Genomic DNA, 57,127 nt, shown 5'->3' on the forward strand with positions numbered 1-57,127 from the left:
CGACGAGAACGACGCATGATGCGCTTCAAGTCGACGCGGCAATGCCAGCGTTTCGTCTCAACCCACAGCCAGATCGCGGATCTTTTCCACCTTCGTCGCGAACATCTGGCCGCCGCCGATCACCGCCAGCTTCGAGCCCACGCGATCTCGACCTGGCGTGAAATCGCCTGGTCGACCACTGCCTGAAAGGCGGCACACAAATCCTCGCCGCGAAATGCGACAAGTTAAGGCGACGCCATCTTGCCATGACTCCTTTTCGCCGCCCTATCGGGTGACGTCGGGTCGATCTAGGCCAAGCGCGACCAGGATCGCGGAACCGATGATGATCTGCTGGATGAAGCCGTTCACGCTGAGCAGGTTCAGTCCGTTGGTCAGCACGGTGACGAGGATCACGCCGGCGACGGGTGCCGTGATGGTGCCCATCATCAGATGAAAAGGCAGGATGAACTTGCGATGAGTGGGGGCACCTCTGTTGTAGTCAGGCCGCCTGCAACGCAGCCGCTTGGGGGCTGCTCGCGATCCTTCGGTTCGTGAATGGTTGCTTTCGTGTGCGTCAGTTCGTCGACGACGAGGATTTCGTCGGGAATGTCCGTTTCGGCAAGCAGACCCGCGATCAAAACTTCCGATTCGGCAACTTTCAGCATCCAAAATCCCGTAACCGGGAAATTTTTGGCAATGTAGGCCCTATCTGGCTGAAATATTCTTGACATAATTCCGTTTCGGAAATTTACTGGCCCTAATGAAGCCGATAGGGAACCGGTAATGACGCAGCGCTACCTGCTTGACGAACTGGATCGCGAGATCATCGGTTATCTTACCGAAGACGGGCGTCTTTCGGCCGCCGAAATCGCTGGCCGGATCGGCAGCGTATCGGAGCGCACGATCCGCAACCGCATTGCCGGGCTTTTGCAGGCCAAGATGATTGTCATCGGCGCCATTCCCGATCCGGTGGCGCTCGGCCGCGATGTTCAGGTCGAGCTGCTGATCGAGGTCGAGCAGGGCAAGCTGGAGGAAGTGGCCATCCTTCTCGCCGAATATGACGAGATCGGTTATCTCGCCGCGACCAGTGGCACGGCCAACCTCAGTGCCTCGCTCTTCGTGTCCGATCATGCAGCACTTCTCGACTTCATCGACCAGGAACTGGGCAAGCTGCCCGGCGTCAAGCGCGTGACGAGCTCGGTCGTCCTGCGGCTCTACAAGGTATTCGGCACGAGGACGACGGCGATCAGCCGCGGTACGGACCTCGGCGGTAAGAAGAAAGGGTAACCCATGCTGCGCATTGGGGTGGATGTAGGCGGAACCAATACGGATGCGGCGCTGCTGCGCGGCACCGAGGTTCTGGCAACGGTGAAATCCTCGACCACGGCGGACGTGACCTCGGGCGTCAGTGCGGCAATCCGCACGGTGCTTTCGCAGGCGGACGTCGCCGCGACCTCCGTCAACGGGGTGATGATCGGCACGACGCATTTCCTCAACGCCGTCGTGGAAGGTCGGCATTTGGAAAAGGTCGGCATCCTTCGGCTCTGTGGGGCCGCGACACGCTCGCTTCCGCCGATGATCGATTGGCCCGACACCCTGCGCCCGATCGTCGATGGCGGCGCGGCCATGGTGGGCGGCGGCGTGAACTATGACGGTTCCGAAATCGCGCCGCTCGATATCGACGCCGTTCGTGCAGCCTGCCGCGACTGGCGCGCCCGTGGCATCTCGGCGATTGCGATCTGCTCTGTCTTCGCGCTGGTCGATCCACGCATGGAAAACGAGGCAGCGGACATCGTCGCCGAGGAAATTCCAGGCGCAGCGATCAGCCTGTCGCACCGTGTCGGCCGCACCGGCCTCCTGCCGCGCGAGAGTGCGACGATCCTCAATGCCAGCCTCCACACGCTCGGCCGTGAAACCGTCGGCGCCTTCCGTTCGGCCTTCGCCGCGCTCGGTCTCGCCTGCCCGCTCTACCTGACGCAGAACGACGGAACGCTGATGGCGGCGGACTTTGCCGAGCGTTATCCCGTCTTCACCATCGCCTCCGGCCCGACCAACTCGATGCGCGGCGCCGCCTTCCTGACCGGTCTCAGCGATGCCGCCGTCATCGATATCGGCGGCACCACCACCGATATCGGCATGCTCGTCGCAGGCTTCCCGCGCACCCGCAGCGAAGGCGCGATGATCGGCGGCGTGCCGACCAATTTCCGCGTGCCGGATGTCTATTCCTTCGGCCTCGGCGGCGGCAGCATCGTGCGCCCCGGCGAAGCTGCGACCATCGGGCCGGATTCGGTCGGTTTCCGCCTGCCGGAAAAGGCCCTCTGCTTCGGCGGCGATACGCTGACAGCGACCGACATCGCGGTTGCCGCGGGCCTCGTCGACCTTGGGGATCGGAGCCGTCTCAGCCACATCACGCCGGAATTCGCCCGGCAGATGCTGGCGCAGATGAAGGCCAGCATCGAGACGGTGCTGGACCGGATGAAGCCGAGCGCCGACCCGATCCCCGCCATCCTCGTCGGCGGCGGGTCCGTGCTGGTCGAGGGGCTGCTGAACGGCACGTCCGTCTCGCTGAAGCCCGATCATTTCGGTTCGGCCAATGCGATCGGCGCGGCGATCGCGCAGGTCTCTGGCGAGGTAGACAGCGTGGTTTCTCTGGAAGGCACCACGCGCGAGATCGCGCTTGAATCCATCATCGCCGAAGCGCGCGCCCGTGCCGTAGAGGCCGGCGCCGATGCCGAAACGACGACGCTTGCCGAAATCGAGGAAACGCCGCTGGCCTATCTGCCCGGCAATGCGGTTCGCGTCGCTGCGAAAGTAATTGGAGACCTCAGGGCATGAAGTACTGGACGCTCACCGAAGCGGATATCGACCGCATCGCCATCGGTTGCGGCATTCTGGGCACCGGCGGCGGCGGCAGCACGTATCATGCGTCGCTGCGCGCCAAGGCGCTGTTGCGTGAGGGCAAGCGCATCCGCATGGTGCGCCCGGCCGACATGGATCCCGATGCGCAGATCATCGGCATCGGCGGTATCGGCGCGCCGACCGTCGGGATCGAGAAGATTGCCGAGGGTGCTGAAGGCGTGCGGCTTCTCCACGCGCTCGAGCACCATATGGGCCGCAAGATCGATGCGTTGCTCGGCGACGAAGTGGGCGGCGGCAACGGTCTTTCGCCCATGCTAACGGCCGCGATGGTCGACCTGCCGGTGGTGGATGCCGACGGCATGGGCCGCGCCTTCCCGGAAGTGCAGATGACGACCTTCTTCATCCACGGCCAGCCGGTGCAACCGGCAGCGCTGGCCGATGCGGACGGCAATGTTCTGATCGTCACCGAGGCCACCACGCCGAAGATGCTGGAAAAGCTGCTGCGCGCCAGCACCATCGCCATGGGCTGTACGGCGCTGATGACGACCGCGCCGATGTCGGGCGAATTCGTGCGCCGCTTCGGCGTGCCGCACACCACCAGCCAGGCGTGGAACCTCGGCGATGCGGTGCTCAATGCCCGTGCCGCCAAGGCGGATCCGGTCGACGCGATCCTCAAACAATCGGGCGGCGTGCGCCTGATGCGCGGCAAGGTCACCGATATCAGCCGGCGCATCGCGGCCGGCTTCAACCGTGGCACGCTCACCGTTGCCGGGCTCGACCAGGACAACGGGCGTACGATCGCCATCGAGATCCAGAATGAGTACCTGATCGCCCGCGAAGGCGAGACCATCATCACCATGGTACCGGACCTGATCTGCATCGTGGATTCGGAGACCGGCCGCGCCATCGGCACCGAGGAGCTGCGCTACGGCCTGCGCATCGATGTGCTCTCCATGCCCGCGCCGGTTCTGCTGCGCAGCGAGATCGCGCTCGCCTCCGTCGGCCCGCGCGCCTTCGGCTATGATTTCGACTTTGTCCCGATGGGCGTATCAGCCGATGCGCCTGCCGTGCCGCACTATGAAGAAGAAGACGCCTGATCGTCCGCCCTCACGACCAATCCACTGGGAGCCTGACATGAACCGCCGTAATTTTCTGAAAACCGCCGCGCTTGCGGCCCTTGCCACCGCCGCCACCTCGCACTGGAACTTTGCGATGGCGCAAGGCACCGGCAGCATCTTCACGCTCGCTTACCCGACCAGCTTCCCCGACCTCGACCCCGCGACCTCGTTCTCGAACGATGGCGCGGTGCTCGCCAATGTCTATGAAGGCCTGACACGCTACATCCCGGCGACCGACGCCGCCGAGGCGAAGATCGAGCCGCTGCTCGCCACCTCCTGGGAAGTCAGCGCCGATGGCAAGACCTGGACCTTTATCCTGCGCGACGGCGTGAAATTCCACGACGGCACGCCGCTCACCGCGGAGGCCGTGAAGGGCTCCATCGAGCGCACGAAGAAGATCGGCGGCGGCGCGTCCTTCATCTGGGGACCCGTCACGTCCATCGAAACGCCCGAGCCACTGAAGGTGGTCTTCGTGCTCTCCGAGCCGCAACCGCTCGACCTCATCGCCTCGGCCGGCTTCGCCGCCTGGATCTATGCGCCTGCCTCGCACGACAAGGATGCCGCCTGGTTCAACGCCGGCAACGATGCCGGCACCGGCGCGTTCAAGATTTCGCGCTACGAGCCCGGCCAGCGTGCGGTTCTCGACCGCGCGGAAGGCTATTGGGGCAAGGTGCCGGACGGTGCCTTCCAGACGGTGTCCTTCGAAATCACCGAGGACACCACGCTTGCCCAGAACATGATCGAAAGCGGCCAGGCCGACTGGACCTACAGCCTTCCCTATGAAAACCTCGAGGCGCTGAAGTCCAATCCCGACCTCAACGTCGTGGTCAACCCGTCTTTCGAAACGCTGTTCGGCCTTTACAACGTCAAGCGCGCGCCGCTCGACAAGATCAAGGTGCGCCAGGCCCTGTCGCTCGCCTTCCCCTATGACGATGTAATTTCCGCCGGCACGAGCGGCTTCGCCACGCGCGCCAAGGGCGTGGTACCCGCCGGCATCTGGGGCCATGACGCCAACGCGCCGATCCCGAAGACCGACCTCGAAGCGGCCAAGGCGCTTCTCGCCGAGGAAGGCATCGAACCGGGTCTCGAACTGGTGATGACCTATTCGACGTCTCAGGCGATCGAGGCGGTCGCCGGCGAACTCTGGAAGGCCAATCTGGAAACGCTCGGCATCAACCTGACGCTTCAGCCAATGGCCTGGGAAGCCCAGTGGCAGCTCGGCAAGTCGAACCCGGAGGCCGCCCAGGACATTTTCGTCATGTTCTGGTGGCCGACCTTCGTCACCCCCTACGACTATCTCTTCAACCTGTTCCACACCGAAGAGAAGCCGAACTTCAACCTCGGCTACTACTCCAACCCGGAAGTGGATGCCAGGATCGACGAGGCGGCAAAGCTTTCGGGCACCGACCGTCCACGCGCCGAAGCCCTGTTCATCGAGGCGCAGCGCAAGGTGATCGAGGATGCGGCGGCCGTCTTCATGCTGGACCAGCCCAACGTTCACATCATCCGCTCCGACATCAAGGGCTACGCCGACAATCCCGCCTACGGGCACGTCGCCCTCATCAACGAACTGAGCCGGTAAGGGGCGCGTGGCGGTCTGATGGAACTCCTCCGCTATATCCTGCGCCGCGTGACGCTCTCCGCCTTCGTGGTGGTGGGTGTGACCTTTCTGGTCTTCGTGGTGGCGCAGGTCGTTCCGTCGGACCCCGCGGCACTCTATGCCGGCCCGCGGCCCACCGCCGAGCAGATCGAAAAGGCGCGTCAGGAGCTCAATCTCGACGCGCCGCTGCCCGCCCGCTTCGCCACATTCGCGACGGCCATGGCGACGGGCGATTTCGGCATTTCCTACAAATCGCGCCGGCTGATCGCCGAGGACCTTCGGGCCTATCTTCCCGCCACGCTGGAGCTCGCGGTCTTCTCCACGGGCCTGGCGCTGATCATTGGGATACCGCTCGGCGTGCTCGCCGCCGCGCGGCAGGGCCGATGGCCGGATAAAGTCGGCAGTTTCGGCTCCATTGCGGCCGTTGCCATGCCGACCTTCTTCCTCGCCATGATCCTGCAACTCGTCTTCTCGCAATGGCTCGGCATCCTGCCGCTCTCAGGGCGTCTGTCGCGTGAAATCTCCATCTCCGCGCCACTGCCGATGGTGACCGGGTTCAATATGATCGATGCGCTTCTCGCAGGCCGCCTCGATGCTTTCGGCAACGCACTGACCCACCTGATCCTTCCGGCGCTGACACTCGCCTCCTATCCGGCAGGCGTCGCCATGCGACTAACGCGTTCGGCGATGATCGAAATCCTCGAGCGCCGCCATGTCGTCGCCGCGCGTGCCCTCGGCCTTTCCGAACCGCGCATCCTGTTCGGCCACGCATTACCCAATGCCATGGGGCCGGCGTTAACGGTGATCGGGCTTTCCTTCGCCTATGCGCTGACCGGCGCGGTTCTGGTCGAGATCATCTTCGCCTGGCCCGGTCTCGGCCGCTATGTCTCCGAAGCCATCCTCGCCAAGGATTTCCCGGTCATCGCCGCCGTCACCATGGTCGTGACGATCTGTTACGTGGTGATGAACCTCCTGATCGACATCGCCCAGGCCCTGGTCGACCCGCGGGTGGCGCTGTCATGAAGAAGCTCGTTCACCGTCTCGGCTGGCCCGGCACCATCGCCCTTGCGATCATCCTACTCTTCGTGCTCGTCGCGGTCTTTGCACCTTGGAGCGCGCCCTATCCGGCGCAGGGCGCCGGTGCGCCGAACGTGGTGGCCAAGCTCTCCCCGCCTTCGGCCGATTACTGGCTCGGCACCGATCATCTCGGCCGCGATATCCTGAGCCGCATCATCTACGGCGCGCGCGTCTCGCTGACGAACGGCATGCTGATCGTCGCCTTCTCCCTGCTCATCGGCCTTCCGGTCGGCCTGGCTGCTGGCTATTTCGGCGGCTGGGTAGACGAGGCGCTGATGCGCGTCACCGACGTCTTCCTCGCCTTTCCCGCCCTGCTGCTCGCCGTGCTGATGGCGGCGGCGCTCGGGCCGGGCTTCCTCAACAGCATTATCGCCGTCGCCGTGACCTGGTGGCCTTGGTATGCACGGCTTGCCCGCGCCGAAGTGCTGGTGCTGCGCGGCCAGCCCTATGTCGAGGCCGCGCGCCTTGCCGGCGTATCGCATCCGCGCATCATCATCCGCCATATCCTGCCGGCGACCGCTCGCCCTTTGACGGTGCAGGCCGCACTCGACGTCGGCCCGGCGTTGCTCACCGCCGCCGCGCTTTCCTTCCTCGGTCTCGGCGTGCTTCCACCGACCGCCGACTGGGGCCAGATGGTCGATGCGGGACGCAAATTCTTCCCCGCGCGCTGGTGGTATTCCGCCATGCCCGGCATGACGATCTTCATCATCGCGCTCGCCTTCAGCGTGCTCGGCGATGCACTGCGCGAGCGCAAGGGAGGGCCCGCCCGTGACCCTGCTTGACGTCCGCAACCTCGCCGTCAGCATTCCGACGCCGGAAGGCGACGTGCATGCCGTGCGCTCGGTCGACCTTCAAATCGCGCGCGGCGAAATCCACGGCGTGATCGGCGAATCCGGCTGCGGCAAGACCATGACCGGCATGGCAATGCTGGGCCTGGTGCCGCAGGGCGCCCGCATCACCGCTGACCGCTTCCATTTCGATGGCGAAGACCTGCGCGAGAACGCGGCGCACCTGCGCGGCCGGCGGATCGGCCTGATCTCGCAGGACCCTGCCGCCGCGCTGAACCCCGTTCTCAGCATCGCCCGCCAGATGGACGACGTGTTGCGCGCACACCGCGACATGCCGCGGCAGGCCCGCCACGCGGAAGCCGCAGCCCTGCTCGCCGCGACCGGCCTTCCCGATCCGGAGAAGGTGCTGAAAAGCTATCCGCACCAGCTCTCGGGCGGCATGCAACAACGCGTGGTCATCGCCCAGGCGCTCGCGACCGGCGCCGATTTCCTCATCGCCGACGAGCCGACCACCGCGCTCGACGTCTCCGTCGGCGCGCAGGTTCTGGCGCTTCTGCGACGGCTGGTGAGCGAGCGCGGGCTGACCGTGCTGATGATCACCCACGACATGGACGTGATCGCCGAGGCCTGCGACCGCGCCACGGTGCTGTATGCCGGCCGTTCCGTCGAGACCGGCCCGGTCGACGACGTCCTGCAGCGCCCCGGCCATCCCTATACGCGCGCGCTGCTTGCGGCTCTTCCCGATGCAGGGCCGCACGGCGCGCGCCTTGCCGCCATCGAAGGCTCCATCCCGCCGCCACGCTCCCGGATTGCGGGCTGTGCCTTCGCCCCGCGCTGTCCGCAGGCCATGCCCGTCTGCGCGACCACATCACCGCCCGAGCGCAACCGCGCCATCCATCGCTGGCTTTGCCATTTGCCGGAGGATGCGGCATGACCACGGCCCCGATACTCGACATCGACAACCTCGTCATCCGCTACCGCGCCGGCCTCTTCGCGCCGCGCCCCAAACCCGCCGTCAATGGTGCAAGTTTCCGGCTCACCAGGGGGGAAACGCTCGGCATTGTCGGCGAGAGCGGCTCCGGCAAGACGAGCCTCCTGCGCGCCATCCTCCGGCTACTACCGGTGGAAAGCGGCGCCGTGCGCCTCGACGGGCAGGATTGGCTCGCGCTGAAAGGCGATGCGCTTCGCCAGGCGCGGCAGAAGATCGGCGTCGTCTCGCAAAACCCCTTCCTGTCGCTGAGCCCGCGGCTGACCATCGCCGAGATCCTTGCCGAACCCATGCTGGCCGCCGGGCAGCGCAAGTCCCCCGTCATGCGCGAGAAAATAGCCGCCGTGCTCTCCGACTGCGGCCTTCCAGCCGATTTCCTCGACCGCCGCGCCCGCGAACTCTCCGGCGGCCAGGCGCAACGTGTCGCAATCGCGCGGGCACTGGCGCTCCAACCGAGCCTCCTCATCCTCGATGAACCGACCTCTGCGCTCGACGTCTCCGTGCAGGCACAGATTCTCAATCTGCTCTCCGACCTCAAGGCAAGCCGTGGTCTCTCGATACTCTTCGTCACGCATAACCTGAAGGTCGTCGCGCATATTTCCGATACCCTCCTCGTCATGCGCCGAGGCGATGTCATCGAGTTCGGCAGAACCGAAGCGGTCATCCGCGCGCCCACCCATTCGTATACCCGCGAACTCCTCTCCTTCGGTCGCGAGGCGACTGCTGGCTGATCGAATGGCGCGGCTTGTCCGAAACAGTCGGTAATCTCGGAGAACGGCCCGATCGGCGGCAACGTTCAGCCGCATCCGCATCACACCCACGATCGACAAAGGATCCTTCAAGACGGTGGTTTCGCAGCACAGCGAACCACCGTCGGCGGTGATGCGGCGTTGTCCATAGGGTCACCATTCCTGCCCCATGATCCCGGTGGTGAGTGGCGAGCGGATGGAAAGGCGGCCCCTCTGCCGCCGGGTCCGCCTGCAAATCCCGAAGCGTTGAAGGGAATCGAACCAGCGGCTACTTCGTTGAATGGCATATCCTCAATCAAGCAAGCGCGCTCTTCTACCGAGACTCGACTCAACCGAGCCCGCAATCTTTACCACGGCCATACCCGCTTGGATCATGCGTTGATGCCAGCGCGCGAATACGATGCCGCCGGTTTCGGTGACAACCTCTTGCCAACGTGCATGCGGATCAGGTTCAAACGGGTCGTAGAGCCTCGCAACCACGTCGCCGGCGCCGACTTTTGCTCCGAGCGGCTTCAGGTGGATGACCACACCGATCGTTGGACTTCTGACTACCTCGACAGCATCAAGCTTGGTGACGAGCGGAGCCGCGCCGACGGCGGTTTCGCGGGTGCCGGCTACTGCGCCTAACTGAACGAGAAAATCGCGGAGCGCCTGTCCGTCCGAAGCCGCCAACTCCGGATTAACATCGGAAAGTCCGCGTAGCTCAAGCGTACAGCCCGCAGTTCGAAATCCGGGCTGCTCGGTTCCTTCGGCAAGGTGCGCGTTGATCAGGTCCCATGCTTCCCCGTGCACTTCGTCAAACGGAGAGTCCGCCGACTTGTCCGCGAGAATGACCACAGGAACATCGAACCTCTGCGCCAAATGCTGGAACACCGGCCACGCCTTTTCGGATGTGTAGAGGTGAAGGGTGGCTTCCATGTCGGCGTGCACGTCGACAATCACGTCGGAGCCCCATGCCAATTCCATCAAGGCCGCTTGCAGACGCTCGATGGGAGCGCCAACGCGTGTCAAGCTGCCAAGGATTTTCGCGCCTATATACAGCACCTCGTTCGTTGTCTGCCTGTCTGGGCCAAGCAGCTTCAGTTCTTCGACCACCCGTTCACCCACCTGCGGGAAGGCGCGATTGAAGTTTCGACCGTCGAGCGAAAAACGGCCCAGGTGGCGCCCGAGGACAAACTGTTTCGCGCCAAGAGGATTGCAATGAGGCACGACAACAATCTCACCGCGAACCTCACCTGCGGCATCTGCCTTCTCAAGCAAGCCGACCAATTCGGCGAGCGCCATGGTGGCAGAGACTTCATCGGCGTGAAGGGCACCCTGCAGGTAGATTTTCGGCCGCGCGCCGGGAAGCCCGAAACGATGAACGACGATCCCATCTCCTGCTATATTCATCCATTCAGCGGTCATTGCGCGGCATTACTCCAAACAAGCTGATTGATACCTTCGCTCCCGTGACCGCCAGGCCTTCGACAGGCAGGCCAGTCGAAGCCGGACCTGGTTTCGCGTAGTAGCCGTTGCGGACTGACATGTTGTCGTGTAGTTCGTCGGACGAGCTGCCGGCAACGTAGTACGTGGTCGCCTTACGCACGTCCCGGAAACTCACGCCGGCGTCGGCAAACAGCGCCTCGACCGCTTTCATGATGCTGGCCGTCTGCTCGACAAAGCTGCGATCGGGCGAGGCATCGAGAGCCGTCAGATGGAATTGCCCACCCGCCATGCGCAACGACATCGACAAATGATCCGTGTCAGAGACAGACGCCCGTGGCCGATTATCTACGATCGGGGCTTTGGCGAATGTCAGTTCTGCCATGATATCCGCCTCAGCATCGGAGATCTGGACGGCACTATGAGCGATGCGATCGTCACTCCCTGAAAAGACCCCATCGGGGACTTCGCAGCCGACCGGAAGAAACCACTGCTCCGCAAGCAGGTAATCGCGTGAAAGATCTGCGCGGACAAGCAGCCTGTTCAACCGGGAACCGATTTCTTTAAAGGCAACTCGCGGAGACGAAAAAGTCGCCCAGATGAACGGGCCTGCATCGGATACCTGTAGTGTCAGCCCGGTTTCTTCATCGACAAAGGAAGTGCCTTCCGCCTTCTCATCTGAGGCAAACACGTCGACCTCGATCAGCATCCCATCATAGTAGAAGTGCGGGACGGCCACCGGAATGACCTGAACCGTCGGACCAAATTCGCCGTGGAACAGTCTCGTCAGACGTGCTGCATCGTCCGGCCCGGTCTTCACGTAGTAGATGACAAGCCGACCAATACTGGAGGGCCGGCTCTGCATTTCACCCAGGAACCGGCGAATAAAACCGGCCACGACCTGCGCCTGACGCATGAGATCGCCGGGATGAAGGACATTTCCGAGACTGTCCAGCGGGCACTGACCGCAAGACCAGAGGAGCGCGCCCTCCCTGACAAACAGGGAGTATGGATGCTCGATCCGCATTTTCCAGACGGTATCAAACGGCAAATAGGCTGTAGCAGATGTGCTCATTGTGACGACTTTTTCAATAACCGGATCCGCCAGCGTTGAGGCGGCGCGCCATCACGCTGAGCGGAAAGATGAGAAGGAAGAAGAGGATCGCAACGCCCGTCAGCGGCTCGAGATAGCGGAATGACGCGGACCCGTTCAGATAGGCGACGTAGGCAACCTCCCCTACCCCGATGCCGGCGAGCAACGTTGTCGCCTTGAGCAGATCGGTGAAGTAGTTGACCACGGCCGGCAGCATTTTCTTGACGGCCTGAGGCGCGATGACGCGAAACCAGATCACAGGTCTCGGGATGGCCAACGATCGGGCGGCCTCCCATTGCCCCCGGTCGACGGCAAGAATGCCACCACGCACGATTTCCGCCATGTAGCCGCCACCGATGAGGCCGAGCGCCAGCACGCCGCAGGTCAGCCCGGAGAGGTTGGCGCCGAGCAGGATGGGTAGGCAATAGTAGGCCCAGAATATCGCGATCATTTCCGGCGTGGCCCGGGTAACATGCAGGAAGCCCATCGCGCTTCGTGACAGGGCGCGCCGCGGAGACAAGGAGACGGCACCCAGGACGCTGCCCAGGCACGTTGCGAGGACAAAGGCGGCGGCAGTGACGAGTACCGTCGTGAGAAGCCCTTGCAAGAGGGCAGGAAAGGCCGAAATGACGATCTGATAGTCGAACATTATCGGTGCCTCCAGCGGTTGAGCCGCACTTCCAGCCTGTGGAGACCGCTTGCCAAAGCGAGACCGGAGCCGATGTAGATCAGGGCGGCGACGGAGTAGAACAGGATAGGATCGGCCGTGTAGTCGCTGATGCGTGAGGTCGTGCGCATCAGTTCGGGCACCGCCAGGATCGAGAGGATCGCGGTAGCCTTGAGAAGGCTGATCAGCGTGTTGCCGATCGCAGGCATCGTCATGGCCAGAGCCTGAGGGATGACGACGAGCCGCCACCGCTGCCGCGGATTGAGCCCGAGCGCCAGTGCCGCCTCATGCTGCCCCCTCGCCACGGAGTTGAAGCCGGTGCGATAGACCTCCGCCATATAGGCGGTCATCACGATCACCAGCGCGATCCCGCCGGTTTGCTGCGCCGTGGTGTTGAACCCCGTCAGCGCGGGCAAAGCGAAATGGAGCCAGAACAACTGCACCAGCAGGGGTGTGTTGCGGAAGAACTCCACGAACGCGACGGCCGGAAAGCGGACGATGGCCGAGGAACTGCCCAGGGCCAAGGCCGCGGGCAGCCCCAGAACCATCGATCCGACGGTTCCGAGTGCAAAGTAGAACAGCGTCAGGAGAAATCCCTTTGCCAAAGCGGGGATGTACGGAGTGAGTGTATCGAACATCGCGTGCGAAACCGCTTACTCGATGCCGTACCACTTCAGTTTCGTCTGCGAGATGAAACCGGTCGTGTTGGTATAGGCGATCCAGGTGTTGAGGAACGCATGGAAGTGATAGTCGCCCGGGCGCACCGCGTAGGAATAGCCCGTGGCCTCGATGGGCGTATCCGCACCGAGCACCTTCACCTTGGCATTCGGGTTGGCCTTCATGAACAACGCGTTCTGCAAGAGATCGCTGAGATGCGCGTTGGCGCGACCCGCCGCGACTTCAAGCTGCCCGGCGACAGCGTTGTCCGAGACGATGACCTTCTTCTGCGCGTCGGGCAGGAGGCGATCGCTCTGTGCAACGGCCGCCATGCCCGCGATGCTGACGGCTGAATATTTCGGATTGTTGAGCTGCTTCCAGTCGGTGACATCGACATCAGCTCCGACCAGCCAGGTATTGCCGGTCGTCATGTAACTGTCCGTGAAATCGACGGTGATGGCGCGGGCCGGGGTACGGAACATGTCCACCATGGCAATGTCGAACTGCTTCTGGACCAGGGACGGAATGATCGTCGACCAGGTCGTGTCGACGATCTCGAGCTTGACCTCCAAGACATCGGCAAGGTTCTTCGCCATGTCGACGTTGAAGCCTTCCCACTCGCCGGAAATCGGGTTCTTCTGCTGGGCGGGCACGGAGTCGGCCATGCCTACCTTCAGGACACCGGCCTGTTTGATTTTCGCGATGGTGTCAGGCCCGTCCTCTGCCTTTGCCGCCGGTGCCAGGAGCGTCGCGAATGCCAGCAACGTGGAAGCCACGATAGTCATCAATCTGTTCATGTCCGTTCCCTCTTCTGTTGCGGCGTACTCGGCCCGCCGGACCTGAAGCTTGGGGGCAAATCCCGATTGGGAGAACAGCGAAAAGTCTGATAGTCGTAATACGCTGGCGTTATAAGACAGCGAAACGAGAGTACCGATGCTTTCCGCGTCGGTTGGGATAAGCATGAGCGACCTTAGGAAAACAGTCGGAACTCTTGATAACCTCGTGGCATTCGAGGCCGCTGCTCGGCACGGCAATTTCAGCCGCGCGGCGCGTGAACTGCTCGTCGCCCAGCCGGCGATCAGCCGGCGCATCCAGCAGCTCGAACAGGCCCTGGGAACGGACCTGTTCGAACGGCAGGGAACGCGGATCCGGCTCACCGCCGCCGGACAGCAGTTCCAGAATGCGGTTACGACCGCGTTCCGCAGCATCGAACATGCGGCAAAGGCCTTGCCGCGCGAGGATGACGGGGTCGTCTCGCTCCGCGTCAATGTTGCCGCCGCCTCGCTTTGGCTCATGCCGGCGCTGGGCGCCTTCTATGCCCAGTTTCCCGATATTCGCCTGCATCTGGTCTGCATCGACGAACTACCGGAGTTCAGCAACAACGACTTCGATCTCGAAATCCGTTTCGGGACCGGGGCTTGGCCCAACGTGGAAAGTTATCCGCTCTTGCAAGAGCGGGTCTACCCCGTCGCATCAAGAGACTTCGTCGCCGAGCATGGCATTCAGGGACCAAATTGCCTCCGCCGTGTTCCTTTGCTGCAGCTTGAGAACTACACCAGCCCGCTGATGGACTGGAATACCTGGCTCGAAGCGGGAGACAGCTCGACTATCCGGCGGATGACGACCTACGCCATGGTGCTGGAAGCCGCGCGCTTCGGCCACGGCGTTGCCCTGGGTTGGCACCCTTATGTCCGCCAAGCCGTTGAGAAGGGTGACCTGGTAAAGCTCCCGATCAGTGAGAGGACGAGCGACTACCGCGAGTTTCTCGTGGCAAAATCCGCCCCGCGGCGGCGCTTCTCCGTTGAGCAAACGAAAGACTGGATCATCGAACTTGCTCGCCGGAGCGGGCAAGGCACCCAATGATGAACTCGTCGAACGCCAATGCCGCTGCGTTGCGTGTCTTGCTGCCCGCTGCGATATCGACGCCCCGAGGCTCTTGAATGGGTACGAACCCTCGACCCCGTTAGCACCAAATACTAGCGCTAGTTTATTTTCGAGATCCATACGATCGGAATCGCCCGAAAATCATTTCGATTGGTCCCTGTCGGCCCGTGATGATGAGATCATCAACGGCTTAGTGCCGATGCGGCATGGTTGCCACACACGGCATCCCGCGATGGCGGGATTGGCGATCTTTCCCGCGAATAGAGGAGCTACCGCCTCGAGCGGTACGGACAGGGGTACTACATTCTTCTGGGAGGCTAGGTCGCTGCGCAGCCGAAGGGCGTACCGCTGCAAAGGGAGGTGGAAGCGGCGATGTAGGAAGCATTCGCCGAATCGATGAGTCCGCAGGGCGTGGCGATAGACCAGATGGTGCGCAACGGCCCGGCGCTGAAAGGTTACATGCATCTCAAGACGTGGCCCTTTGAACGCTAGCTGGCGAGGCCCTGGCCGCCCGCATGCCGACCCGAAGCAACGGCGGGCCCGATGCCAGCCGACAGGCCAGCGCTGATGGCAATGATAGCCGTCGGAGCGCTATGCCCCGGCTCCGACGCCTGGCGTCCCTCCCGCCCGGACGAAAACCTGGAGACCTATATTGCGAAGCAGATCTTCAGCAGCCTTGGCAGGTGCTCGCCAACCTTGCGGCGGGCCGGGATTGTCTACCCTGACCTCAATCGTGCGTCGGCACCCGCACGAGTTGGAGTGAGCCATAGGCTTGCCGCTGCCGCTCGGCGGCTTCCTCAAGCCATTGCTTGAGCGCGGCGATTTTCGGCACCTGCCCGCGAGCCTTGGGAAACACGAGATAGTAAGAGACCCCGCGATCCACCACGATAGAAAAGGGGCGAACAAGGACCCCGTCCCTCAGGCTTTCCTGTATGAGATTGACATCGCCAAGCGCCACGCCCTGCCCGCGCGTAGCCGCCGAAAGCGCCAGTTCCAGCGTGTCGAAGATCTGACCTCGATGGGAGGCGATGTCCTGCGCGTTCGCAGCCTCCAGCCAGAGCGGCCAGCCGTTTAGCGGAAAGCAGTGTAGCAAGGGCTTGTCGCACAACATGTCCGGCGTCGCCAGGTGGCGAGCGAGATCGGGCGAACTGACTGGTGTCAGCAATTCGGGAAACAGCGGGATCGCCTCGACGTCCGGCCAATCGCCACGCCCCTGCACGATGGCTGCGTCGATATCGCTCGTCTCGAAGCTCGGCTCCCAAGCATCATAGGTTGTGAGGCGAACGTCGAGGTCCGGCAGCATTGCTTGAAGTGACGGCAGAATGGGCAGGAACCATCGGGTCGCAAGCGTCGGCGGCATGCGAAGCGTCAGGACCTGGCCGGAATTTCGCAGGTTACTGCAAGCCCGTGCGATGCGGGTAAAGGCGTCCTCCACGATCGGCAGCAGCGATTCGGCCTCCGGTGTCAGCCGGAGGCCACGCTTGTGGCGAATGAACAGCTGAACCCCGAGATTGTCCTCAAGTTGCTGCACCTGGCGGCTGATCGCGCTTTGCGTGACGAACATCTCACTTGCCGTACGGCTGAACGTTCCGCAGCGCACCGCCGTGACGAAAACCTCCAGCGCGTGCATCGGCGGCAGTCTGCGACTGAAAGAGGGCCGGGACGATGCATGATCATAACGCATGGATTTCATGAGAAAAATCCTCTTTTCAATTTTAAAATCAAAGCCTTAAAATACAAGCATCGAGGAACGATGTGCCTTTACGGCATCTTATAGCTATTTGAGGGAAACGGTCACCATGAAAATCAAAGCCATCCGGGCGACGCCAGTCAACCTTGTCCTTGAGGCGCCTTATGTGTGGGTCTTCGGCGAGTTACCGGGCTTTTCCACGACGATCGTCGAGGTGGAGACGGAGGATGGCCTGGTGGGCTACGGGGAGGCTCCTACCCCGCATGCAGCCTCGGTGATCCGCGACCAACTGGCGCCGAAGCTGATCGGCCGCGACGCCTTCGACCTCGCCGGAGCGGAATTCGCCTGCGTCCCTTTCTGGCGCGGCGTGCAGAGTATCAACGATCCTCTGCGCATCACCGCGTTCGGTGCAGTCGAGACGGCGCTCTGGGATTTGAAGGGTAAGGCCTGGAACATGCCTCTTTATCAGGTGCTCGGCGGGGCGGTGCGCAAGGAGATACCCTTCACAGACTACTTCTCGCTGCGTTCTCAAGGCCCGCTGCTGCCGGACGGGCGAAAGGTGCGTGGCGAACGCACACCGGAAGAAATCCTCGATTATTGCGTCCACCTCAACGAGACCTTCGGCACGACCTACTTCGAAGGAAAGTTCTCGACCGAGGATCCGCGCGTCTCACTGCGCATGCTCGAACTCATTCGCAAGCGCTTCGGCGACGACGTGATGCTGCGTATCGATTCTAACCAGGCCTATTCGTTGGCGACCGCTCGCCGTCTCGCCCGTCCGCTGGAGGACCTCGGCGTGCGCAATTGGGAAGACCCGGTCGTCACCGTTGAGGAAATGGTTGAGCTGCGCCGTCACTGTTCGATTCCCTTTTCCACCCACAACGCCGACATCGCACGCGCCATGGCGCTGAAGGTGCCGGACGCCATCTGCGGCAATCCGACTGCCGTCGGCGGCATCGGCCGGTTGGTGCGCTTCGTCGGTGCCTGCGAGCATGCCGGCATCGACTTCTGGTGCTACAGTGGCGACTCCGGCATCGGCAGCGCAGTCTACCTGCATCTTTGCGCCGCGCTCGGCTGGATCCGTGAGCCGAACCAGTCGCTCTTCCGAATGCAGGCCTTCGACGTGATCGAGGAAGGCCCGTTCGTGCCCCGCAACAATGTCGTTTCGGTGCCCGAAGGCCCCGGCCTCGGCGTCACGCTCTCCAAGGAAAAGCTCGACTGGTGCCACCGCCACTTCCTGGAGCACGGCGCCATGAACAAATACCACGACGCGAACCTGCCGGGCACCTTCCGCCGCCTGCCGCTCAGCTAGATGCACGAGGATCCACGTCATGAACCAAGATATCGTCAATCGCGCCCACCAGTTGCTGAAGGCGCGGAAGCCCGACTGGAGCCTCGAGCAGCCCTTCTACGTCGACAGCGACTTCTTCGACATGGAAATGGAGTTGTTCTTCACGCGGCAGTGGCTGTTTGCGGCCATGACCTGCGAGATTCCCGCAACGGGCGACTGGATCCGCGTCGATATAGCCCGCGAATCCGTAATTGTCCTGCGCAAGAAGGACGGCCAGATCGCCGCATATCACAACACCTGTCGCCACCGCGGCTCGCGCATCTGTCTTGCCGAGCGGGGTCGATCCAACCGTCTCGTCTGCCCCTATCATCAATGGTCCTACGAACTCGACGGGCAGCTGTCGCGCACCCGATTGATGGGGGAGGCGTTTGAGAAGGACGGTTTCGGCCTGGTCCCTGTCGCAGTCGGCGTCGTAGGCGGCTACATCTTCCTCAATCTCTCGCAAAAACCGCCCTCCTTCGAGCCGTTCCGCACCGCGGTCGAATCTTATCTGCTGCCGCACGACCTCGACAACGCCAAGGTCGTCCACACGCAGGCGCTTGTCGAAAAGGCCAACTGGAAGCTGGTGATCGAGAACAATCGCGAGTGCTATCACTGCGCCGGCTCGCACCCCGAACTGATGCACATCATCACGGAGTTCGACGATCCGAATGATCCGAAGGTCAGCCCGGACTACAAGGCGCTGCTTGAAAAGAAAGGTCTCGACTGGGATGCGCTGGGCCTGCCGCACGTTCACACCGAGGGTCACCTCCAGTATCGCGCCGTGCGCCTGCCCTTCACCGGCGGCATGCTATCCATGACAATGGACGGCCATCCTGGCTGCACCAAACTTCTTGGCAACCTGACGAGCCCGGACCTCGGCTCGGTTCGCCTGCTGCACCTGCCCAACACATGGAACCATGTGCTCGCCGACCATGCAGTCACCTTCCGCGTCTTCCCGCTCAATGCCGAGGAAACGCTGGTGACGACCAAGTGGCTCGTCCACAAGGATGCAGTCGAAGACGTCGATTACCACATTCCACGGCTGATCGAGGTCTGGTCGAAAACCAATGACCAGGACCGCCAGCTCGCCGAGAACAATCACCTCGGCATTCGCGGCCGCGCCTATCGCTCCGGCCCCTATTCGGATGTCATCGAGGGCGGTACGCGCGACTTCGTCCGCTGGTACGCCGACGAACTGTTGTCGGCGCTGGAACCGCTCGCCAACCATTACTCCAATGCAAAGGACCACGCGGCATGACCGGCACACTGAACGTTACCCTCCCGGAAATCGAATCCCTCGCGACGGCGACCCTGAAGGTCGCCAATGTAAGCGAGGCGAACGCCGCCTCGGTCGCCCGATCCATCGCCTTCGCGGAACGCGACGGGCAGAAGATCGTCGGCCTCTCTTACCTGCCCTACTACTGCGAGCACGCCGCCTGCGGCAAGGTGGATGGAAACGCCGTTCCGGTGCTCACGCGCCCGAGCGCTGCCGCCGTGACCGTCGATGCGGCGACGGGTTTCGCTCATCCTGCGATCGACCTCGGCATCCTGCCGCTTACCGAAGCTGCGAAGGAGACGGGTATCGCCATCCTGACGGTTGGCAATTCCTATGCCTGCGGCTCGCTCGGCTACTTCGTCGAGCAGCTCGCCGAACGCGGACTCGTGGCGATCATGACCGCAAACGCCTCACCCTCAATCGCTCCACATGGCGGCAGGACGCCATTCTTCGGCACCAACCCGATCGCCTTCGCCGCTCCGCGAGCCAGCGGAGCGCCGCTTGTCATTGACCAGTCGTCCAGCGTTGTAGCGAAGGTCGCCGTCATCGAGGCGCACCGCCGAGGCGAGGTGCTGCCGGTAGGCTGGGCGCTCGACCGTGACGGCAATCCCACCACCTCGGCTGAGGCCGCGATGGACGGCAGTCTCACTGCGATCGGCGGCTACAAGGGGGTTGGGCTCGCGCTGATGGTAGATCTTTTGTCGGCCGGCCTCAGTGGCGCGCATTTCTCGCACGAGGCGTCGTCCTTCGGGGATTGCGAGGGCGGCCCGCCGCGCACCGGCCAGTGCATTCTCGCCATCAGCCCGGAACGGTTGGGCATCGCCGATTTTGCTGCGCGCAGCGAAAGCCTGCTGACCGCGCTGACCCATGAGCCCGGCACTCGCGTGCCCGGCGCGCGGCGGCTTACCGCGCGGCAGGAGAACGCCGCGCGCATCGAAGTCGACCGGGACATCTGGATGTCCCTTGAAGCCTATGCCGCCGGCGCGCAGAGAGCGCCGGCATGATCGAGTTCCAGTCCCTTGCCAGGCTGCCGCTGTGGAGCAACGGGGACAACCGGTTGCTCTGCACCGGCGTGACGGTGGAGTCGGCGGATGTCGGCACGTTCACCTTCGCGCCGGAGAAGCCCGCCTATTTCCAGGACCAGCCGGGCCAGTTCGTGACCCTGATCCTGCCGGTCGAGCGCGGCCCGGCGATGCGGACCTACACCCTTTCCTCCTCGCCGTCGCGACCCCACACCGTCGCCATGACCGTCAAGGCGCAGGCAGGCAGTATCGGCACGCGCAGGATGTTCTACAACCTGCGCCCTGGCGATACGATCCGGGCGATCGGTCCAAAGGGGGATTTCACCATTGAGCAGCATCATAGGAAGAGTGCACTTTTCCTCTCGGCCGGTTCGGGCGTAACGCCCTCGATCTCGCTGACGCGTTTCCTCGCCGATTACCTACCCAGCGCGACCGTCGATTTCATGACCTGCGTTCAGACCTACGACGACCGCCTGTTCGCCGACGAGTTGGAAATGCTTTCCCGACGCATGCCGAACCTGCGCATCGCCTTCGTCGTCGAGCGACCGGATGCTCGCCCGATGGCCAAGGTCTGGTCGACCGGCCGGATCCATATCGCTAAGATTGCCGCCCTCTCTCCTAATTTCCTCGACCGCGAAATCTATTGCTGCGGACCGGAGGGCTTCATGCGCCATGTGCGTGCCATCCTGTCGGGCGCCAGTTTTGACATGGCGCATTATCACGAAGAGAGCTTTCAGGGCGAGACGGCTGCTGAATCCGCATTCGCCGATAACGGCGAAAGCGTTTGCGTCGTCTTCACGGCCTCCGGCAAGCGTGTCACAGCCGCAAGGGAAAAAACCCTTCTCCAGATCGCCCGTGAAGCCGGTCTCGAACTAGATACTTCATGTGGTTCCGGCCTTTGTGGCATCTGTCTCGTGCGCAAGCACTTCGGCGCCGTGGACATGAAACATCGCGGCGGTATCAGCGACGACGAGATCGCAGATGGCTATGTACGCGCCTGCTGTTCGCGCCCCCTCGGCAATGTCGAAATCGAGGCCTGAGCGTCGATTCCGAGAAGACACCCGAAATCGTTCGCGCGCCCCCATCCATCGCTTTGAGCGAGCCAGCCGGACCGAACAACTTGCTCAAGCCGACGTGTTTCCGTCGAGCTCAGTCCGTTCACATGAGGTTATTGCACATGTTTAACGCCATCTACGCCGACCTCGAAGCCTTGAAGCACACGCTCTACGCCGAGCGGCAAAACCGTGTTCGCGAATTCATGAGAAAGCGGGACATACCAGCGCTTGTCGTCCTGGACCCAAACCACATCATGTACGCGACGGGTGCGACCAATATGAATCTGTTCACGATGCGCACGCCCGCACGCTATCTCTTGATGGTTGCCGACGGTCCCACCGTGCTCTTCGATTTCCGCGGATCGGAGCATCTGGCTGTGGGATTGCCCACTATCACACATATCGACAGCGCAGAGGGGCTCGATATGATCGCGTCGGGTGGTGACCCGCAGGCCGCAGCCAAGCGTTTCGCCGATCAGATTGCCGGCTATGTCCGCGATGTCGATCCCTCCATCGATAAGATCGCACTCGACAGGTTTCCGTTTTATGCGACGGACGCACTGCGCGACCGAGGATTCCATCTCGAAAATTCCGACCAGGTGTTCACGCCTGCCCGTGCAATCAAGCTTCCAATCGAGATCGCTTATCTTCGTGAAGCACTTCGCAGAATTGACGTGGCGACCGCCCAGCTCGAGCAACGGGCGCTTCCGGGCGCAAGCGAATCGGAGGTTTGGGCGGAATTTCACTACCAGCTCATGGCCAAGGAAGGCCAGTACGTCGTGACGCGGCTCTTCCAGAGCGGGCCTAACACCTATCCGTACTTCCAGGAAGCCGGCGCGAGGATTCTTCAGGAGGGGGACCTTCTTTGCCTGGATACCGATGCCGTCGGATATCAGGGCTATTCAGTCGATTACTCGCGAACCTTCCTCTGCGGCTCGGGTAAGGCAACGGACGAGCAGCGCCGACTATATGCACGGGCAAGAGATCAATTGGAAACCAACGCAGCGCTCCTGGCGCCCGGCGTCGAATTCCGTGAACTGGCGGAAAAGGCATGGCCGATTCCCGAGGAGCATTTGGCCAGCCGCTACTATTGCATCGGACATGGTCTTGGCATGCAGGGTGAGTGGCCAAACATACCGCACCATGTTCGCGGGCGACCCTATCCCCTTCCCGGCGTACTCGAGCCGGGCATGATCATCTGTATTGAAAGCTATATCGGTACTGAAGCAAGCCAGCAGGGCGTGAAGCTTGAGGATCAGTTCCTGATCCACGAGGACCGTGTGGAGCGGATGTCCAACTATCACTTCGACGACAGACTCGGATAGGCGTGGCATGCAGATTTTGGGCCTGGCCGTGGGTAAGAACGGCATACAAAGGCAGGGTGCGACCACAGGGCTATGAAGTTTATCGCGTCTGCACCGGATGCAGGATCGTTTTATCCGTGAAGCGCTACAAACGGCCCGCGCCTGAATGCGCGGGCCAAGTGCCATATTTGCTTAGGACGCCACTTACGCCGCCGCCTGGAAAGACCTGAGATCCTTGACAATCAGAGCGTCTCGTAGCTTTGCGATATCTTCGCTCATCGGCCGGTCATCGACATATGTTGGAACGACGCTACGGATGTGCGCTCGGAGCCATTCCATTTCCGGCGCGCAAGCGCTCGCATTGGCTTGGCACTCGTATGCTTGTGCCGAGGCCAAGAGCTCGATTGCGAGCACAAACTCGACATTGCCGGCGATGTCCAGCGCCTTGATGGCCGCCGGCGTCGCATGCGTGAGCGTGTCCTCCTGTAAGGCCGAAGTAATGCCTCCATCGAGGCTCGCGGGAGCGGCAAGGCGGCGGTTCTCATTGACCAGCGAGGCTGCCGAATATTGCGCGATCATGAAACCGGAACGAATGCCGCTGTCGTCGGCGAGAAAGGCTGGGAGGCCGCTGACATGTGGATTGACCAGTCTGTCGATACGACGTTCGGATATCGCGCCAAGCGAGGCTAAGGCAACTGCGAGATGATCCATGGAAAGCGCAAGCGAGGCGCCAATGGCATGGGCCTGAGAATGGACCATGGGCATCTCAGTCGTGCCGGAAACGGCCGGGTTGTCGGTAACGCTTGCAAGTTCCCGGTCGACTGATGCGCTGACGGTCTCGAAGGCGTCGCGCGCCGCACCATGGACGTGCGGAATGCCACGAAGGCTCAAAGGATCCTGCGTCCGTGTACCGGCGCGGGCTAAAAGCAGGCCACTTCCGGAAAGATATCGGCGCAGGTTGCTGCCCACCGTGCCCATGCCATCGGAAACACGCAACGCGAGCGGACCCTCCACGAAAATATCGGCTTGCGTGCCCAGGTTCTCATAAGTCGCAGCCGCAGTCAGGTCGGCCCATTCCAGCAGGCGGGCGGCGCGTGCGGCTGCAAGGCTCGCAAGTCCAGTCGCGCAGGGTGTGCCATTCACGAGGCTCAGCCCCTCCTTCGCCTGGAGTGACAACGGCGCGCGGCCAATCCGCGACAGCGCCTCATGGCCGGGGAGCCGTTCGCCCCCATAAATCGCGTAGCCTTTGCCGATCAGGACCAATCCGATGGCTGCGGTATGGCAGATATACCCCACCGAACCCTGCCGTGGCACGACCGGCGTACAGCCATTCGCAAGCATATGTAACAGGAGATCGACAACCTCGAGGCGGATGCCCGACGCGCCATGGGCGAAGTTGTTGACCTGCGCTGCCATGATCGCCCGCGTCTCGGCGATGTCGAAGGGCTGGCCGACGGCACAGGCGTGGCTCAGGATGATCTTGCGCGACAGTGCCTGCTGGTTCTCCCGGCTGATGATGACATCGCTGAGCGCGCCGACACCCGTGTTGATGCCATAGCCACGGATGCCTTTCTCCACCAGCGCTTCGACGATAGCGCGGGCATTCTGCATGCGGACACGTACGCTGTTGGACAGGACAAGGCTCGCCCCGTCCGCCACGGCGGCGATCTCGTTCCAGGTCAGCGGGTTTTCGGTGCGGACGACGGTCTCAGTCATGGAATATTCCGATTGGTTGATGGCGTTTCACGAAGTGGACGACATAGTCGGCCGCCGGCTTTGTCAGGATTTCTGTCAGCGCGCCGGTCTGCATACCAATGCGGACGGTCTCGTCGAGATCGTGGGTGATGAAGACGACGGTCTTGGGCAGCGTCTGCTGCAGCTGAAGCAGTGAAACGCCGTCGAACTTCCCTGATGGAAAGAGGGCTCATGCGCGCGAGCAGCTGAAGGCAGTAGGGTGGCTTGAGAGAACGCCCGACGGAGTTGTCCGTCAAAGCGCTCTCAATTTTGCAGTTTTCCTTACTTCAGGCCGGCTTCGATTTTGGCGCGCGCCTTGGGGGAAACCCACGCATGCCATACGTCGGTGTTCTTTTTTAGGAATTCGTTGGCGGCAGCCTGCCCGTCGACCTTGTTGTCCAGCATATAGGCCAGGCTAATATTGATAGCTTCGAGCGGGAAGGTCGCTTTTTCGAGAACCTCGACAATTTCTGGCGCCTCCTCGGCGAAGGTGCTGTTGATGCCGTATGCCACCTCGACGGAGGGGAAAGCACAGCCCTCTTCCCGCTTGCCATTGGCGCTGCTCAGCTCCTTCCAGCAGGCCTCGGAATATGGCTGTTCCTCGAGCTGGACGAATTTGAACTTGCCCATGAGTGCGGTTGGCGACCAGTAGTAGAAAAGGATCGGCTCACCTTGGAGGTAAGCTGAGGCGATCGCCGCGTCAAGCGCGGTGCCCGTACCCGGCCGGAAGTTCACATAGGCTTCACCAAGCTTGTACGCTTCGAGCTTAGCCGTGCTGATGCCCTCGCAGGTCCAGCCGGACGGGCAGTTGAGGAACCGACCCTTGGTCGGCTCTTCGGGGTCTGCGAAGAGCGCCACATATTTCGGGTCGGACAGTTGGGAAACGCCCTTCAGATCGGGCGCTGCGGCTTCTATGCTCCGCACCGGGTCTCCCTTCACGACGTAGTCCGGAACGAACCAGCCCTCGCTGGCACCCAGGAAGGTCCTTCCGACGGCCAGGACCTTGCCTTCCTCGGTCGCTTTGTTCCAAACGTCGCTGCGTCCAATCCACTCTTCAGCGAAGATCTGGACGTCGTTGTTCGCGGTCGCCTGTTCCAGCGTCACCGAATTGCCAGGGATGGAATCGACGGAACAGTCGTATCCCTTGCTGAGAATGGTTTTCATCACCTCCGTGATGAACGCGCCACTTTCCCAGTCAATTCCGGCGAAGGTGACGGTCTTGCCATCACCACAGTATGAGGCATTCGCTACACCCGCCGATGCACCAAGAAAGAGTGTGCTGGCGAGAAGAATGACATTTGATTTCATTTGTTAGTTCCCGTTTTTCGTATTGTTTATGATTCTCTAGTTTTTGCAGGCGTCCGGCTCTGGACCGCCCATCCGACAGAACATGCGGCCTTGAAATCCCGTTTTTAACCGCTACCGCCTTCAGCTACACGAGAACGCGCGTGCGGTTTCAATCGGCACCGGTCTCCTTTCTTCTCTACTGTCCGCATCAAACCGGCGCGTGGCGCTTTGCAAGCGCTCCCCTTGCGTTGCTGATCACTGGTTGAGTGACTTAACGGAATGATATTTGGCAAACTTGTCCCTGAAAACTGCATTTCTTCTCATGAGATCCATGCGGGATAGTCATAATTGTTGTTTTGCGATGAATAGAAAACGCACGAACAATCGGGCCGGGGCTCATCGCACCCACTCGCCTCCCTGTTGTCAGAAATGAAAGTAGTGGACTAGCACTCAATCAATCGCGTTTTTGGTTCCCGCACCACATTCGATGGCCGACCGCTCGACGACGACGTCCTGATTCTGTTGAAGAACAGAGGAGGTGACTTGCCGCAGAACTCTCGGTCGGAAGAGATGCATGCTGCCTTGAACCGAATTGAACCTCAGGCCCAACTCCAGAAAATTAGTCTTTTGCGCAACACCTGAGAATCGACTGTGCGAGTTACCACATTGAGACCCTGCTACCAGATATGTGCTCCGACAGATCGCCGGGTGTGGGCTACCGATATCATTTCCTCAGGTAGAGAATACAGGACCTTGAATAGGAGAACTCATCATGGGTTGGAAAACGCCAAAGATCGAATACGTGAACGGGTACAAGATTCTTGAGTTCGAGGGGCCTACCTTCAAGGTCTACGAGGGCAACCGTCAACTGGGAGATGAATTCCCATACTCCGGCGAAGCGGCTGCTCACGCGAACTCCCTTCCAACGCGGGATGCTCCACGGGGTTGAGCAGTAAAAGCAAAGCTATCCTGTTCCGAAGTACTACACCGGACCACGATGACAAGAACGGCAGCTCGCCCATGCTCGCAAGGCATGAGGCCTGTCCGTTGGTCTTGGAGGTAATCGAACTGTCTCTTCGTTCCTCACATCAACTAAATAACTGTAGGAATAAGCAGATCGCTAGAACACTCGTTAAATCTGGCGCCAGTTAGATAAGATCGTGCGCTACAGCATTTCAGCAACGACTATCGGTGCCGGCTATTCTCCAGCTCGGCATAACGGTCGCACGGCTCCACAATCGGCGATAGACCGGTGACGTCTCCAACAGGCTTTCATGCGTGCCGCTCGCCGCAATCGTGCCGGCGTCGAGGAGAATGATCCGATCGGCAGCGATGATCGAGGGCAGGTTGTGCGCGATGACGAAGAGGGTGCGACCGTTGGCGAGAGACGAAATCGCCCGTTGGATCGCCTCCTCGTTCTCCGGGTCGAGCGCGGAGGTCGCTTCGTCGAGGAGGACGATCGGCGCGTCCTTGAGGGTCGCCCTGGCGATACAGATGCGCTGGCGCTCGCCGCCGGAGAGACGGGCGCCGAGCGTGCCGACCATCGTCCGGTAGCCCTTCTCGAAGCCCAGGATCGTGTCATGCACGGCAGCGGCCTTTGCCGCCACCTCGATCTCAAGGTCGGATGCCTCCGGGCGGCCGGCACGGATATTGTCGGCGATGGTTTCGTTGAAAAGCAGGGCCTCCTGAAAGACCGGGGCGATCATCGAGGCCAGCACCCGATCATCGATCTCCCGGATATCCCGATTACCGATGAAGATGGTGCCGGCATCCGGCTCCCAGAAGCGCATCAGCAGGTGCAGACAGGTGGTCTTGCCGCTGCCATTGGCGCCGATCAGGGCGACCATCTCACCTTGTCTCGCCTCGAAGGAGACACCGGAAAGCGCGGGCTCCTGCCGACCGGTATGCGTGAAGGAGACTTTCTCGTAGCGGACGTCGAAGGTATTGGGGCTTCTGCCCTCGCGCATCCGGGGTAGCGGTACAGCAACAATGGCCTCGATATTGCGCTGTCCGATCCGGGCGAGCACAAGCATGGCGGTAAGGGTCGCAAAGTTTCGGGCCGGAACGGTCGCCGAAACGATCAGCAGAAGGGCGACCGTCAGCCGGATGGCATCGGTGCCTGACGCACTGCCAAAGGTGAAAATGGAGATGAGGACGGCAATGGCCGCCGACATCTCGATGGTCATGCGGAACAGGATGGCGATCGGTGTGATCTGCCGGACGCCCCGCCAAGCGCCGTCGCGCAAGCGCGCGACATTCAGGGCGAAGTCATGCCCGACATCGCCGCCGGCGGCAAAGGCGCGCAGCACCGACACGCCCTCCGCCTGCTCCTGCATGGCGAGCGACGCGCCGGCAAGGCTCTGAGCGCGGCGCTCCAGCCCCACCGCAAGCCGGCGCTGCGCGACTGTAAGGATGGCGAAACCGACTACCATGGTCGCGATGGCCGCAAGGCCGGCGATTGGCCAGGCGACGATCGCCCCGGCCAGGCAGACGCAAAGGACTGCGGCATTGGCGGCGATCTCCGGCCGCGTATAGGACGCGTGGTTTTCCAGCCAGAGAACGTCTTCCGAAACGGCCTGGATAAGCTTGCCCCCCGCAATCGCCCGGAAGGTACCGAGGGGCATGCGGATCAGATGCGCAAGGATCAACCGCCGAAGGCGCAGCCCGCCACGATAGGCTTCGGCATGGAGTCTTCTCGATACGGGCCAGAGCAGCAGGCGACGAAGCACGAAGATCGCAAGCAGCATGCCGGCGCACCAGAGGGCGGAGCGCGACGGATCGCCGTCGGCAGAGCGCCAGAGGAAGACCGTGGCAAGAAGCGGCTGTGCAGCGAGTAGCAGCCCGTCAAGCATACGCCCGAGCAAGCCTGCGTCCAGCCGAAGGCCAAGGGACAGAAGCGCATCACGATCCGCCATCAACGTCCGTCCTGTTTTGAAGGGTGAAGGATCGGGCCGCGACATGGGATCGCCATTGCCGGGCATAGGCGCCGTCGCGCGCCAGGAGTTCATCATGCGAGCCGCTTTCGGCAATGCGGCCGTCTTCCAGATAGACGATGCGATCGAACGCCCGCACGGAGGAGAGGCGATGGGCTATCGCAATCACCGTCCTGCCCTTCGCAAGTGCATCCAGCGCCTGCTGGATTTCGTGCTGGCTGTCTGGATCGAGATAGGCCGTCGCCTCGTCGAGCACGAGGATCGGTGCGTCCTTCAGGATGGCGCGGGCAATCGCGATGCGCTGCTTCTGCCCGCCGGAGAGCCCCTCGCCACGGTTGAGGATCGTATCGTAGCCGTCGGGCAGTGACCGGATGAAACCATCCGCCTCGGCAAGGCGCGCCGCCGCGACGATCTCATCCCCCGTCGCCCCCGGCCGTCCGATCGCGATGTTGGCACGGATGGTTTGGGAAAACAGGAACGTTTCCTGGAACACGGCCGTAAACTGCGCGGCAAGGTCCTGCTGGGGGAAGGAGCGGATATCGCGGTTGCCAAGGGTGATACAGCCGGAATCGGGGTCGAAAAAGCGAAGCAGAAGACGCGCCAAAGTCGATTTTCCGGAGCCGCTGGGGCCGACAAGCGCCAGCCTCTGCCCGGCCCTGATGTCGAGGTCGATGTCCGTCAGCGCAAAACCGTCGCCATAAGCGAAAGCAACCTTTTTGAACTGGACGTCCTGCCCGCTTTGCGGCTGCGCTTGGAGAACGGGGAGATCCGGCAGACCGAGCAGCGCATCGACACGCGCCAGCGAGGCTTGCTGGATGCGCAGCCGCCCCATCGCGCCGAACAGCCGCGCGCCAAGCGAAGAGAATGCGAAGGCCGAAAGCAGGAAAAAGACGAGGACGGAGAAACCGTCCGGCATCGGATGGAGCCAGAGGCCGAGCGGTGCCACGATCAGCAGCGTCGAGGTGGTGGTGAGGAAGAACCAGTTGGTGCTGGATGCCGCGAAGGCCAACCACTGGCCGACCACATCCTCCACCTCCCGGAAGGCCGCCTCCGCCCGGCGCAGATCGCCTGGGCCGATGCCATAAGCCTTGATGACCGGGACCATGCGGATCGCCTCCTGCAAGGCCGCATCGACCGCCGCCTGCGATACGACAAAACGGACCGACAGTCGGCCATCACGCCTCAGGATCAGAAAAAAAGCGGCAAACCCTGCGAACACCGGCCCGAACACGGCCATCGCCAGCCGCCAGTCGACGACCAGCATGGCGACGCCGAAGACGAGCGGCACGATCATGACAGCAACGAGATCGGGGATGAGATGGGCGATGCCATCCTCGATGCGCTCGACATCCTCCATGAGCGTGCGACGGATATCGGCGGCCTCGAAACGCTGGACGGCTCCGAGCGGAGCGGACCAGAGTTTCCGGCCGATGGCAAGCCGCGTCTCGGCCTGCACGTCGATCGCTACGCGATGCGACAGCAGGTTCGACACCATCTGCATGAGACAGGAGAGCATGACCGAGCCAACGAGCCCGACCGACCAGAACATCGCGCCATCGCGATCTCCAGAAACCAGGGCTCCGACGGCCAGCGCAACGACAGCCGCAACGGCCGTTTCCAGCACGGCGGCCAGGGTCGAGGCCGCGATGACGATGCCCATCCTGCCGCGGTGCCCCTCGGTCAGTGCCCATAGGCGGCCAGCGGCTCCGCCGCCGGCAACGTCGGTACCTTGCCCGGCCTTTTCGGGTGTGTTCACCGTGGTCTTCGCCATCGGCAGCTCAGAACTTGAGCTTGAAGCTGCCGCCGAACGTCAGCGGATCTCCCGGCGAAACGAGCGTCCCGACACCGAGATTTGCCGCTACCGTGCGATAGTCCACGTCGCCGATGTTCTTGGCGAAGACGTAAGCGGCATAACGGTTGTTCTCCACCCCGGCATAGGCGTCCAGCAGACCGTAGCCCTTCTGTCTAATCGTGTTCTGCACATCGAAATAGTAGCTCGACCGATAGCGATAGTTCACGCCAAACTTGCCGACGAGATCGTCGAAGCCCACCTCCCACTGGTAGGCGGCACCGGCCGAACCGGTGAAGCGCGAAACGAACTGCTGCTGGTTGCCGCTGACATCCACCGTGCCGGAGCCGTCGAGCGCGCGGGCACTGCGGAATTCCTTGTAGGTGGCGTCCGCGTAGCCGGCGCCGGCGGTCAGCGTCCAATGCTCGTCGATATCATAGGCAACGGAGAGCTCGCCGCCGAAGGATCGGCTCTGCGGCGCATTCGAGATCGGCGTGGCGCCCGTCAGCGCATTGAAACCTTGCACCTGCTGGTCGCGCCAGTCGATATAGAACAGCGACGCCTCGACCTTTAGCCGGTCGTCGAGAGCCGCGGACTTCAGGCCCACTTCGTAGCTGGTGACGCTTTCCGAATCATAGGCGCCCTCATCACCGAGGCCGACGAAGCCGGAATTGAAGCCGCCTGACTTGTAGCCGCTCGAAACGCCGCCATAGAGGTTCAGTCCCTCCATCGGCTCGAATTGCAGGCCAATGCGCGGTGTGACGTAGGTTTCGGAAAGCCTGGCGCTGTAGCCACGCGCAAAGGTCCCGGTCAAGCCGAGTAGTTCGGCGGTCTCATTGGCAGTGAAATCGTAGTCGAAGGACTTGCGATCATGGCCGATACGCAGGCCGCCAAAAACCTTCCATTCGTCGTTCAATGCGTAGGTGCCGTCCGCAAAGCCCGAGAGCGAGACCGTGTCCGTATCGCCGCGGGTCGAAAGCGTCGCCGCGCCACCGGTAAACGTGCTGTTGGCACCATAGGTGCGCGAGGCCTCGGAGAATTCGCCGTAAAGGCCGGCGACCCAGTTGAAGCGCTCGTTGTCCTCGGAGACGTAGCGCACCTCTTGCGACCATTGACGATAGTTGCCGTCGAACGGGTTGTCCGCGCGGTAGCGGAAATTCGGAAAGCCGAGGGACTGGAAAAGCGCGTCATAGGCCGCGAAATAGCCGAGCGGAAAGCCGTTGCCGTCGACATCCACCGCGCTTTTCTGGAAGCCGGTAATCGAGACGACCTTGTCGCCATTGTCGAGGTGGTAGGTGAACTGGCCGGAGGCGGTAGCAAGATCGCTTTCGATGCGCGTTGGATCATCGACAGCGACGCCCCTCCTGCCCTTCAGGAAATCCGCTTCCGGCATACCAAACATCTCACCGTCCAGCACCTGGCGCTCGACATCGACGATGCCGAGGAACTCGAGGTTGTCGGTAAGGTCACCAGCGATGCTGACGCGACCGTGTACATCCTTGCCACCGCCGAGATCCTCACCATTGATCGTCGAATGGAGGAAACCGTCGGTCTTGGATGCAGAAAGGGCACCGCGCACCGCCCAGCCATTGTCACCGATCGGCGTATTGAAGATGCCGGTCGCCGTCATGGTACCGAAGCGGCCATACTCGACGCCGAATTCGCCGCTGGTCTGGTCGGGATCGGGCAGGTTCGAGATGATGTTCACCGAACCGGCAATGTTGTTACGGCCGTAGAGCGTGCCCTGCGGTCCACGCAGAAGCTCGATGCGATCGACGTCGAGCAGCGTGCCGCTATGGGCTTGCGCGCTGCCGATGCCGACGCCGTCGAGATAGACGCCGACCGACGGATCGCTCTCGATCAGAGCGGAGCCGACGCCGCGGATCGCGGTGAAGGACGTATAGAGTTTCGCCGTTACGGCACCGGTCTGCGCATTCGGCTCGGCGGCGATGGCATCGTCGCGGCGCCGGGTTTTCCGAAGCGCCAGAGTCTCGCCGCTCTCGACCGCAATGCTTGCCGGCACGTCCTTGCTCTCCGTCGCGCGCTTCTGCGCCGTAATGATGATCGGCTTCAGCACGGTCGCTTCCGTCGCCACCTGTGCATGGGCAACGACAGGCAGGCTGGTGCTCGCAAGAAGGGCTGCGAACCTTATGGCAGTTTTCATGATCAATCCCCGGACCCAATTCGACGCGGATTATCGTTTCGGGAGGAAGATGGGTCGAGGCGCTTGGCTTATGCGTTTCGGCAAAAAGCTTACGATTATTGTCCAGTTTTAAATCATTCAAGATTTCAAGCGGCTAGGCGGATAGCCGAAATGCCGTGTGAAGGCCGAGGTGAAGTTTGCCGGGTGCTGGTAGCCGGCCTTGTAGGCCGCCTCCGCAATGCTCAACCCGTCGCGCAGGATGGCGTTGCGCCCGATCAACAATCGCCGTTCCAGAAGGTATTCCCGGGCGCTCGTGCCAAAGGCACGCTGGAAATCCTGCTTGAGCTTGCTTTGGCCGATGGCGAAGCGGGCGGCAAGGGCAACGAGCGAATCGATAGCCGCGGCATTGGCATCGATGTACCGTCGGATTTCCAGTATGCGCTCCAGCGATTTCGGCGTGAGGTTGGCGGTCGCGGCCACCTCGGCGGGACGAAAGGCTTCCGCCAGAATGCTGAGCAGGCTCATGGCGCTGGCATCGAGATGCACGTTGGTGAAGGCGCCGTGCGCTGGCGGGTTCAGCACGGACCAGGCGATCTGGCGAAGCCGCGCGTCGAGCGCATGGCGGCGGATCATCACCGGCTGGCGCATCGCCCGCTGCATGGCCTGATAGGTGGGATCGCCCTCCATGGCGGCTTGGTTGTGCTCGCTCCAGGCGGGCGTCAGCAACAGTTCCACCACGCGCACCGACTGATCGGCATGGATCGTCATGCTCGTCGGCAGGCATTCGCCGGTGGAGGTGATCCAGACTTCGTCCGGGCAGAACCCGCCTTCGATGCCCTCCGTCGTGTTGGTGGCAAAACCTTCCAGCACGACAGAAAGGCAGATCGCCGGAAAGGTATGGCTCTGGTAGGCGAGCGGCGTATCGAGGCGAAGATCGGTGACGCCGAGAAACATGCCGGGGCCGACCTCGCGCCAGCGCCGGGCATCACCCTGCATTTCCTCCGGTTCCGGCAAGATGCCGACCGCGGCGGCAGACGAACGGGTAACGTCATGCGCCTCGGCGCTGGCCATATCCGTCACACCTCGCGCTCCCCGGACCGCGCCGCAAGCGCGCGGGACGGCTGCATGCCGAAGCGGCGCAGGTAGAGTTGCGAGAAGTGGCTGGGATTGTTGTAGCCGACGGCAATCGCGGCCTGGGTGATGTTCATCTCGCCAACCTCGATCAGGCGACGTGCTTCCAGGAGGCGCTGCTCCTTGAGGAAAGCATAGACGGCGAAGCCATACAGGCTCTTGAAGCCCGATTTGAGCCGCTTCTGCGTCAGCCCCACCTCGCGGGCAAGATCGTCAAGCGTCCAGGGGCGGGCAAGTTCGGCGATCAACAGATCCCGGGCGCGTTGGAGCGGGCGGCGGTCGCGGGGCGGCACGGTCTGGGCCGGCTGCGTGCGGCGCATGGCGACGATCGACGCGTTGATGATGTCGAGCGCGCGCGCCTCGAAGGCAAGGTCGTCGCTGTCCACCATCGCGCTGTCGAAAAGCGCGCGGGCAACCGCGAGAAGATCAGGCGGCACCGGCAGTACGCCAACCCACGTACCGTTGCCTGACGCCATGTGCAGGGCATGGTGTTCGTCGAGATTGACCAGCACGTCGCCGGCGCCGAGCTTGTGCCACAGAGCGATATCGACGCGGATATCCATTCCCTTGAACCGGGTGCCGACCGGCACGTCGTAGAACCCGACCGCGCCGGTCGGCGCCACCATGATGTAGATGCGCCCCGGTCGATAGGGGATCGACGACAGCCGGTGCTCGGCATCCTTGTCGAGCAGCCAGCCCTGGCCGGACGCCTCGAACAAAAAATCGATCGCGACACACGGCTCCGTCGCGAAGCGGCCGACGAAATCGGCGCCAACCACCATGTCGAAGACGGAAATCGTCAGGCCCGGCCTGACGCCGAGGATTTTGTAGGCGCCCTCCGTCGAGGCCGCGGAAAAGGTCGAATCAGCGGGGCTCGGGCCGAGCACGACCACATCGTCCTGATCCGACTGCGCGAGCGCGCGCTGTTCCACTCTGAGATTCATGTGTGTCGCCAAAATAATGGACCGGATCGCAATATCGCTGAACCTGATTACAATAGTCAAGTTTTCTGCGACAACCTACTGAGAGCAGGAAACTCGCTGCGAGGGGCAATGTCGACAGCTTTTACGAATATCGTCGCACGTTCCACCACATGGACCGTGCTTGGCCTGCTTGCCGGCCTCTATGCCGCACAGTCCGTCACGGGCAGCATGGTGCAGACGGCACTGCCCGTCGTGCTGCGTGATGCCGGCATGCCGCTCGACCAGATCGGCTATCTCGCCGTGCTGTTCCTGCCCTGGGCGCTGAAATTCCTCTGGGCACCGCTCATCGATCGGTTCCTCACCGAACGCAGCTGGATCCTGGTGTGCCAGGTCGGCATCATTCTGTGCTTCCTCGCCGCCACGGCGCTACCACCCCAGACCCATATGGCCTGGCTCGCCGGCGTCCTTCTCGTGATGGGCGTTTTCGCCGCCACACAGGATGTCGCGACGGATTCGCTCGCCGTGAGGGCGTCCGACGCCAACAGCCGCGGGCTTGCCAGCGGCGCTTCGACGGCCGGCGCCTATCTCGGTTTCCTGATCGGCGGAGGGTTGTGGCTCGTCGTCTACCAGCATGCCGGCTGGGCGGTTTCCATGGCGTCCATGGCAGGCTTTGTCTGCCTGCTCACCATCCCCGTCTTCTTGTCCAGCGGGCTCGCAGCACCACGTGAGAGAAGGGTGGTCGGCACGCATCGGATTGGCCTTCGAACCACCTTCGCCAACCGAACCCTTACACAGGGGCTGATCTTTCTCGTCGTCTACCAGGTCGGAATCCGCATGGGATCGTCGCTGACCGGCCCCTACCTCGTCGACAAGGGCATTGTGCTCGACATGATCGGTCTTCTGCGCGGAGCAGGCGGGGCCGTCGCCGGCTTCATCGCCTCCTCGCTCGGCGCGCTCGTCGTGCAAACGGCCGGCATAACACGCTCGATCGTGATTGCCGCGATCCTCAACGCCGCGCTGCTCGCCGCCCTTGCCGTCGTCGAGTTCGCTAACACCGTTTCGCCGACACTCGCCGTCGGCATCCTTCTCCTGCAGGTGGGCGCGGTCGCCTTCTCCTTCGTCGCGCTCTACGCAGCGATGATGAACTGGTGCAATCCGGACCAGACGGCGACAGATTTCGCCGCCCTCCAGAGCATCGACGCAATCCTCGCTATCGCCGCCGCCTCGGTCGCCGGCGTGCTTGGCAAGGCCTTCGGCTATGGCTGGCTGTTTTCCGCCTCGGCGGCTTTCATCCTTGTCGCCATTCTTCTCGCGCCCCGTACCCTTGCCGCTGCGCGGCACGGGGCGCGCAACTCAGTCCCAGAAAAGGTATCGAAACCATGATGCGTCACCGTTTGTCCGGCGTTTCCCTTCTTGCCCTCGCTGTCAGCCTCTCGCCGCAAAGTGCATTGGCGCAGGACAGCGCTGAGGCGACGGTGCTCGAACCGATCATCATTACCGCGACCAAACGCAGCGAGGACTATTTCCTACTGCCGTCCGCCACCGATATCGCCAACGCAGAAGAACTGCATATGCGCGGCATCGATACGGTCGCCGACCTCGACCGCATCTTCCCGGACGTGAATATCCGCTCACGCTCCAGCCGCGCCTATGCCAACTTCACTATCCGCGGCCAGGCTTCGCTCGACTTCTACAATCCGAGCACGCAGGTCTATGTCGATGGCCTGCCGCAGGACAGTTTCAACCTGACCCGCGCCTTGCCCGGCAGCGTCGAGAGCGCCGAACTGCTCTACGGCCCACAGGGTACGCTCTACGGCCGCGGCGCCATTGGCGGCGTCATCAACATCGTCACCCGCAAGCCCGACAATGAACGGCGTTTCGGCTTTGACGCAGACATGACCAGTGAGGGGGCCGGTGGCACCTTCTATGCCAACACGCCGCTGATCGATGGTGTGCTCTACGGCGACGTGAACCTCTCGCTGCTGCACGGCAAGGACACTTATACGACCATACTCGGCGAAGACGTCGGCGGCACCAGGGACGTGACCGGACAGGTCCGCCTGCGCTATGCGCCGGACGACAGCCCGTGGGACGTGACCATCAGCGCCGGACGCGGGCGCGTTTCCTCGACGGAAGAATACTTTGTCCTCGAGTCGATGCTGGAGGACCGCATCGGTTTCCCGGCACCGTCGGAATACGATCTGGACACCTGGAATTTTGGTATCAATGCCACCTACGACCTCGGCTTCGCCACCATCACCGCCCTGACCGGCTACCAGAAGAGCGATCTCGACCGCACGATTTTCGGCAGCTATACGCCGGAAAAACAATGGACGCTGAGCCAGGAACTGCGCATCGTCTCCAATCCGGACCAGGGTAGCCCGATCGATTATGTGGCGGGGCTCTATTATCAACACCTCGATTTCACGCGGAGCGTCCCGGCTGCAGGACAGGTTTCGAACCAGAAAATCGATTCCTATGCGCTCTTCGGCGATGTGACGTGGCATGCCACCGACCGGCTCGACATCTCGCCCGGCCTGCGCCTTGATTACGAGCGCGCGGCCGCGGAAGCGACGGGTGGCGTGACGCTCAACGACGACAATTCCTTCACCGCGCTATCGCCGAAGCTCGCCGCGAGCTATGGCCTCGCCGACGAGTGGCGCGTCTACGGCGTTCTCAGCACGGGCTTCAAGGCGGGCGGCTTCACCCGCAACGTGGCGCCCGCCAACATCGCCTTCACCTACGATCCGCAGAACACCTACAATGGCGAGGTCGGCCTGAAGTATCGCGACGAGGCCGGCACGCTGGAAGCACAGCTTTCCGCCTACTACAACGTCACCAAGGACTACCAGATGTTCGTCGGCGCGCAGCCGTTCCAATATCTGCAGAATGTCGGCGAGGTGACCGCAAAGGGCATTGACCTGAAGGTCCGCGCAAAACCCACCGAGGAACTCGGCATCACGGCGGGCCTTGCCTACAACCACACGCGCTTTACCGACTACAAGAACCCTTTCACGCCCGGCGCCGACCTGACAGGCAACACGGTGCCCTATGCGCCGGAATTCACCGCCAACTTGATGCTGGACTATCGTTTCGAACTGGAAAGCGGCCGCGGCGCGCTCGTTCCCTATGCCGGCCTGACCTATGTAAGCGAGCACTATTTCGACGAGACCAACACGATCGGCCAGAAGGACTACGCGCTTGTCGACCTTGGCGTGAAATGGGAACTCGACGACAAGGTCACGGCCGAAGCCTTCGTGACGAACGTCTTCGACAAGACCTACACGACCTATGGCTTCCAGTATCCCGGCCTTGGCAACCTTTACCAACTCGGCCAGGGTCGCACGATCGGCGGCCGCATCAACATGACGTTCTGAGGAGGCCTTCATGCGTGTCCTCATCGTCGGCGGCGGGCCTGCGGGCCTGACCTTCGCCGCCTGCCTGCTGCGGCATGGCATCGAGCCGGTCGTGGTGGAAAAGGCTGCCCGCGGCCGCACCGGCGGCTATTCCATCGGCCTGCATATCAATGGCTGGCTGGTGGCAGAGCGCCTGGGCCTGGTAGAGGCGTTCCGGGCGAAGGCCATGCCGCTCGGCGCGGCCCATCATCTCGACCGGAACGGCCGAAAGCTCTTCTCCTATGACTATCGCACGCTTGCAAAGGCGGCAAAGGGGCGTCTCCTCGCCATCATGCGCAGCGATTTCCAGGGCATCCTCACCGGCGCCATCGAAGGAAAATGCCCGGTCCGCTATGAGATGACCGTAACGACCCTTAGGGACGACGGATCAGGCGTGGACGTCACCTTCTCCGACGGCAGCCGTGACCGTTTCGACCTCGTCGTCGGTGCCGACGGTTATCGCAGCGGCGTGCGGGCGCTTGCCTTTGGCCCCCACGAAGCGTTTCTCCGGCCGCTCGGCTACCGCGCCAGCGCCTGGCGCGTGCCGCTGACAAAACCGCTCGGCGCGAGCTTCGTCGGCATGATGGATGTCGATCACCAGGGCGGCCTCTACGCTGTCGGTGACGGCACGGCCGCAACGCTCTTCTGCTGGCGCGACGAGCGCACAGACCGGCTGGATGCCGAGGCCCGACGCGCAGTGCTGCGAGAAGAATTCGGCCACTGGCCGGAACCGGTCGCGTCCGCTCTCGAAACCGCGATCGACTGGGACCAGTCGTTCTTCGACACGGTCTCCCAGATCGAAGTCCCGAAATGGTCGAAAGGCCGCATCGCACTTCTCGGCGATTCCGCCTGGTGCCTGACCTTCCTGGCGGGCCAGGGCACCTCCACCGCCATGGCTGGCGCCTATATCCTCGCTGCCGAACTCGCGCAGAAGGGCCATGTCGAAGCCCTCGACAACTATGAAGCCCGGATGCGGCCGCTGGTGACGAAGATGCAGGCGGTCTCGCGCAAGATCGGCGGTCATTACATTCCGCAGAGCGCCTTCGGCATGCGCGTTCAGTCCTGGATCCTTCCGATCATGCTGTCCCGCCCCTTCATCAGGTTCACCTCAAGCCGGCTGGCGGCGCCACCGCTGGGTATAGATTGAGGCCACTCCACAAATAACTTGACTATTATAGTCATATATTGTGATCGTTACCGGATCGAAATGGAGCGTTTCGTGCCTGCAAGCGCGTGACGCCCCCTCTCCTCGGAGAACCTCGTGGAGATCATCCGCGCCTGCGGCCTCAATATCTTCCTGGAAACCACCCCCGTCCGGCGGGAGATGGTGTGGGAAAGCGTGACGCCGCCCGGCCATTGGATCGGCACGTTGCTGGAAGGTAGCCTGTGCGTACAGCAGGACGGGTTTGGCGAACACCTCTGGCAGAGCGGCGGCGGCACGATCTTTTCCGCAATCGACGAAGTCCATACCCGGCATGTGGTTCTGCGCGATGGCAGCGTCGCGGCCGTTTTCATACAGATCGAGGAGGAAATGGCAGAGCCGCTGGTCGGCGGAGAGACGCTGTCGCTGATTGCCCGCAAGAAGCCGGATCCGCAGCTGGCGCTTCCGGACGTGGCACGCAGGATCGCCTGGCAGATGCTTGGCTGCCCGTTACAAGGCCCGGCCCGCCGTCTCTACTTGACCGGAAAGGCCATGGAGATACTCGCGCATGTTCTCGATGATGCCGTAGTGCCTGATCACGGCAGCGCGAATGCGGGCTGGCCGGCGCGCGACATCGCCCGGCTGCACGAGGCACGCAGCATCCTGCTTGCCGAACTCGCCTCGCCGCCCAGCGTGCCGGAGCTTGCCCGCCGGGTCGGTACGAATGCCAAGAAACTCGGCGCGGGTTTCCACGCGCTGTTCGGCACCACAGTCTATGGTTTCGTCAAGGCGAACCGGCTCGATGCCGCGCGCATGCTGCTGGAAGGCGGCGAAACCTCGATTGCCCACGTCGCCCGGCAGGTCGGCTACCAGCCGCAGCATTTCGCCACGGAGTTCCGCCGCCGCTTTGGCGTGGCGCCCACCACCATTGCCGGCAAGGCCCGCTAGATCGGCCAAATCCACGAAGTCCGAATCCCGAACGTCTTTGCCCCGATCCCGAACGGCCGCCTGATTGTGCCGACGGTGGTGTGCATGCGAAGACCCGGCGGAAAGATGAGGAAATCCGTCATGAATAAAAAACGCCACGCCCTGCGCACTGCCACCCTTCTCGCCACGGCGGGTTTCGTCTTCCTCGATGCCGCCAGGGTGTCTGCGCAGGATCGGCCAGCCGATACGTCCGGCGAGGCTACGGTGCTCGAGCAGATCGTCGTGACGGCGCGGCGGCGCGAAGAGAAGATCCAGAATGCACCCGTCGCAGTTACCGCCATTGCCGGAGACGAACTCGGCAAGGGTCGGACAGACACGATGGAGGACGCGGCCTTCAAGACGCCCAATGTGCTGTTCAACGGCCAGGGCGGGCCGGTCAGTATCCGCGGCGTCACCTCGCTCGGCATTGCCGGTGGCGTCGATCGGCAGCCGGCCGTCGGCATGTTCCTTGACGACGTCTATATCGCCCGCCCGATGGGCTATCCCTTCATTCTGGAAGACCTGGAGCGCGTCGAGGTCGTGCGCGGCTCGCAGGCCACTCTCTACGGCAAGAACACGATCGGTGGCGCAATCAACCTGATCTCGCGCGAGCCGGGCGACACCGCTGGCGGCGAATTCTCCGCAACGGTCGGCACCGACCTCGACACGCGCTTCAAGGCCGCGTTCGAAACGCCGATCGAGGGAACGGACTGGGCCGTGCGAACTTCCGCCGCCTGGAGCGGCAATCGCGGCTATATCGAAAATCTCGTGAGCGGTGAGGACGTCAGCGACACCGACCTGCTGACCGGCCGGGTCGTTGCAACGGGCGAGGTCGGCGACGGCACGCAGGTGAAGATCATCGGCGACTTCACACGCGACCGTGGCGACGGAGGCCTCTGGTATGCACCTCTGCCGCTTGCCTTCGATCACGAGGCCACGCACGATTTCGAACCGGAAAACAGCGTCGACAGCGGCGGACTTTCGGTCCGCATCGACCACGATTTCGAGACCGTGCGATTGACCTCCGTCACCGCTTTTCGCGGCCACGAGATGTCGAGCTATCTCGACGGCGACTTCACCGCGACGCCCTATATCGGCCAGGCGCAGGAAGAAACCCAGCGCCAGTTCAGCCAGGAATTCCGCCTCTCCTCGCTCGACGACGACGTCTTCCGCTGGAGCGGCGGCCTCTTCTACATGCACGAGCGTTTCGAGGGCACACAGTATTTCGATCTTGTCTCCTTCCCGCGCAGTGTCTGGAGCCGCGACGTCTTCGAACAATCGGCGGACACCTTTTCGGTGTTCGGCGAGGCGGGCTACTTCGTGACACCGGAGTGGGAGGTGTCGGCAGGCGGGCGCTACACCTATGACCGCAAGTCGACGGCCAGTGAAATCTCCTCGCCGAGCGGCAGCTTTATGTTCGGCACGCCCGGCCGCGCGGAGGGAGACGCCTCCTTCTCCAACTTCTCGCCGGAAGCCGCCCTCACCTACCACCTGTCAGAAGGCAATATCGTCTATGGCAAGATAAGCCGAGGCTACAAGTCCGGCGGCATCAGCCCCTATATCGAGGCGGACGGATCAGCCAACCGCTACGACCCCGAAACCACCACATCCTACGAACTCGGCACCAAAGCGACTTCCGACGACGGACGGTTCACGATGGCGGCCTCGCTCTTCTACATCGACTGGAAGGACCAGCAGGCGGTCATCTATACGACGCCGTTCACGCGCGTCTATCGCAACGCGGCCGCCGCCACGTCAAAGGGTTTCGAAATCGAGGCGACGGCGCAGCTGACCGAAGAAATCGGGCTTCGCGCCGGCTACGGCTATACCCATGCGAAATACGACGACTTCGTCGATACGATCATGGGTGCGGTCTATACCGGCAACGACCTGCCCTTCGCACCGCGCCACAGCGTCACCGCCGGCGTGAATTTCACACGCGAGCTGGAAGCCGGCGCGGTGCTGAAAGCCGGGCTCGACTATACCTTCCGCAGTTCCTACGCCTTCACCTCCGACAACAAGTACCGGCAGGCGCCGACGCACCTGGTCGATGCCCATATCGGCGTCGAGAAGGACGGATGGAGTGCCAGCCTGTGGGCCAAGAACCTCACGGACGAGCGCTACCTGAAGAACTATTTCAGCTATAGCGGCACCGACATGGGCGTCGCTGCAGCCGGCCGCACGATCGGCCTTACCGTGGCAAAGGTATGGTGATGAGCGGGATCGACAACACCATGCCGCTGGCCGCCACCGGCGATGCTCCGGCCGAAGGCGGCAGCAGCCGCTTCTTCCTGCTGATCGGCGCGCTCTATTTCACGCAGGGCCTGCCGATGGGTCTTTCCATGGAAGCCGTGCCGGTGCTGATGCGCCAGGGCGGAGTCTCGCTCGATGTCATCGCGCTCGTGCCGCTTGCCGGCCTGCCCTGGATCCTGAAGTTTTTCTGGGCACCCTTGGTCGACAATCGCTGGTACGCCGGCCTCGGGCGGCGCAAGAGCTGGATCGTGCCGATGCAGGTGATCCTTACCGCCTGCCTCATCCTGCTTGCCTTCCTTCCCCTGGAGGGCGCCGGGCTCTGGATGGCCGTGACCGCGCTTGCTGTTGGCGCGATTGCGAGCGCAACGCAGGACACGGCGACGGACGGTCTTGCCGCCGAGCAGCTTGCAGGACGCGGGCTCGCCTATGCCAACGCGCTTCAAGTCGGCGGCATGATGGCCGGCTTCATGGTGGGCGGCGGCGGCGTGTTGATGGTCGCCGATACGCTGGGACAACAGGGCGTGTTCCTGCTGCTTGCACTGTTCCCCCTTCTCACCGTCGCAATCGCTCTCTCCTGGCACGAACCGCCACGATCTGGAGGTGCAAAGGACGGCGGCCGGGCGCGGCTTGCCGATACGTTCAAGCGCCCCGGCGTGTTCCTGCTGCTGGCCCTCGCCTTCATCTATGGCGGCGCCCATGCGGGCGGGCTCAGCGTCAGCCGGATTTTCCTCGTCGACCAGGGATGGTCCAGCCAGGATACCGGGCTTGTCGCCACGCTCAGCGGCTTCGTGATGCTGGCAATCGGTTGCCCGCTCGGCAGCGCGCTGGCCGCCCGCAACCGCTGGGTTGCCATGGGGACCGGTATGATGCTCGCCGCCACCTCCTTTGCCGCCTGGGGGCTCATCGCCGGTGGCATGCTGCCGGCTGGCTGGCTTTCCGTCTCGCTGGCGATCGGCCTTCTGTCGGTAGCAAGCGGCTGTATTGCTGTCTCCGCCGCGACGATCATCATGGCCTTTGGCGGCGCGGGCAAACAGGCGGGCACCGACGTCACCGTGCTGCAGAGCGCCAACGTGCTTGGTGAAATGGTGATTGCCGGGCTGGTCGTCTGGCTGGCCGGGCGCACGGGCTATGCCGTCACCTTCGGTGGCGCGGCGGTGGCCCTCGTCTTCGCCGTTCTCTTCGTCTCACGCGCCGCACGCGCCATTCCCGTCACCCGATAGACCGAGGGTATCCCCATGTTTTCGCTTTCCTCTGCCATGGTCGACCGCATTGCGCGGCGGCCGGGTGGCCTTCTCGGCTACCTGCTTTACCGCTTCCCATTCGGCCACAAGGCTGGTTTTAACCTGGCACTCCGACAGCTGCCCCCAGAGACGTCCGACCTCGTGCTCGAAGTCGGCTGCGGCGGTGGCGTCTTCCTGCGGCGGCTGCTAGCCGGCGGCTGTCGCGCGATCGCTATCGACCATAGCGTGGATATGGTCGCCAATACCGGCCGGTTGAATGCTCAAGCGCTTCGCGAGGGCAGGCTCACGTTGCACGAGGCGGACGCCGCCGCTCTTCCCGTCGCGAATAGCGCAGTCGACAAGGTCTATTGCCTCAACGCGTTCTTCTTCTTCCCCGAACCGCTCGAAAGCCTGAAGGAGATGGCCCGAGCACTGAAACCCGGCGGCCGGCTGGCGCTCATCACCGCACCGCCTGCCTTTCGCGAACAGATTGCCCGCTTCTCCCCGAGCATGGCGGAGAACATGCGCTTCGACGCGCCCGAAACCATGATCGAATGGGCGCATGCCGCAGGTCTCACGCCGGTCGAAACCAGCGAAGTCGCCAGCGCCGGCTTTCTCTTCATCGCCAGCAAGGACCTCGAACCATGAGTGACGAAACCATCATCGAATACCCCGGCTTTCGCGGCCGCATCACGGGAAAACTCGGCGACATGATGGTCATCGACGCCGAAGTCGAGGCCGACATCCCGTCCCATGCCGCCGCAGCGGAGGAGTTTGCGATCGTCGTTTCCGGCCGTTTCGAAGTGACGATGAACGGCATATCGACACCCTGCGGCCCCGGCGACCACCTTGTCGTCGATGCTGGCGTGGAGCATGCCATCCGCGTCATCGAACCCGGCCGTCTCGTGCTTATCGGCCGGATGTAGACCAGGCTCAGGCGGCGCCAAAGGCGGGCGCTACCGCGCGTTCTTCCCCGACCACCGCTGGCGCATCACGATTGAGGCACAAGGCCAGAAGTCTGGAGATGAGGACGAGGCCGCGGCGATCAGCACCAGCGCGGGATAGCCCACCGCCCCGACGATTTTGTGCGCAACTGCACCGTCGAGAAAACCCATGAAGCTGTAGAGGCTTACTGCGCGGTAAAATCGGTTCCTTCCCTGCCGGCCGTCGTGCGATCCGCCATGATGGTCAGCATAACGGTCGCGATGGGATTATGGATCAGGAAAACAGTGCTCTGATCCCCAAAAACTGGACCGCTTTCGATTGGAGTTTTCCGCGCAGTGTGACGGCCTCTACCAAAATTTGGAGGAAGTTCGTGACCTCAGGTCACCGAGTCGCCGTTGCCGAGGGCCGTATCAAGCAAGCCAAGGTCGACCTCGCAGCGTGACCTCAATTTCCTCCGCTCTCAGCTACACAGCCGCATTCTCATATTTAAGTGCCAAGCGACAAGCGGGATTTCCACGGCGAGAAACGCTCAAACAATACGCGCGCCTCGAAAACCGATCCGGATGCGCGGCTCTATCACAAGGCCAATGGCCGGGAAAGCTGTCTGTGCTACACGGGCCATGCGCTGATGGAGAACCGCAACGGGCTTGTTGTCGATGCCCAACTGACGCTTACGACCGGGCTGGCCGAATGCGAGGCAACTCTTGCCATGATCGATCGACGCAAGGCAAAAACCTGATGCATCACCCTTGCCGAAGCCGCCACATAGATCGCTCTCATGGGCACCAAACCCACACACCCGGCATCGTCGCGATACCAAAAGTCCGGATCAAACAAAATAGCGGTTCCAAAACCGCCGAAGAATAATCAAATCGGCCGTTTTGCACAGTCTGCGAAAGCTCCTCGTCCGCGCGGCGCTGCCACGTGGTCGCTTTACCGGGCGAACGTCCTCACGGCCGGGGAATGTTTTCGCCACGCCATACGCGAGCGGCGCGCATAAGGACAAGTTTCAAGCGGCGTGCGGACAGGAGAATTGTCGGCACGCCGCTGCCGGCCGCAAGGAAGCCGGCGCTTGAAGCGCGGACCTCTGCCGGTTCCTTGCGCGGGAGGCTCGTTACTCGCTTGAACCGGCCTTCGGCAGGTTGGCCCATTCGGCGAGGAATGCATCGCGGCTCTTTGCCGCCTCGTCCTCGTCAATCTTGAAGACCTTGATCGAGGAGAGTTCCGGTAGCTTCACATAGTCAGAGACCTTGATGTCCGTGCGGCTCGGGCGGCGGAACGCGACTTTCAGAAGCTCGGTCTGCGCTTCCTTGGAAAGCAACGCGTCGATCGCCTTCTTCGCATCGTCGCCGGCCGGCGCACCCTTGATCAGCGCCGCATATTCAAGCGTCGTGAAGGTTCCCGACGTCGGATAGACGATGCTGATCTCGCTCTGGCCGCCATCGACATAGCTGTAGCTGTTCGTCTCGAAGGTGATGCCGACGGCATATTCGCCCATGGCAACGCCCTTCGGCACGGCCGAGGACGAGGACGAGACGACGAAGTTGGAAACGAGCGCCTTGTAGGTCTCGGCGTCGAGCAACTTGGAAAGGCCCCAGACGATCGTGTAGCCGGTCGAGCTGTTTGCCGGATCGGGCAGGATGATACGGCCCTTCCACGATGGATTGGCAAGGTCCTTCCAGTCAGCGGGCGCGGTGATGCCGTTTAGCTGATCGGTGTTGACCATCACTGTCACGACATGGACGTTGGCGGGTTGGAAGTAGTCTTCCGGAACGCGCAGCTCCGCCGGCATGGCCGCCAGCTCCGGCGAGGCATAGGGTTCCAGCACTGCCTTGAAGGCGCCCATCGTGTTGGCCGAGGACGACCAGAAGATATCGCCCTGGGGCGCTGCCTTCTCCGCCTCGATGCGGCGCAGCAGCACGCCGCTACCGCCGGTGATGATGCCGGTGGTGAACCCGGTCTTCTCCTTGATCACGGCCTGCACGGCTTCGACGGCCGGCACCGGATTGGTGGTGTAGATGACCGGATCGGCGGCCTGCGCGCTGGTGGCAAGGCCGGCGACGATGAGGGTGGTTGCGGCAAGTTTCTTCATGGCAGTTCCTCTCTTTTCGTTTTGGGGTCGGATCTTTACTTCGAGGCGAACAGGTCCACCTTAAACACGGTGGTGGCGACGACGACCGGCAGCAGGATCACGGCGACAAGCACCAGGCCATAGGCCGAGGCGTAGGCCATCAGGCCGGAATCAATCAGCCGGAAGATTTGGATCGGCAGGGTTTCCCGGCCGCCGGAATAGACAAGCAGCGAGGCCGACAGTTCGGAAACCGTGGTCGTCCAGGTCAGGATCGTGGCGGAGGCGACGGCTGGCAGCATCATCGGCAGCACTACGCGCAGGAAGGTGCGGAACGGCGGCGAGCCGAGGCTGATCGATGCTTCTTCGATGGAGTTCGGGATGTTGTGCAGGATCGCCTGGCCGTTGCGCATGCCGAAGGGCATGCGGCGAATGACATAGGCGAGTACGATAATCGTCGAGGTGCCGGTCATGGCTAGGAAGCCGCCATTGAAGGAGGCAAGCAGGCCGACGCCGAGAACCGTGCCGGACAGTGCCAGCGGAACGGCCGAGACATAGTCGATCAACGGTGTCATCAGGTTGGGTTTTTTGACGACGAGGTAGCTCACCAGCGTCGAGAAGGCGACCGAGATGACCGTGGCAATGCCCGCATAGAGGATCGAATTGACCAGCGGACCGGGTGCCGTGATGAAGACGCGCGCCATGTTGTCGAGCGTCCACTCGCCCCAGCGCATGACCGGGCCGCGTGAAACCGTGAAGGCACCGACGGCAATGGTGACGAGCGGCAGCAGCGAGATGGCGACCACGATGCCCGCCGCAACGCTGACGAGAACGCCCTGCCCACCCCTGAGCGGCTGGGGTTTCGCGCCCCTGCCCTGTACGATCTCGTAACGGCCCTTGGCGATGATGCGGCGGTTGACGAACAGCACGCCCATCACGATCAGCACCGAGACGCTGGCAAGCGTGCTCTGCATGGTGAGATTGCTCGCGCCCTCCGCCACGGCCGCCTGATAGATCGCGACCGAGAGCAGCGGCACGTTATGGCCGAGGATGGTCGAGATGGCGAAATTCCCGATGACCATGGTGAAGACGAGGAGCGCAGAGGCGAGGATCGCAGGGCGGATGACCGGCAGCATGACATGCATGCGCGAGCGGGCCGGCGCCGTGCCGAGGCTCTGGGCGGCCTCTTCCAGCTGTGCATCGAATTTGCCGATCGCCGCCACCGTGCCGATGTAGACATAGGTGTAGTAGATGAAGCTCATCGAAGTGATGAGGCCGAACCAGCCGTAGAAGCTTGGCAGGAAGATGCCGTAGCCCTTGAGGAAACGGGTGATGACGCCGTTGTTGCCGAGGATCATCAGCCACGTTTGCGCCGTCACGACCTCCGGGATGACGAGGGTGATGAGCGGCAGCAGCGTGATGAAAAGCTTGCCACGGAAACGGTAGCGCGCCGAGATATAGGCGAGCGGCACGCCGATCAGCGTGGAAAACAGCGTGACAATGCAGGCGAGCACCAGCGTGTTGCCGATAGCCGAGAGGCTGCGTCGGTCCTCCAGCAATTGGAGCCAGCCCGAGCGGCCTTCGCCGACGAAGCTCGCGGTGAAGATGTAGAGCAGCGGATAGAGGACGAAGACGCAGAGAAGCGTGAGCGCCAGGGCGCAGAGCCAGGGCCAAGGGGAGCGGAGGGCAGAGTGGTTCATGACCGGATCACCCGCGCCGCTGCCGGCTCGAAGCCGAGATGGACCTGCGCGCCCGGCAAGAAGGCATCGTGCCCCGCACCATGCAATTCGGCATTGAGCATGAGGCCGCCTGCGCATTCGACGCTGTAGCTGGTGCGCGCGCCGAGATATTGCCTGCCGCGCACGGTGGCCGGCAGCGATTGCAGGCCGGACGCAGGCGCTGCGGAAATCTTCAGGTCTTCCGGGCGCAGCACGAGCAGGCCGCGCTCCGCTGGGCCTTCCATAGCGTCGGTCGCCATGATGCTGCTGCCGGCAACATCAACCAGGACGAGGCCGACGGAGGCCGGGCGCACGGTAACCTCGGTGCGGTTCGCCGCGCCGACGAAATCGGCGACATAGCCGGTGCGCGGGGTCGCGTAAATCTGCTGCGGCGTGCCGAGCTGCTCGACTGCGCCCTTGTTCATGACGCCGATCAGGTCGGACATGGAAAGGGCCTCTTCCTGATCGTGTGTCACGAAGACCGTGGTGATGTTCGCCTCGCGCTGTAACTCGATGATCGTCTCGCGGATCTGCACGCGCAGCTTCGCATCCAGATTGGAGAGCGGTTCGTCCATTAGCAGCACCGCCGGCTTGATGACGAGCGCGCGGGCAAGCGCCACGCGCTGGCGCTGGCCGCCGGAAAGGGCGGCGGGATGGCGCGAGAGCACATGGCCGAGGCCGACGCGATCGAGCGCGGCCTTCACCTTCTGCTCGACGCCCGCGCCCTTCTCGCCGCGGGCGCGCAGGCCGTAGGCGACGTTGTCGGCCACCGTCTTGTCGGGGAAGAGCGCGTAGTCCTGGAACACCATGCCGATCGCTCGCTTGTGCGGCGGAAGCTCGGTGACGTCGCGGCCACCAAAGCGGATGTGGCCGCCGCTTGCCTGCGCGAAGCCTGCAATGGTGCGCAGGAGCGTGGTCTTACCGCAGCCGGAGGGGCCGAGCAGTGTGAAGAAGGAGCCTTCCGGAATATCCAGGGAAAGGCCGGAAATGACTGTCTCGGCGCCGTATTTCACCGAGAGATTGGAAATCGCTATGCCCATGGGTTCCCCTTCTTTGTCTTCAAGGCTACGCGCGGACCGAGACGGCCGGTTGGGCCTTCAGGTCCTTGATCAGATCGAGCGCCTGGCGGTGCACCGTGGCGTCGCCCGCCCCCAGCAGTTGGCCGGAACTTTCAAGCGTCAGCTGTTGCCCAGCCCAGTCCGTGACGATGCCGCCCGCCCCTTCGACGATCGGCCGGAAGGGCGCGAAGTCAAACACCTTCTGGCCGCCGTCGAGCGCGAGGTCGGTGCGCCCATCGGCAAGCAGCCCGTAGTTGAGGCTCGCACCGCCATAGACGCGCGCGCTGGTGACGGCCCGTAACCGGTCAAGTGCCGGCCGTTCGCTTACCGCGAGATAGTCCTGGTTGCTGTTCGTCATGATTGCCTGGGCGAGTGTCGGGCAGGAACGCACACGAACGGGCGTCCCGTTGCGCGTCGTCGGCCGGCCTTCCGCGCCGACCCAGCGCGAATCGATGGCCGGAATGTCGATGACGCCGAGGCGCGGCACGCCGCCGACAGCGAGCGCGATCAGCGTGCCGTAAACCGGCATGCCGGCGATGAAGGCCGTCGTGCCGTCGATCGGATCGAGCACCCAGACATGCTCGCTGCCGGGACGAACCCAATCACGCTCCTCGCCGATGATGCCGTGGGAGGGGTAGCGCGCGGAAATCATCATCCGCAGCCGGTCCTCGATCAGAATATCCATCGCCGTGACGAGGCTGCGATCCGGTTTCACCGAGACGTCGACGCGTGCCAGGTCGTTTTCCCGGAGTACGGCGCGGGCGACCTCTGCCAGCTCCACGGCGAATGCCACATGCTGATCTGCGATAGGGGCGGCGTTGATCATTCTCTCTTTGGCACTTTCCCGGTTTCGAGCAGCCGCCATCGCTCCCGCAAGTCATGCAGGTTGGCGTGCCGGCAATGCCTTCCGACCGATTGATGGATTCGTATGGGCCATTTCCGGCGCCTGAAATTTACCTACATGGATTTCATCGATGTGGCAATATGTGTTTTAATTGGCAAAATGAGTTTTTATGCGGCAACCCACATGGCGCTTGTGGCAAAGCGAGGCGTCGCGTATCAATGAGCCGGTTCGGGAGACGTTGTGATGTGGCAAGAAGAGCGTCAGCAGAAAATTCGGTCGCTGCTTGCGGCCTATGGTCAGGTGTCCATTGACCGCATCGTCGACGATTTCGGCGTCTCGCGTGAAACGATCCGCCGCGACCTCATGGAAATGGAAGTGGCCGGCGAATTGCGCCGGGTGCGCGGTGGCGCGGTTCCGGTGGCGCGCGAGGACACGACCTTCGACGTGCGCATCACGCTGCGCCTGCAGGAGAAGCGCACGATCTGCGCCACCGCCCTCGGCTTCCTCGAAAGCGGCCAGACGATCTTCATGGACGCCGGCTCGACCAGTTCGACGATGGCCGAGGCACTTGCCGGCCCGAGCGGCCTCACCAACCTCACCATCCTCACCAATTCCATCGACGTCGCGAGCCAGCTGACGGAGCGACAAGGCGAGCTTTCGCGCGGCACGCGCGTCATCCTGCTTGCCGGCAATGTGAAGCAGGACCCGATGGAAACCTATGGCGAAGCCACCATCAACGACATCCAGCGTTACCGCGCGGATATCGCACTGCTTGCCCCCTGGGGCGTCGATGCGACGATGGGAGCGATGAACTACTTCCTGCACGGCGCCGAGATCGCTCGCGCCATGGTGCGCAATTCCGGGCGCACGATCATCCTCGCCGATCATTCGAAAGTGGGCGTCGTTAGCCGCTCGGTCTTCTGCGAGACCGCAGAGATGGCCCATCTCATCACCGATGCGAAAGCCCGCCAGAAGCCCGGCTTCGAGGCGCTTGCCGCGGCCGTGCCAGGCCTCGTGGTCGCGGGTGAATAGGCCGTGTGTCATGGGCTGGTTTCCGAGCTCGAGTTACATGTCGAAAAGAAAATGTAGCTTACCTACATTTATTTTGACAAATGTAGATTTCTTAATTATACCGACGATCACGCACGGCGAGTGAGACCTGAAGGCTTCAGAAAAAGCTTTCGAAGGGGCCGTGGCGTTCACCTGGAGGAAATCATATGAAACGCCGTTTCGCGCTGGCTTCAGCGCTTGTAGTCCTGTGCTCGCATGTCTTCTCGGCCGGTAGCGCCGACGCTGCTGGAATGACCGTCTATTGCCCCATGTCGGAAGACGATTGCGGCGCAGTGCTGAAGGCCTTCAAGGACGACACCGGCATCGAGGCGCAGTTCGTGCGCATCGGCGCTGGCGAAATCCTCGCCCGTATCCGCGCTGAAAAGGCCAATCCGCAGGCAGGCCTCTGGCTGGCAGGTGCCGCCGACAACTTCATTCAGGCCGCCAGCGAAGGGCTTCTCGCCGCACACAAGGCGAGCGGCGTCGACAAGGTCGACCAGCGCTACACCGACAAGGACGGCCGCTGGACGCCGATTTCGCTGTCGCCCATCGTCTTCGCCTATAGCCAGCAGGTGCTGGACGAAATCGGCGCCAAGCCGCCGACGAGCTGGAAATCGTTCGCCGATCCGGCTTTCAAGGAGAGCGTCGCGCTCGCGCACCCCGCGGCATCCGGCACCGCCTATGTGGCGCTCGCCTCCATGATCCAGCTCCTCGGCGAGGAGCCGGCCTTCACGCTGATGAAGGAGATCGACAAGAACGTCGTGCAGTATACCCGCTCCGGCGTCGCGCCCTCCCGCATGGTCGCCAACAACGAGATCGCACTCGCCATGGCCTACACGCAGGACATCGAGGCGGCACTCGCGCAGGGTTATCCGGTCGGCTATTCCTTCCCGGAAGAAGGCACCGGCTTCGAAGTTAATGCCGCCGCCGCCATCGCCAATGCACCGGAAGAACAGGCCAAGGGTGCTTCCGCCTTCCTCGACTGGGTGCTGACCGAAAAGGGCCAGGCCGCCATCGGCGCGACCTTCCGCGGGCCGATTATTCCCGGCTACAAGAACCCCGAAGCCAAGATCGACCTCTCCAATGTGAAGATGATCGACTACAATTTCACCTGGGCCGGAGAGAACCGAGCACGCCTGCTGGAACGCTACGAAAACGACGTGCGCCACAAGGCCGACGCAAAGTAACAGCAGGCAGGAGCATTCCCGCTTTTCTCCGAAGCCGGAATGCTCCCGCCGTTTTGTTTTATGCGATTCCGAGCGGAAAGCCGTTCCTGGAATTGCCCAAGGAGCCCCCGCATGACCCTCGTCTCGCAAGCGACCCCGTCCGGAAGGACCGGGACATCGCCGGCCTTCCTGCGCAAGATCGTCGTCGACCCGTGGCTGTTCGGTATTTTTGCCCTCGTCACGCTCTCCGTTTTGGTCTTCGCCGTCCTGCCGATCTTCACCGTCATGAAGCAGGCCGTCATCACCGAGCACGGTTTCGATTTCGGCGTGCTGATCGACACGCTGTCGCAGCGCTTCGTCTGGGAATCACTGTTCAACACGCTGCTGCTCGGTGCGACATCGGCGGTCATCGCCACCGTCGCCGGCTTCCTGCTCGCCTTTTCTGCGACCCGCACCACCATGCCGGGCAAAGCCTTCGTGCATGGCGTGGCGCTGCTGCCGATCATCTCGCCGCCCTTCGTCATGGCGCTTGCGGTGGTCATCCTATTCGGTCGCTCGGGCCTCATCACCCGCGAGTTGCTTGGCATCCGCAATGCCAATGTCTACGGCTTCCATAGCCTGGTGCTGATCCAGTCGCTCGCCTTCACGCCGATCGCCTATCTCAACATCCGCGGCATGCTGCAATCGATCGACACCGCGCTGGAGGATGCGTCCGCCTCGCTCGGCGCTTCGCGCTGGACGACCTTTTCGCGCGTGACATTTCCGCTGGTAACACCGGCGATACTCTCGTCGACACTGCTCGTCTTCGTCAAATCGGTCGAGGATTTCGGCAATCCGATGCTGATCGGCGGCAACTACAACACGCTTGCCGTCGAGGCCTATTCGCAGATGGTGGGCTATTTCAACCTGCAGGCCGGTGCACTGCTCGCGAGCCTCATGCTGGTTCCCTCCATGACGGCCTTCCTCGTCCATCGCTACTGGGTGAGCAAGCGCAGCTACGTCACCGTCACCGGCAAGCCGTCCGCCCAGACGATCCGCATTTCCGGCGGGGTCGTGGTGCCGCTGGCGCTTGGCTGCTACGCCATCGTCTTCGCGATCCTGCTGTTCTACCTGACGGTGGTCTACGTCTCCTTCACCAAGCTGCCCGGCGTCAACAACACGCTGACGCTCGACCACTACGCGACCGTCTTCACCGCCGGTTTCCAGACGCTCAGCAATTCGCTCCTCCTGGCAGGCATAGCGACACCGATCACCGCCGTCGCCGGCATGCTGATCGCCTATCTTTTGATCCGCAAGGCCTTCCCGGGCAGCTTCCTCCTGCGCTGGGGTACGCTGCTCTCCTTCGCAGCACCCGGCACCATTCTCGGCATCGGCTATGTCAGCACCTTCAACGCACCACCGCTGCTGTTGACCGGCACTGCCCTCATCGTTGTCGCCGCCATGGTGGTGAAGAACCTGCAGGTCGGCATCGAGGCAGGCTCCAACCAGCTGCGCCAGATCGACAAATCGATCGAGGAGGCTTCCGCCATCCTCGGCGCCTCGAACACGCGGACCTTCTTCCAGGTCACGCTGCCGCTCCTGAAGCCCGCGCTGTTCACCTCGCTCTCCTATGCGCTCACGCGCTCGCTGACGACGCTTTCGGCGGTGATCTTCCTCGTCTCGGCCAACTGGACGCTGATCACGGTCACCATCCTGTCGCAGGTGGAAACACTCAAGCTCGGCGTCGCGGCGGCCTATTGCAGCATTCTCGTCTTCGTCGTGCTCACCATCCTGGCGGTCATGCAGCTCATTCTCAATTCGACATCGAAGAGGTAGTCCCCATGTCGAAAGTCATCTTCTCCAACATTACCAAGCGGTTTCCCGGCGTCGCTGGCGCCACCGCCGTCGACCGGCTGAACCTCACCATCGAGGAGGGCACGCTCGTCACCCTGCTCGGCCCGTCGGGCTGTGGCAAAACAACGACGCTACGCATGCTCGCCGGCTTCGAGACGCCGTCGGAAGGCACGATCACCATCGGCGGGCGCGACGTCACCAACGTGCCGGTCAATGCCCGCAATGTCGGCATGGTGTTCCAGAGCTACGCACTCTTCCCGCACATGACGGTGCGCGAAAACGTCGAATACGGCGTGCGCCTCCTCAACATTACCCGCCACGTGATGAAGGACCGCGTCGACGCCATCCTCGATACCATGGCGCTCACACAATATGCCGACCGCTCGCCGTCCCGTCTCTCCGGCGGCCAGCAGCAGCGCGTGGCGCTTGCCCGCGCCGTCGTCACCGAGCCGAAGGTGCTGCTGTTCGACGAGCCGCTCTCCAACCTCGACGCGCAGTTGCGCGAGCGCATGCGCGACGAACTGCGCGCCATCCAGCTGCGCCTCGGCATCACCAGCCTCTATGTTACCCACGACCAGAGCGAGGCCATGGCGATCTCCGACCGCGTCGTCGTCATGCGCAACGGCGTGATCGAACAGGACGATAGTCCACTTAACGTCTACTCCCGCCCCGGCACCGGCTTTGTCGCAGAATTCATGGGCAAGGCGAACATCCTCAACGGCAAGGTAGAGACGATGGACGAGACGACGGTTCGCGTGCGCATCGCCTCGACGGTCGCCTTTACGCTGGCGCACGGCAATCGCGCCTTCAAGCCGGGTGAGGCCGTGCGATGCGTCGTCCGGCCGGAGCATATCCGCGTTGACCCCGCCGGCACGATGGAGGCGAAGGTGCGCCGCGTCGTCTTCCAGGGCGCCTATGTCGAATATCTCACGGACCTCGAAGGCCAGGAATGCGTCTTCCTAGACACGGACTACTACAAGTCCGGCGTCGCCGAGGTCGGCAAGACGCTCAAACTCTCCATCGACAGCCGGCCGGTCTGGATCCTGCCGGAAACGGGAACCGCCGTACTGGGAAAAGCCGCATGATCCTCATCAAGCCCACGACCAACGATCTCCACGACATGATCACGACTGTCGCCTGTGAAGCAGCCCTCGCCGCCGGCATCGTCGCGCACCGGGGTTTCGTCAATGCGAGTCCCGAAACGCTGGCAACGGAACAGAAGGCCGGCTTCTTCGATATCGTGACGGCCTCCGACAAGGCGGCGGAAAGGGCAGCCTGCGACACCATCTGGTCGCGCCTGCCGGCCTCGCGCATCCTTGGTGAAGAAGGCGGCTGGCAGGGCGAAGGCGATATAACCTGGATCATCGATCCGATCGACGGCACCAGCAACTTCGCCTCGGGCCTGCCCTTCTTTTGCGTCTCCATCGCCGCCTACCATCTCGGCAAACCGGTCTGCGGCATCGTTTACGATCCGGTTCGCGAAGAGCTTTTCATGGCGAGCGGCGGACGCCTGACGCTGAACGGCGAACCGGGCAAGCCCTTCCTGCGCGGGCGCACCGACCGCGAGGTCGAGGTGCTGACGAACGCCCCTTACGAAGGTGAGCGCCCCTCGCGCGCGGCGCAGGAAGCCCATGCCGATCTCGTCAACGCCTTCCGCGCCGTGCGCCGGCTCGGCTCTTGCGCGCTGCATCTCGCCTACGTCGCCGTCGGACGTGCGGCGATCGCCTATGAATCAAAATTTAGCGCCTGGGACATCGCCGCCGGCATCCAGCTCGTCGAGGCGGCGGGCGGACAGGTCGTCGCGCAGGATGCGGACGGTCGCCGTATCGAGCCCCGCGAAGATGCGCTGGCATCGGTAAAAAGGCTCGTTGTGGCGCAGGCCGGTTTTGACTATCAATCGTCCTGCCTGTCGACGCTGATGACAGACGGAACATTGTAGTCTTCACGCGCGAAAGCATCGCCATGCCGGAACAAAGCGTTTCATGCTCGACCTGATCAGGCAGTCCCTCGCCCAGTTCACGCCCGCCGAACGCAGGATCGCGGAAGCGATCCTCGATACACCAAGCACGGCCATCACCTGGTCGATCACCGATGCCGCGCGCATCGCCAAGGTCAGCGAGCCGTCGATCATCCGCTTCTGCCGGCGGCTCGACTGCGACGGGTTTCCGGATTTCCGCCTGAAGCTCGCCCAGCAACTGGCCGTGCGTCAGGCGCCGGCGAGCATGGCAGAAAGCGGCGACGACCCGTTCACCGGCCTCGTCGACGATGTCTTCAACCGAGCAGCACAATCGCTGCATGAGGCTCGCCACGACCTCGACCTCGAGTCCCTCCGCCGCGCCGTCGACCTTCTCTCGGACGCCCGCCGCATTGATGTCTACGGCTATGGCGGGTCGGGCTTCCTGGCAGGCGAGGCACAGCATCGCCTCGCTTCGCTCGGCATCGCCAGCGTCGCCTACTCCGACCCGACCCTCCAGATGGTTTCGGCCCCGCGCCTAACATCCGAGGACGTACTCTTCGTGCTTTCCTTCTCCGGCCGCACGAGCTACCTGATCGGAAACATGGAAATCGCCAAGAAGGCCGGCGCGCGCATTCTTTCCATCGCGCCCGGCGGCTCCGTCGTCGCTTCGCTCGCCGACGAGAACATCAACCTCAACGCCTACCGCGCCTCTACCCACCCACTCATCGTTCCGACCGGCCGTGCACCGATGTATGTGATGCTGGACGTGCTCTTCGCCCTGCTGGCACGCAAATGCGATGTTGCGGCGACGTAAGGTTGATCGCCTACCGCATGGAAAAGGTTCGAACGCCACCCCCGGTATAGCATCGCTGCGTTCAGAAACTAACCCAACTCAGAGTTGCGGACGACGGCACCCTCCTCCCAGCTTCCCTCAAGCAGCTTGTAGAGAACTCTGTTGGTTTCCACGCGGAACTGAGCCGGTTAGGCGCATAATTTCCATTGAGAATTG

The 57,127-nt window shown here is 62.7% G+C and carries 48 protein-coding genes and 2 pseudogenes; 31 read left to right on the forward strand and 19 right to left on the reverse strand.

What is annotated here, in order from left to right:
• A pseudogene (locus ACT6VE_RS27650) lies at window positions 1-186 on the forward strand (IS6 family transposase); the annotation flags it as partial.
• Window positions 187-264: 78 nt separating this feature from the next.
• Here ACT6VE_RS27650 and ACT6VE_RS27655 read toward each other — a convergent pair.
• Window positions 265-426, reverse strand: a complete 162-nt coding sequence (locus tag ACT6VE_RS27655) for a hypothetical protein (RefSeq protein ID WP_444801515.1) — start codon at window positions 424-426, stop codon at window positions 265-267.
• The gene (locus ACT6VE_RS27660) at window positions 426-644 is read right to left on the reverse strand and encodes a hypothetical protein (RefSeq protein ID WP_444801516.1); all 219 of its coding nucleotides are present in this window, start codon (window positions 642-644) and stop codon (window positions 426-428) included. The genes ACT6VE_RS27655 and ACT6VE_RS27660 overlap by 1 nt, the downstream gene beginning before the upstream one ends.
• Before the next feature lie 118 nt (window positions 645-762).
• Here ACT6VE_RS27660 and ACT6VE_RS27665 point away from each other — a divergent pair, with 118 nt between their 5' ends.
• Genes ACT6VE_RS27665 through ACT6VE_RS27700 form a run of 8 tightly spaced genes read left to right on the forward strand, consistent with a single transcriptional unit; the run spans window position 763 to window position 9,140 of the window.
• Complete coding sequence (locus tag ACT6VE_RS27665; RefSeq protein WP_444801517.1) at window positions 763-1,266, forward strand: Lrp/AsnC family transcriptional regulator; 504 nt, start codon at window positions 763-765, stop codon at window positions 1,264-1,266.
• Window positions 1,267-1,269: 3 nt separating this feature from the next.
• On the forward strand, window positions 1,270-2,814 hold the full coding sequence (locus ACT6VE_RS27670) for a hydantoinase/oxoprolinase N-terminal domain-containing protein (protein ID WP_444801518.1): 1,545 nt from the start codon (window positions 1,270-1,272) through the stop codon (window positions 2,812-2,814).
• The gene (locus ACT6VE_RS27675) at window positions 2,811-3,935 is read left to right on the forward strand and encodes a DUF917 domain-containing protein (RefSeq protein WP_444801519.1); all 1,125 of its coding nucleotides are present in this window, start codon (window positions 2,811-2,813) and stop codon (window positions 3,933-3,935) included. Before ACT6VE_RS27670 ends, ACT6VE_RS27675 begins: the two co-directional genes overlap by 4 nt.
• A gap of 37 nt (window positions 3,936-3,972) precedes the next feature.
• Window positions 3,973-5,538 carry an ABC transporter substrate-binding protein gene (locus ACT6VE_RS27680; RefSeq protein WP_444801520.1) on the forward strand — a complete coding sequence of 522 codons (1,566 nt, stop codon included), beginning with the start codon at window positions 3,973-3,975 and terminating at the stop codon, window positions 5,536-5,538.
• 18 nt (window positions 5,539-5,556) lie between these two features.
• Window positions 5,557-6,579, forward strand: a complete 1,023-nt coding sequence (locus tag ACT6VE_RS27685) for an ABC transporter permease (protein WP_444801521.1) — start codon at window positions 5,557-5,559, stop codon at window positions 6,577-6,579.
• Window positions 6,576-7,415, forward strand: a complete 840-nt coding sequence (locus ACT6VE_RS27690; RefSeq protein WP_444801522.1) for an ABC transporter permease — start codon at window positions 6,576-6,578, stop codon at window positions 7,413-7,415. The genes ACT6VE_RS27685 and ACT6VE_RS27690 overlap by 4 nt, the downstream gene beginning before the upstream one ends.
• On the forward strand, window positions 7,402-8,355 hold the full coding sequence (locus ACT6VE_RS27695) for an ABC transporter ATP-binding protein (RefSeq protein ID WP_444801523.1): 954 nt from the start codon (window positions 7,402-7,404) through the stop codon (window positions 8,353-8,355). The genes ACT6VE_RS27690 and ACT6VE_RS27695 overlap by 14 nt, the downstream gene beginning before the upstream one ends.
• A complete protein-coding gene (locus ACT6VE_RS27700) occupies window positions 8,352-9,140 on the forward strand; it encodes an ABC transporter ATP-binding protein (protein WP_444801524.1) in 789 nt (262 codons plus the stop codon). Before ACT6VE_RS27695 ends, ACT6VE_RS27700 begins: the two co-directional genes overlap by 4 nt.
• Before the next feature lie 309 nt (window positions 9,141-9,449).
• On the opposite strand, the gene ACT6VE_RS27705 is transcribed toward ACT6VE_RS27700, so the two are convergent.
• From ACT6VE_RS27705 to ACT6VE_RS27725, 5 genes are read right to left on the reverse strand one after another with little or no spacing between them, the layout of a single operon-like run.
• Window positions 9,450-10,565 carry a hypothetical protein gene (locus tag ACT6VE_RS27705; RefSeq protein WP_444801525.1) on the reverse strand — a complete coding sequence of 372 codons (1,116 nt, stop codon included), beginning with the start codon at window positions 10,563-10,565 and terminating at the stop codon, window positions 9,450-9,452.
• Window positions 10,555-11,658, reverse strand: a complete 1,104-nt coding sequence (locus ACT6VE_RS27710; protein ID WP_444801526.1) for a hypothetical protein — start codon at window positions 11,656-11,658, stop codon at window positions 10,555-10,557. The genes ACT6VE_RS27705 and ACT6VE_RS27710 overlap by 11 nt, the downstream gene beginning before the upstream one ends.
• Window positions 11,659-11,671: 13 nt before the next feature.
• A complete protein-coding gene (locus ACT6VE_RS27715; protein ID WP_444801527.1) occupies window positions 11,672-12,325 on the reverse strand; it encodes an amino acid ABC transporter permease in 654 nt (217 codons plus the stop codon).
• Complete coding sequence (locus ACT6VE_RS27720; protein WP_444801528.1) at window positions 12,325-12,981, reverse strand: amino acid ABC transporter permease; 657 nt, start codon at window positions 12,979-12,981, stop codon at window positions 12,325-12,327. Before ACT6VE_RS27720 ends, ACT6VE_RS27715 begins: the two co-directional genes overlap by 1 nt.
• Window positions 12,982-12,996: 15 nt before the next feature.
• Window positions 12,997-13,797 carry a substrate-binding periplasmic protein gene (locus tag ACT6VE_RS27725; protein ID WP_444801529.1) on the reverse strand — a complete coding sequence of 267 codons (801 nt, stop codon included), beginning with the start codon at window positions 13,795-13,797 and terminating at the stop codon, window positions 12,997-12,999.
• Window positions 13,798-13,960: 163 nt separating this feature from the next.
• Between ACT6VE_RS27725 and ACT6VE_RS27730 the strand changes: the two genes are divergently transcribed.
• On the forward strand, window positions 13,961-14,863 hold the full coding sequence (locus ACT6VE_RS27730) for a LysR substrate-binding domain-containing protein (RefSeq protein ID WP_444801530.1): 903 nt from the start codon (window positions 13,961-13,963) through the stop codon (window positions 14,861-14,863).
• 748 nt (window positions 14,864-15,611) lie between these two features.
• Here ACT6VE_RS27730 and ACT6VE_RS27735 read toward each other — a convergent pair.
• Entirely contained in the window at window positions 15,612-16,577 is a 966-nt protein-coding gene (locus tag ACT6VE_RS27735; RefSeq protein ID WP_444801531.1) for a LysR substrate-binding domain-containing protein, read from the reverse strand.
• A gap of 106 nt (window positions 16,578-16,683) precedes the next feature.
• On the opposite strand from ACT6VE_RS27735, the gene ACT6VE_RS27740 reads away from it, so the two are divergent.
• The 5 genes from ACT6VE_RS27740 to ACT6VE_RS27760 all read left to right on the forward strand — a co-directional run bounded on the left by ACT6VE_RS27740 (window position 16,684) and on the right by ACT6VE_RS27760 (window position 22,585).
• The gene (locus tag ACT6VE_RS27740) at window positions 16,684-17,886 is read left to right on the forward strand and encodes a mandelate racemase/muconate lactonizing enzyme family protein (RefSeq protein WP_444801532.1); all 1,203 of its coding nucleotides are present in this window, start codon (window positions 16,684-16,686) and stop codon (window positions 17,884-17,886) included.
• 19 nt (window positions 17,887-17,905) lie between these two features.
• Entirely contained in the window at window positions 17,906-19,165 is a 1,260-nt protein-coding gene (locus tag ACT6VE_RS27745) for an aromatic ring-hydroxylating oxygenase subunit alpha (RefSeq protein ID WP_444801533.1), read from the forward strand.
• The gene (locus ACT6VE_RS27750) at window positions 19,162-20,187 is read left to right on the forward strand and encodes an Ldh family oxidoreductase (protein ID WP_444801534.1); all 1,026 of its coding nucleotides are present in this window, start codon (window positions 19,162-19,164) and stop codon (window positions 20,185-20,187) included. Before ACT6VE_RS27745 ends, ACT6VE_RS27750 begins: the two co-directional genes overlap by 4 nt.
• Window positions 20,184-21,245 carry a flavin reductase family protein gene (locus ACT6VE_RS27755; protein WP_444801535.1) on the forward strand — a complete coding sequence of 354 codons (1,062 nt, stop codon included), beginning with the start codon at window positions 20,184-20,186 and terminating at the stop codon, window positions 21,243-21,245. Before ACT6VE_RS27750 ends, ACT6VE_RS27755 begins: the two co-directional genes overlap by 4 nt.
• Before the next feature lie 137 nt (window positions 21,246-21,382).
• Entirely contained in the window at window positions 21,383-22,585 is a 1,203-nt protein-coding gene (locus ACT6VE_RS27760) for a M24 family metallopeptidase (protein WP_444801536.1), read from the forward strand.
• Between the two features lie 183 nt (window positions 22,586-22,768).
• On the opposite strand, the gene ACT6VE_RS27765 is transcribed toward ACT6VE_RS27760, so the two are convergent.
• Complete coding sequence (locus tag ACT6VE_RS27765; protein WP_444801537.1) at window positions 22,769-24,280, reverse strand: HAL/PAL/TAL family ammonia-lyase; 1,512 nt, start codon at window positions 24,278-24,280, stop codon at window positions 22,769-22,771.
• On the opposite strand from ACT6VE_RS27765, the gene ACT6VE_RS27770 reads away from it, so the two are divergent.
• Entirely contained in the window at window positions 24,279-24,455 is a 177-nt protein-coding gene (locus ACT6VE_RS27770; RefSeq protein ID WP_444801538.1) for a hypothetical protein, read from the forward strand. The two genes, ACT6VE_RS27765 and ACT6VE_RS27770, sit on opposite strands and share 2 nt — an antisense overlap.
• A gap of 125 nt (window positions 24,456-24,580) precedes the next feature.
• On the opposite strand, the gene ACT6VE_RS27775 is transcribed toward ACT6VE_RS27770, so the two are convergent.
• The 6 genes from ACT6VE_RS27775 to ACT6VE_RS27800 all read right to left on the reverse strand — a co-directional run bounded on the left by ACT6VE_RS27775 (window position 24,581) and on the right by ACT6VE_RS27800 (window position 34,525).
• A complete protein-coding gene (locus tag ACT6VE_RS27775; protein WP_444801539.1) occupies window positions 24,581-25,606 on the reverse strand; it encodes an ABC transporter substrate-binding protein in 1,026 nt (341 codons plus the stop codon).
• A 1,154-nt stretch (window positions 25,607-26,760) separates the two neighbouring features.
• The gene (locus ACT6VE_RS27780) at window positions 26,761-28,500 is read right to left on the reverse strand and encodes an ABC transporter ATP-binding protein (RefSeq protein ID WP_444801540.1); all 1,740 of its coding nucleotides are present in this window, start codon (window positions 28,498-28,500) and stop codon (window positions 26,761-26,763) included.
• Window positions 28,487-30,289: an ABC transporter ATP-binding protein gene (locus ACT6VE_RS27785; protein ID WP_444801541.1), complete on the reverse strand. Its 1,803-nt coding sequence runs from the start codon at window positions 30,287-30,289 to the stop codon at window positions 28,487-28,489. The genes ACT6VE_RS27780 and ACT6VE_RS27785 overlap by 14 nt, the downstream gene beginning before the upstream one ends.
• Before the next feature lie 7 nt (window positions 30,290-30,296).
• Window positions 30,297-32,471 (reverse strand): TonB-dependent receptor, encoded by a 2,175-nt coding sequence (locus ACT6VE_RS27790; protein ID WP_444801542.1) that lies wholly within the window; start codon window positions 32,469-32,471, stop codon window positions 30,297-30,299.
• A gap of 117 nt (window positions 32,472-32,588) precedes the next feature.
• Window positions 32,589-33,521, reverse strand: coding sequence for a helix-turn-helix domain-containing protein (locus tag ACT6VE_RS27795; RefSeq protein WP_444801583.1), 933 nt, complete (start codon window positions 33,519-33,521; stop codon window positions 32,589-32,591).
• Between the two features lie 5 nt (window positions 33,522-33,526).
• Window positions 33,527-34,525 (reverse strand): helix-turn-helix transcriptional regulator, encoded by a 999-nt coding sequence (locus tag ACT6VE_RS27800; RefSeq protein WP_444801543.1) that lies wholly within the window; start codon window positions 34,523-34,525, stop codon window positions 33,527-33,529.
• Window positions 34,526-34,633: 108 nt separating this feature from the next.
• Between ACT6VE_RS27800 and ACT6VE_RS27805 the strand changes: the two genes are divergently transcribed.
• The 9 genes and pseudogenes from ACT6VE_RS27805 to ACT6VE_RS27845 form a co-directional block, all read left to right on the forward strand.
• The gene (locus ACT6VE_RS27805) at window positions 34,634-35,887 is read left to right on the forward strand and encodes an MFS transporter (protein ID WP_444801544.1); all 1,254 of its coding nucleotides are present in this window, start codon (window positions 34,634-34,636) and stop codon (window positions 35,885-35,887) included.
• Window positions 35,884-37,881, forward strand: coding sequence for a TonB-dependent receptor (locus ACT6VE_RS27810; RefSeq protein WP_444801545.1), 1,998 nt, complete (start codon window positions 35,884-35,886; stop codon window positions 37,879-37,881). Before ACT6VE_RS27805 ends, ACT6VE_RS27810 begins: the two co-directional genes overlap by 4 nt.
• Window positions 37,882-37,891: 10 nt before the next feature.
• Window positions 37,892-39,046, forward strand: a complete 1,155-nt coding sequence (locus ACT6VE_RS27815; protein ID WP_444801546.1) for an FAD-dependent monooxygenase — start codon at window positions 37,892-37,894, stop codon at window positions 39,044-39,046.
• Between the two features lie 114 nt (window positions 39,047-39,160).
• Window positions 39,161-39,988 carry a helix-turn-helix transcriptional regulator gene (locus tag ACT6VE_RS27820; RefSeq protein ID WP_444801547.1) on the forward strand — a complete coding sequence of 276 codons (828 nt, stop codon included), beginning with the start codon at window positions 39,161-39,163 and terminating at the stop codon, window positions 39,986-39,988.
• 120 nt (window positions 39,989-40,108) lie between these two features.
• A complete protein-coding gene (locus ACT6VE_RS27825; RefSeq protein WP_444801548.1) occupies window positions 40,109-42,220 on the forward strand; it encodes a TonB-dependent receptor in 2,112 nt (703 codons plus the stop codon).
• The gene (locus tag ACT6VE_RS27830) at window positions 42,220-43,479 is read left to right on the forward strand and encodes an MFS transporter (RefSeq protein ID WP_444801549.1); all 1,260 of its coding nucleotides are present in this window, start codon (window positions 42,220-42,222) and stop codon (window positions 43,477-43,479) included. The genes ACT6VE_RS27825 and ACT6VE_RS27830 overlap by 1 nt, the downstream gene beginning before the upstream one ends.
• Before the next feature lie 15 nt (window positions 43,480-43,494).
• Complete coding sequence (locus tag ACT6VE_RS27835) at window positions 43,495-44,127, forward strand: class I SAM-dependent methyltransferase (protein ID WP_444801550.1); 633 nt, start codon at window positions 43,495-43,497, stop codon at window positions 44,125-44,127.
• Complete coding sequence (locus tag ACT6VE_RS27840) at window positions 44,124-44,405, forward strand: cupin domain-containing protein (RefSeq protein ID WP_444801551.1); 282 nt, start codon at window positions 44,124-44,126, stop codon at window positions 44,403-44,405. The genes ACT6VE_RS27835 and ACT6VE_RS27840 overlap by 4 nt, the downstream gene beginning before the upstream one ends.
• 521 nt (window positions 44,406-44,926) lie before the next feature.
• A pseudogene (locus ACT6VE_RS27845) lies at window positions 44,927-45,148 on the forward strand (IS5/IS1182 family transposase); the annotation flags it as partial.
• A gap of 390 nt (window positions 45,149-45,538) precedes the next feature.
• Here the strand turns inward: ACT6VE_RS27845 and ACT6VE_RS27850 are convergent.
• The 4 genes from ACT6VE_RS27850 to ACT6VE_RS27865 are packed head-to-tail and all read right to left on the reverse strand — an operon-like array spanning window position 45,539 to window position 50,094.
• Window positions 45,539-46,516 carry an extracellular solute-binding protein gene (locus ACT6VE_RS27850; protein WP_444801552.1) on the reverse strand — a complete coding sequence of 326 codons (978 nt, stop codon included), beginning with the start codon at window positions 46,514-46,516 and terminating at the stop codon, window positions 45,539-45,541.
• 35 nt (window positions 46,517-46,551) lie between these two features.
• On the reverse strand, window positions 46,552-48,192 hold the full coding sequence (locus ACT6VE_RS27855; RefSeq protein ID WP_444801553.1) for an ABC transporter permease: 1,641 nt from the start codon (window positions 48,190-48,192) through the stop codon (window positions 46,552-46,554).
• On the reverse strand, window positions 48,189-49,250 hold the full coding sequence (locus ACT6VE_RS27860) for an ABC transporter ATP-binding protein (RefSeq protein ID WP_444801554.1): 1,062 nt from the start codon (window positions 49,248-49,250) through the stop codon (window positions 48,189-48,191). Before ACT6VE_RS27860 ends, ACT6VE_RS27855 begins: the two co-directional genes overlap by 4 nt.
• Before the next feature lie 25 nt (window positions 49,251-49,275).
• Window positions 49,276-50,094 (reverse strand): inositol monophosphatase family protein, encoded by an 819-nt coding sequence (locus ACT6VE_RS27865; RefSeq protein ID WP_444801555.1) that lies wholly within the window; start codon window positions 50,092-50,094, stop codon window positions 49,276-49,278.
• A 261-nt stretch (window positions 50,095-50,355) separates the two neighbouring features.
• Here ACT6VE_RS27865 and ACT6VE_RS27870 point away from each other — a divergent pair, with 261 nt between their 5' ends.
• From ACT6VE_RS27870 to ACT6VE_RS27895, 6 genes are all read left to right on the forward strand, one after another.
• Window positions 50,356-51,144, forward strand: coding sequence for a DeoR/GlpR family DNA-binding transcription regulator (locus ACT6VE_RS27870; protein WP_444801556.1), 789 nt, complete (start codon window positions 50,356-50,358; stop codon window positions 51,142-51,144).
• Between the two features lie 185 nt (window positions 51,145-51,329).
• Entirely contained in the window at window positions 51,330-52,349 is a 1,020-nt protein-coding gene (locus tag ACT6VE_RS27875; protein WP_444801557.1) for an ABC transporter substrate-binding protein, read from the forward strand.
• 111 nt (window positions 52,350-52,460) lie between these two features.
• Window positions 52,461-54,143 (forward strand): ABC transporter permease, encoded by a 1,683-nt coding sequence (locus ACT6VE_RS27880; protein WP_444801558.1) that lies wholly within the window; start codon window positions 52,461-52,463, stop codon window positions 54,141-54,143.
• A gap of 5 nt (window positions 54,144-54,148) precedes the next feature.
• Window positions 54,149-55,246: an ABC transporter ATP-binding protein gene (locus tag ACT6VE_RS27885; protein WP_444801559.1), complete on the forward strand. Its 1,098-nt coding sequence runs from the start codon at window positions 54,149-54,151 to the stop codon at window positions 55,244-55,246.
• Window positions 55,243-56,100 (forward strand): inositol monophosphatase family protein, encoded by an 858-nt coding sequence (locus tag ACT6VE_RS27890; protein ID WP_444801560.1) that lies wholly within the window; start codon window positions 55,243-55,245, stop codon window positions 56,098-56,100. Before ACT6VE_RS27885 ends, ACT6VE_RS27890 begins: the two co-directional genes overlap by 4 nt.
• 43 nt (window positions 56,101-56,143) lie before the next feature.
• Window positions 56,144-56,932: a MurR/RpiR family transcriptional regulator gene (locus tag ACT6VE_RS27895; RefSeq protein WP_444801561.1), complete on the forward strand. Its 789-nt coding sequence runs from the start codon at window positions 56,144-56,146 to the stop codon at window positions 56,930-56,932.
• Window positions 56,933-57,127: the final 195 nt, after the last annotated feature.

This window comes from Shinella sp., assembly GCF_052438155.1.
Taxonomy (GTDB): domain Bacteria; phylum Pseudomonadota; class Alphaproteobacteria; order Rhizobiales; family Rhizobiaceae; genus Shinella.

Excerpts from the sequence above, each read along its gene's own strand:
- ACT6VE_RS27830 (WP_444801549.1), top strand. The coding sequence starts at position 42,220 with ATGAGCGGGATCGACAACACCATGCCGCTGGCCGCCACCGGCGATGCT.
- ACT6VE_RS27690 (WP_444801522.1), top strand. The coding sequence starts at position 6,576 with ATGAAGAAGCTCGTTCACCGTCTCGGCTGGCCCGGCACCATCGCCCTT.
- ACT6VE_RS27685 (WP_444801521.1), top strand. The coding sequence starts at position 5,557 with ATGGAACTCCTCCGCTATATCCTGCGCCGCGTGACGCTCTCCGCCTTC.
- ACT6VE_RS27800 (WP_444801543.1), bottom strand. The coding sequence starts at position 34,525 with ATGAATCTCAGAGTGGAACAGCGCGCGCTCGCGCAGTCGGATCAGGAC.
- ACT6VE_RS27880 (WP_444801558.1), top strand. The coding sequence starts at position 52,461 with ATGACCCTCGTCTCGCAAGCGACCCCGTCCGGAAGGACCGGGACATCG.
- ACT6VE_RS27810 (WP_444801545.1), top strand. The coding sequence starts at position 35,884 with ATGATGCGTCACCGTTTGTCCGGCGTTTCCCTTCTTGCCCTCGCTGTC.
- ACT6VE_RS27805 (WP_444801544.1), top strand. The coding sequence starts at position 34,634 with ATGTCGACAGCTTTTACGAATATCGTCGCACGTTCCACCACATGGACC.
- ACT6VE_RS27755 (WP_444801535.1), top strand. The coding sequence starts at position 20,184 with ATGATCGAGTTCCAGTCCCTTGCCAGGCTGCCGCTGTGGAGCAACGGG.
- ACT6VE_RS27765 (WP_444801537.1), bottom strand. The coding sequence starts at position 24,280 with ATGACTGAGACCGTCGTCCGCACCGAAAACCCGCTGACCTGGAACGAG.
- ACT6VE_RS27870 (WP_444801556.1), top strand. The coding sequence starts at position 50,356 with ATGTGGCAAGAAGAGCGTCAGCAGAAAATTCGGTCGCTGCTTGCGGCC.
- ACT6VE_RS27850 (WP_444801552.1), bottom strand. The coding sequence starts at position 46,516 with ATGAAGAAACTTGCCGCAACCACCCTCATCGTCGCCGGCCTTGCCACC.
- ACT6VE_RS27785 (WP_444801541.1), bottom strand. The coding sequence starts at position 30,289 with ATGGCGAAGACCACGGTGAACACACCCGAAAAGGCCGGGCAAGGTACC.
- ACT6VE_RS27715 (WP_444801527.1), bottom strand. The coding sequence starts at position 12,325 with ATGTTCGACTATCAGATCGTCATTTCGGCCTTTCCTGCCCTCTTGCAA.
- ACT6VE_RS27675 (WP_444801519.1), top strand. The coding sequence starts at position 2,811 with ATGAAGTACTGGACGCTCACCGAAGCGGATATCGACCGCATCGCCATC.
- ACT6VE_RS27865 (WP_444801555.1), bottom strand. The coding sequence starts at position 50,094 with ATGATCAACGCCGCCCCTATCGCAGATCAGCATGTGGCATTCGCCGTG.
- ACT6VE_RS27665 (WP_444801517.1), top strand. The coding sequence starts at position 763 with ATGACGCAGCGCTACCTGCTTGACGAACTGGATCGCGAGATCATCGGT.
- ACT6VE_RS27680 (WP_444801520.1), top strand. The coding sequence starts at position 3,973 with ATGAACCGCCGTAATTTTCTGAAAACCGCCGCGCTTGCGGCCCTTGCC.
- ACT6VE_RS27700 (WP_444801524.1), top strand. The coding sequence starts at position 8,352 with ATGACCACGGCCCCGATACTCGACATCGACAACCTCGTCATCCGCTAC.
- ACT6VE_RS27815 (WP_444801546.1), top strand. The coding sequence starts at position 37,892 with ATGCGTGTCCTCATCGTCGGCGGCGGGCCTGCGGGCCTGACCTTCGCC.
- ACT6VE_RS27775 (WP_444801539.1), bottom strand. The coding sequence starts at position 25,606 with ATGAAATCAAATGTCATTCTTCTCGCCAGCACACTCTTTCTTGGTGCA.
- ACT6VE_RS27735 (WP_444801531.1), bottom strand. The coding sequence starts at position 16,577 with ATGAAATCCATGCGTTATGATCATGCATCGTCCCGGCCCTCTTTCAGT.
- ACT6VE_RS27770 (WP_444801538.1), top strand. The coding sequence starts at position 24,279 with ATGGAATATTCCGATTGGTTGATGGCGTTTCACGAAGTGGACGACATA.
- ACT6VE_RS27710 (WP_444801526.1), bottom strand. The coding sequence starts at position 11,658 with ATGAGCACATCTGCTACAGCCTATTTGCCGTTTGATACCGTCTGGAAA.
- ACT6VE_RS27835 (WP_444801550.1), top strand. The coding sequence starts at position 43,495 with ATGTTTTCGCTTTCCTCTGCCATGGTCGACCGCATTGCGCGGCGGCCG.
- ACT6VE_RS27825 (WP_444801548.1), top strand. The coding sequence starts at position 40,109 with ATGAATAAAAAACGCCACGCCCTGCGCACTGCCACCCTTCTCGCCACG.
- ACT6VE_RS27895 (WP_444801561.1), top strand. The coding sequence starts at position 56,144 with ATGCTCGACCTGATCAGGCAGTCCCTCGCCCAGTTCACGCCCGCCGAA.
- ACT6VE_RS27655 (WP_444801515.1), bottom strand. The coding sequence starts at position 426 with ATGATGGGCACCATCACGGCACCCGTCGCCGGCGTGATCCTCGTCACC.
- ACT6VE_RS27780 (WP_444801540.1), bottom strand. The coding sequence starts at position 28,500 with ATGGCGGATCGTGATGCGCTTCTGTCCCTTGGCCTTCGGCTGGACGCA.
- ACT6VE_RS27840 (WP_444801551.1), top strand. The coding sequence starts at position 44,124 with ATGAGTGACGAAACCATCATCGAATACCCCGGCTTTCGCGGCCGCATC.
- ACT6VE_RS27795 (WP_444801583.1), bottom strand. The coding sequence starts at position 33,521 with ATGGCCAGCGCCGAGGCGCATGACGTTACCCGTTCGTCTGCCGCCGCG.
- ACT6VE_RS27720 (WP_444801528.1), bottom strand. The coding sequence starts at position 12,981 with ATGTTCGATACACTCACTCCGTACATCCCCGCTTTGGCAAAGGGATTT.
- ACT6VE_RS27660 (WP_444801516.1), bottom strand. The coding sequence starts at position 644 with ATGCTGAAAGTTGCCGAATCGGAAGTTTTGATCGCGGGTCTGCTTGCC.
- ACT6VE_RS27670 (WP_444801518.1), top strand. The coding sequence starts at position 1,270 with ATGCTGCGCATTGGGGTGGATGTAGGCGGAACCAATACGGATGCGGCG.
- ACT6VE_RS27705 (WP_444801525.1), bottom strand. The coding sequence starts at position 10,565 with ATGACCGCTGAATGGATGAATATAGCAGGAGATGGGATCGTCGTTCAT.
- ACT6VE_RS27860 (WP_444801554.1), bottom strand. The coding sequence starts at position 49,250 with ATGGGCATAGCGATTTCCAATCTCTCGGTGAAATACGGCGCCGAGACA.
- ACT6VE_RS27725 (WP_444801529.1), bottom strand. The coding sequence starts at position 13,797 with ATGAACAGATTGATGACTATCGTGGCTTCCACGTTGCTGGCATTCGCG.
- ACT6VE_RS27745 (WP_444801533.1), top strand. The coding sequence starts at position 17,906 with ATGAACCAAGATATCGTCAATCGCGCCCACCAGTTGCTGAAGGCGCGG.
- ACT6VE_RS27750 (WP_444801534.1), top strand. The coding sequence starts at position 19,162 with ATGACCGGCACACTGAACGTTACCCTCCCGGAAATCGAATCCCTCGCG.
- ACT6VE_RS27890 (WP_444801560.1), top strand. The coding sequence starts at position 55,243 with ATGATCCTCATCAAGCCCACGACCAACGATCTCCACGACATGATCACG.
- ACT6VE_RS27855 (WP_444801553.1), bottom strand. The coding sequence starts at position 48,192 with ATGAACCACTCTGCCCTCCGCTCCCCTTGGCCCTGGCTCTGCGCCCTG.
- ACT6VE_RS27740 (WP_444801532.1), top strand. The coding sequence starts at position 16,684 with ATGAAAATCAAAGCCATCCGGGCGACGCCAGTCAACCTTGTCCTTGAG.
- ACT6VE_RS27790 (WP_444801542.1), bottom strand. The coding sequence starts at position 32,471 with ATGAAAACTGCCATAAGGTTCGCAGCCCTTCTTGCGAGCACCAGCCTG.
- ACT6VE_RS27730 (WP_444801530.1), top strand. The coding sequence starts at position 13,961 with ATGAGCGACCTTAGGAAAACAGTCGGAACTCTTGATAACCTCGTGGCA.
- ACT6VE_RS27760 (WP_444801536.1), top strand. The coding sequence starts at position 21,383 with ATGTTTAACGCCATCTACGCCGACCTCGAAGCCTTGAAGCACACGCTC.
- ACT6VE_RS27885 (WP_444801559.1), top strand. The coding sequence starts at position 54,149 with ATGTCGAAAGTCATCTTCTCCAACATTACCAAGCGGTTTCCCGGCGTC.
- ACT6VE_RS27875 (WP_444801557.1), top strand. The coding sequence starts at position 51,330 with ATGAAACGCCGTTTCGCGCTGGCTTCAGCGCTTGTAGTCCTGTGCTCG.